Below are 57,671 nucleotides of genomic sequence, written 5' to 3'. Positions count from 1 at the left end.
TTTCAATGAAAGCCTATAAATCAAAGAAGAAAAACGCGCGTTCCAACGTTTGATTTAAGCTTGTGTATACCTAATCTGTTCAAGGTCCTCTAAACCTTGGGCAGATTAGTAGTATTTGCACTTAACGTATTGAAAACAATCAAGTGTAGAGGTGAATGGGTAACAACTTTCAGCGTAATGGCAATTGAAATAGTCTTTCGAGCAGTACTGACTACCTCGATCGCTATGAGTTATAACCTGCTCAGGGAATCCTCGACGGAATAAAGCCATCGATAAGGCATCACAGACCAGTGAGGCCGTCATTCTCGTATCCATAGACCAACCAATTACTTACCTTGAATATAGGTCAATAATGACAGCTAAGTACAGCCAGCCTTCGCTTGTGGCAACATAAGTAATGTCTCCTGCCCATTTTTGATTCGGAGCCGTTGCGTTAAAATCTTGAGTGAGCAAGTTCGGAGCAACGGGCATTTTATGCTTACTGTCCGTTGTACACTTAAACTTGCGTGCTGCTTTCGCTACTAAATCCTGACGTTTCATACTGGCGGCAATGGTCTTAACATTATGGTTATCACCGCTCTCTGCCAGTTCTTTCTGAATACGTCTGAGCCATCTCATTCTTTGCTAACGTCAAAGGCTTCTTTTACCTTGGTATCAAGCTTTTGGCGCTCTGTCTCACGTTGAATCGCCTTGTGGCGGTTCTCAACCCAATAATAAAACCCACTTCAAGAAACTCTGAACACCTTAGCCATACGGGAAATACTGAAACTCAGCAGGTGTTCGAGCATAAATTCATAGCAATTTACTTTAGATTTTTCGCGAAGTAGGTGGCGGCCTTTTTTACGATGTCTAGCTCTTCTGCTTGCTCTGCCAACTGCCTTTTTAGCTTAGCGACTTCAACGGCCAATTCTTGTTCTCGTTGGCTAATATTAGAATTCTTCTTTGTGGCTTTTCGCCAACCATAGATCTGAGATTCATGTAACGAGAGCTGTCTTGCAGCTGTAGCGACTCCCACTTTCTCTGCCAACTTCAGGGTTTCGGCTTTAAATTCAGGAGAATGGATAATACGTTTCTTCTTGCTTGTTATGGTTCACCTCATTAGTGATTGTACTCACTTAACTCAGTGTCCAAAACTACTAGTGCGAATCAGCAAGCTCGGGATCTGATAGCCAAAACAATTGAAGGATTAGGTAACCCGATTGCCTACCACCTTAAAGAACGAGACTACTTGGACTATCGTGCAACACGAATACCTTACCGTGGCAAAAATAAATCTGTTGAGATTTCACCAACAACACATAACATGGAATTGGTTTATCTAAAGGGAATGTTCAAGAAACTAATCAAGTACAATCAATGGAAATACCCCAACCCGATTGAAGCTATCGATACAATCAAAACTAGCGAGAAGAACCTGGCATATCTAACCAAGCCACAAATTGAAGAGTTCCTATTTAACCTGAAGAATTTCAACCGCGTAATTACAGTCTCGATTCCACAGCTCATTGTAATCTCTAAGATTTGCTTAGCCACCGGTGCTCGTATAAGTGAAGCTCTCACTCTTACCCGTTCACAAGTAGCTGAATTCAAGCTAACTTACACCGAGACAAAAGGTAAGAGAAATCGAAGTGTGCCCATCTCACCTGCTTTGTATCATGAGATCTTAGATATCGCAGTGAACGACCATAAGATTTTTGACACTACTTATAAGGATGCCTGGCGCTACATTAAAAGGGCTTTACCTAATCATGTTCCAAGTGGGCAAGCAACGCATGTTCTACGGCATACATTTGCTTCGCACTTTATGATGAATAAAGGGGATATTTTGGTGTTACAGCGGATTCTAGGTCACACAAAAATTGAGCAGACAATGGCGTATTCTCACTTTGCTCCCGAGCATTTGATGCAGGCAGTTCACCTCAATCCTTTAGAAAATTAATGGCGACAAAATGGCGACAGCCACTGTAATCGAGCGTTATTTAGCGGTTTTAGACGTAAAAAAGGCGACAATTTAACCTGTCGCCTTTTGCTAATGAGAGCCTAATTTAGACTATTCCCAATCAAGGATAACCTTTCCTGAAAGCCCGCTACGCATAGCGTCAAAGCCTTTTTGGAAGTCATCAACCTTGAAGTGGTGAGTAATGATTGGTGTTAGATCTAGGCCAGATTGAATCAGTGAAGCCATCTTGTACCAAGTTTCGAACATCTCACGACCGTAGATACCTTTGATAACCAAGCCTTTAAAGATTACTTGGTTCCAGTCTACTGCCATATCTGATGGTGGAATACCTAGTAGAGAGATCTTACCGCCGTGGTTCATGTTAGTCAGCATGCTGTTGAACGCAGATGGGTTACCAGACATTTCTAGGCCTACATCGAAGCCTTCAGTCATGCCAAGATCAGACATTACGTCTTCAAGCTTCTCTTCCATCACGTTTACTGCGCGAGTCACACCCATTTTCTTCGCAAGATCTAGGCGGTACTCGTTTACGTCAGTGATTACAACGTGACGAGCACCAACGTGCTTAGCAACAGCTGCAGCCATGATACCGATTGGACCAGCACCAGTAATTAGCACGTCTTCACCTACTAGGTCGAAAGAAAGTGCTGTGTGTACTGCGTTACCAAACGGGTCAAAGATTGAAGCGAGATCGTCAGAGATTTCTGCAGGGATCTTAAATGCGTTGAACGCAGGGATCACAAGGAACTCAGAGAACGCACCAGTGCGGTTAACACCAACACCTGTTGTGTTACGACAAAGGTGAGTACGGCCGCCACGACAGTTACGACAGTGACCACATGTGATGTGACCTTCGCCAGATACACGGTCGCCGATTTCAAAACCACGAACTTCTTGGCCGATGCCAACAACTTCACCCACGTATTCGTGACCTACTACCATAGGTACTGGGATTGTGTTTTGTGACCACTCATCCCAGTTGTAGATATGTACGTCAGTACCACAAATTGCGGTTTTCTTAATACGAATAAGAAGATCATTATGACCCATTTCAGGTTTTTCAACCTCGGTCATCCAAATGCCTTCTTCAGGCTTTAGCTTAGAAAGTGCTTTAATTTTCATAATGTTACCTAGTTCATCTCGCCTAACTGTAAGGCGAGAATCAAAAATCTATATATTCTACTGGGTGTTGCTCTATCTAATTAAAGGATGCTCGTGGCATCCCTTTAAAATTAGATGATACCCATGTCTTTACCAACTTGAATGAACGCATCGATTGCGCGGTCTAGTTGCTCACGAGAGTGTGCAGCAGACATTTGCGTACGGATACGAGCTTGACCTTTTGGTACTACAGGGAAAGAGAAACCTACAACGTAGATGCCTTTCTCTAGTGCGCGCTCAGCGAACTCAGCCGCTACTTTTGCATCACCAAGCATGATTGGGATGATTGCGTGGTCTGCACCGCCCATAGTGAAGCCAGCTTCTTCCATGCGAGTACGGAAGTGAGCAGAGTTTTCCCATAGTTGAGTACGTAGGTCGCCAGATTCCGCAAGAAGATCTAGAACGCGGATAGACGCAGATACGATTGCAGGAGCAACAGAGTTAGAGAATAGGTATGGACGAGAACGCTGACGTAGCCAGTCGATCACTTCTTTCTTACCAGAAGTGTAACCGCCTGAAGCGCCACCCATTGCTTTACCAAGAGTACCAGTGATGATATCGATACGGTCTACAACGTTGTGGAACTCGTGAGTACCCGCTCCGTTTTCGCCCATGAAGCCCACTGCGTGAGAGTCATCAACCATTACTAGTGCATCGTACTTGTCTGCAAGGTCACAGATAGCAGGAAGGTTAGCCACTACGCCGTCCATTGAGAACACACCGTCAGTTACGATTAGTGTGTGACGAGCGCCAGCTTCTTTAGCAGCGATAAGTTGCTGCTCTAGCTCTTCCATGTTGTTGTTCGAGTAACGGAAACGCATTGCTTTACACAGACGAACGCCATCGATGATAGATGCGTGGTTTAGTGCGTCAGAGATGATTGCGTCTTCTTTACCTAGAATTGTTTCGAACAAACCAGCGTTTGCATCAAAACAAGATGTGTAAAGGATAGTGTCTTCTTTACCTAGGAACGTAGAAAGCTTTTGCTCTAGTTCTTTGTGAGAATCTTGAGTACCACAGATGAAACGTACTGAAGCCATACCAAAACCGTGCTGATCCATACCATCTTTAGCTGCTTCGATAAGAGCTGGGTGGTTAGCAAGACCTAAGTAGTTGTTTGCACAGAAGTTTAGTACTTCTTCACCAGTCGAGATAGAAACCGCTGCTTTTTGTGCAGAAGTAATAATGCGCTCAGACTTGTAAAGACCTTCTTCTTTAACTTCTTCGATTTGAGTTTGAATCTGTTGGTAAAATGCAGAAGACATTGTCTCATTCCTTCCTAGTTATAATTTAGCAGCATCGCGCGCCGCTTTATGTAGGGATGTAAACGATCTCAACACGATCATTTACACTGTAAAACTTATGCCTATATTCTAGTTGAACATCCCCGTTCCGATTATCCCTTTAGTTGGAAAAACATTAATGAATAACAGGCACTAATAATAGTTCATCCCAGTGACATAGGGCACATTAACGCCCTTCACCTGCTTTTTTAAACGCCAAATTAGCTATAATTTCCGTCTAATTTCGCTTTCATATCAAATCTCAATTTTTCATCTCAGAATGCGCAGCAGCAACGCCGCTATACAGATGAGCTTCAAACACAACAACCTATCAGAGCAATCACGTCAATCAATTAATGAAATTGATTCACAAATCAAAGTAAATCGCTCACAATGACCATTAAGTTCATCGTTGAAACTAGCTTAACTGGATACTTATGATTAACCCAAAACTCATCGCCCTGCTTCCGGATCTCGCCTCGTTCATTTTGGTGGTTAACGAAGGTAGTTTTACGGCTGCAGCAAAACAGTTAGGCGTGACACCATCAGCCTTGAGTAAGCTCATCACCCGCTTGGAAAAAGCGCTATCGGTGAAACTGTTTGAGCGTACCACTCGTACCCTTATCATTACGCAAGCGGGTCAATTGGTTTATGATCAGAGTGTGGTGATGATCAACGCAGCGCAACAAGCCGTTGAACTGTCTACCTCCGACCATACCGAACCTGCAGGCTCGATAACGGTAGCGGCGCCTGAAGCCTTCTTGAATTCGGTATTGCAGCCTTTCGTTGTTCCATTCTTAAATCAGTATCCAGAAATCCAACTTAAATTGAGAGCGGCTGACGGCGACATCGATATTTTACGTCAAGGCATCGACATTGCTTTCCGCCTGACTGATAAGCCCGACGAAAGCTTAGTATTGAAAGAGTTAGGAAAAACAAACCTCGTGTTGTGTGCAAGCCCTGACTATTTAGATGCCAAGGGGATTCCTCACCACCCTACCGAGCTGTCTGAACACGACTGTTTGTATCTTGCAGAGACAGACAAAGATCACATTTGGGATTTTCTTAAAGATGATGAATTTCACACAGTACCCGTCAGTGGACGTTACGCAGTTAACCACTCGCAGATGCGACTGAAAGGTGTGAAAGAAGGTCTAGGCGTCGGTATTTTCCATGACTTCGTGATTCAAGATGCGTTGGCTGAAGGCTCCGTGGTACAAGTGTTGGAAGATTGGACCATCAAGAGTAACTACCATGGTGCTATCGCGATGCAATTTGCTCAAACCAAGTATATGCCCGCACGACTGCGTGTATTCATTGATTACGCCATGAAGCACTTAGGTGACAAGTTGGCAGGAGAAATAAACTGATGCTGAAAGGAATACACCACGCGGCCATAATCTGTTCAAACTACGACGCGTCGAAACACTTTTACACTGAGATTTTGAAACTTGAGATAATTGCCGAAAACTATCGTGAGGCTCGCCAGTCGTACAAACTTGATTTAGCGCTACCTAATGGTGCTCAAATAGAACTATTCAGCTTCCCTAACGCGCCAGAAAGGCCTAGCTTTCCTGAAGCTCAAGGGCTAAGACACTTAGCTTTTTGTGTTGATGACGTTCAACAAATCAAAAGCTATTTGGAAGAACAAAGAATCGAAGTCGAACAGATCCGAATTGATGAATTTACAGGTAAAGCATTTACTTTTTTTGCCGATCCTGACGGGCTTCCGTTAGAGCTTTATGAAATCTAGAGCTTTATCAAATATAGAGCTGTACAAGTCTAACGTCTTCTTAATAAACAGAGCATGTCATCTGAATAATGAAACTGACCTCCTCAAAAAGGAGGTCAGTTTGTATATCAATTAACTCAATGCCGTCTTGAATTTCTCAACGCGTGAAAATAGTAACCAATCCAGCAGCATTGCTGTCACGATCGTCGCTCCCGCCAGTGGAAACAGTACTGAAATAACTATCACGATCACTAAACCTGTCTTCCAAAGCCCTGCATCGCCAAACTTCGGTGGCGTGCCAAGCTTTCTTTGACCTGAAGGTCTACGTATCCACCACATCACACCGCCAGTCACGGACACAACAATGAACGCCAAACAAAACAAAGCATTTAGAAGCTTGTTAATGATGCTGATGTCACCTTGATGCAATGAAATACCTACCGCTAACGTTTTGGCAATGAAGTTATAATCTTGCCATGTCACCTCACCCAGAATACGACCTGAGTATTGGTCGAGGTGCGTAGTACGATCCTGCGTTGGATCGATGATGTCACCGCCCATAGTGTTGGCTGTGACCGTGTAAACACCTGTTTCTGAACGCGGGAAATTCACCTTGTATTGAGTGAAACCAAGTGAGTGCGCTTTTTGGATAACATCATCAATCCCGAAACTGCTTGCTGACATCACATGTTGAGAGTGGTCTTCGCCCATCTTAGAGTGATCATGAGGTTCAGATGCCTCTTCCACGTGATGTACATGTTCTGCAGGCTTATCTTGAGACAACGGCAGCGGTGTTTGTTCTAGATTCCATGGAAGTTCTTCCTCTGAGCCATGGTTAAGCGATGTGTGCGTCTTATCAGACAGCGGAATATCGTCCCACATTTGAGCAGGGAAAGTGCTCCATGCTTGAACAAGCTTACCGCCCCAAAAACCTGTCCATGCCAATCCAGACAGAATAAACAACAACAGAACGAGCGATAACACACCTCCAATGTTCGCATGCAGATCACGCATTAAAATACGCGTTCCTGAACCAAATCGAAGCTTAAGAAAACCAGCGCGGCTCGCGTTATCTCTAGGTAACCATAAGTAAATACCACTGATGAGCAACAGAATAGACAAGCTTATTGCGACTTCAATTAGATAATCACCCCAATCACCAATCAACAAAGTGCCGTGAATGTCATTCGCGAGTTGGTACAGGCTGTCGCTACGCGGAATCTCTCCGACCACTTCGCCCGTATATTGATTTACCGTGGCGAAGACCGATGTGCCGTCTACAAGTGCTACCGAAAAGCGGTTAGCCAGATCAGGAGCTTTGCTCGGAACAAACTGGGTAACCGAACCTTGTGGGTATTGAAGTTGTACTGCAGCTAACTGTTGTGACACTTTAATCGGCTCGCCCGATGCAACAATCTCTAGGGCTTCGTGGTGGAAAGTCAATTCGATTTCATCATCAAACAGCATCACCAAACCTGTAATGCTCAGCATTAACATAAACGGGATAACAAATAGCCCAGCATAGAAGTGCCAGCGCCATGTGAGGAAATAGAGGGTTTTATTGCGGTCTTTGCTTTTTATATTGGTTTCCGAACCGGTTGTTGCACTGCTTTTAGACTGCGAAGTTGCTTGTGCTTTCGCAGGGGTTTGAGATTCATTTCTCAACATTATAATTTCCTTTGACACACGCAAACATACCTTCTGAAAAATCAGAAAGTAATCTGAGCATGTTTAACTTTACTTAATACTTTATTTTTTAATTATTTTAATGGGTTAGGTTTAAGCAATAACAAAGGGAGGGCCGCGCGGGGCTTGCCTCGTGTAGCGTTCGCTTAGAGCCAAAAAAGCGTAGCTGTCGGAGACAATAGAACTCAGTCGAGTTGTCAGTAGTGTAGTGGGAAGTTCATCTTGGTGAAACGTGGAAAAATGGCTAAACGGACACGGCTTTCCTTTATGAGTATTAGGTTCGCCTTCTTCGATTTGAACCAATTCAAAGCCATTGACCGTACATAACGACGCCCATACTCCCGCACTATTACCATGAGCATTGATAACAGGCATTAATGTCACTAGCGCCCAGCTTAATGCTGTTGCAAGTAACATGAAGAAGTTGAACGAGGTTCGGCGCATTATTCCAAGTCTTTATAAATTTCCCTTATTATGAGGGACTTGGAATATAGGTAAACGTAAAGATTAACAGCAAGTTAAAAAATTGAAGCTAACGCACACTCTTTTTCGTTAAATACTGGTTACAACACTAAAACTAAGAAAGTAATACTCATCTCTTTGCAGCAGGCTTTCGATAAAAGAGACAATAAAAACGCCGCCTTACACCTTCCTCGAAAGAGGGTAATGTAAGGCGGCGTTTTAGAAATCGAATCTTGAGGTTTGCTCTTTGTTACCTATCTAGCAAACGTTCATGATTAACGAATTAACCGAAGATCTTGCTCCAGATGCTTGGGTTACGCTTCTCATGGTACTCTTCACGAAGGCCATCAATAGTACGAAGTTCTTGCTGTGCCGACGCTAAGTCACCTTGGTCTAGCTTCTGCTCAATGCTATCCAGTGATGCACTGATCTTTTTGAAGCCTTCCATGAAGTTGTCTTCTTTCTCGACTGGGTAAACACCCGTTTTCAGCTCTGCCACTAGCGTATCTAAACGAACGATAGGCTTTTGCATCTCTTCAATGCTTTGAGCTTCTGCCGCTTGTTTGAACGCAAGCTTCATTTCTTGCATGTTTTTCTTAAGGTCTACATTAGCAAATGCGTTGCCAGACAATACTGAAGCAGCGATTAAGCCAGATAAAAGGATTGAGCGAGTTTTCATTGTTTCTCCAAGTGAAGCGGTGTCTTTGAAGTTAGAGCCGTCATTACTGTGGCACTTCGACTTTATTATTTTCGGCTAGTGTATACAAAAATCTTTCAGGCACAAAAATTGATTGTGTCGAAATGCAAACCCGCCGACATTCTCTTAAACAAGATCTGAATATTCTGGGATTTCATTACGACCGCGCAAGGCCAAAAAGGCTAGGAACTGCTTTGGCGAATGGGTAATCACTTTACTCGAATCTACGCCCACTTCATCTAACAATGCTGCGACTAAGTCTAAGCCACCGACATCTAAACAGAAATGCGCATCGCTGCCTGTTGTAATAAATGCACCCTTCGCTTTCGCTATTCTTGCAATCTCATAGCAGCGGTCAACACTGCCAACTCGGCTATTGCCTTTGAGTGTGGTGTTGTTGATCTCAATCGCCACGTTGTTCTCAACCGCACATTGAATAACGGCTTCGAAATCGAAATCAAAATTAGGATTGCCTAAGTGACCAAGCGCATCAATTCGACCGCCCTTAATCACATTCAACAATGCTTCTGTATGGGTAGCGACATCCGATGGGCGAAATACTGGCTCATGAAAACTCGCGATCACCCAATCCAAGTTCTTATCCACACTCGGATGAATGTCGATTTCACCCTGTGTGTTCATGATGTTTGACTCAACACCTCGAATAATTGCGACATCTTCAATAAAACGAGGGAGCACACGCTGATTGCTGAAGAACCAATAGTGTGGCGCGCCCGGCATTGATTCTGAATGATCAGTAGTACAAAACATGGCTAAACCATTTTGCTTTGCCGACTTGGCGTTTTCGATCAATGTGCTGTAAGCATGACCACTTGCGTATGTGTGGGTGTGAGTATCTACTTTGAGTTCCATGAATCAATGCCCTCTTCGCTCGGTCAAAATACGTTTTTCAGAAAGTAACTCTGAATCTCTTTCAGGAAAAGAATACTTCAGAAAATGAATGCCTAATGGCAACAATTCGGCCAGTTTATCAGCTGAAAGTGACAATTAGCACCCAAACATAAAGGTTTATTACTGGTTCATTTACACGACACGGGAATACGTGGCTAACCAGAGCCAGCCAGCGCTTGGCCTTATCTAAGTAGAACCGCACACACTCGGTAATTGCGCCAATTTTTTGCAACCTACCCAAGTTCGTCAATACTTAAACCAGTCTACAAACCGGAGTGTTAGATGAGAAGAAGACGATATCCGCTGAGTATCCACATCACTAGCCTTTTCCTAATTTTGACAACACTTGTCGGTGCGGTATTGATTTCGATAAGTTATCGGCACTCCCAAGAGCTGCTGCTAGGCACAGTGCGCGAGATCAGTAATGAGCACCGCGACAAACTGGAATCAGTATTTAAACAAGCCATTGCCCCTGTTATCACAACCTTAAATGTGATGGCGGTGAGCCCGTTTGTTGCTCATCAAGCTTCCGCTGTCGAAAAAGACTCTTGGCTTGCTTCGGTCGATATCATCTTCAAGCAAAACACCAATTTGGTCGCTCTATTTTATGGTTCTGAAGATGGTGACTTCAGAATCTTTCGTCCATTAAGCACCAATAAACAGAGAGCCGAAAACAGCGCCCCCGCTAAAGCGACCATGATGGTCAGCAGCACCAATCTAGACGGTGAAAACTTTATTACCTATCTTGATGGCGCACATCAAGTGATCAGTACTCGACAAGCAGAGAGTAAGTTCAACCCCACCACTCGTCCTTGGTTTCGTAACGCAAAGCCTGATGGCTCAATACAACTCTCTGAGCCCTATCTATTCTATTTCCTGCAAACCAATGGCATTACACTCTCTAGGCGTTCTGCCGATGGCAAGCATGTGGTTGGTGCCGACTTTACGTTGAGTTCCCTCTCTTCTCAGATCAGTGAATTAGCTTATTCTCCGCAAACCCGACTCGCCTTGTTCGATCAACATTTTAATCTTCTCGGTCAGCATCAACTTGAGCTATCAGTACCCAAGCCTGACTCCCAATCTGATGACACAAGTAAAACTGAGCAAACGAACAACCAAACGACGGGGAATCTCTCTGGCAGTGAGCAAGACCAAAGCTTCTTTAATGTGCCCAAACGTGAACAGATGGAAGCATTGAAAGCGTCCGTTATTGCGCCGCTTATCTCTGATGAAGAGAAGTTTAACCTCAATCTAAAAAACGTTGAGTACAACTTAAACACTTGGGCACTAACGCTAACGCCGGTTCAACTGACTCAAAATGTCACCTTATACTTGGCAGAAGCGACGCCACACAATGAGCTGCTCGCTGATCTTATCTCGATGCGAGACAAGCAAGTTGCGGTCGCGATTGGGATGTTGTTCATCTGCTTCGCTATCGTATGGTTTGTTGCTAATCGACTGTCTCAGCCGCTCAATACGCTGATGCAACTCACCGACAACATCGCTCGGTTCGACTTCAGGCGTACTCATTATCCCAAAAGCATGATTCAAGAAGTGGCTAACCTCGCCCACTCGATTGAGCTAATGGAACACACGCTTCATGATCTGATTACCCTACTTCGAGACACCGCCGGGAATCAGGAGTTTTCGATCTTAGCCAAGAACATTGCTCATCAAAGCTATTTAATTACCAAAGCAGAAACCATTGTCCTTTTCACTCAATCCAAAGAGAAAGACGTGTTTGATACGGCAGCCAACCTTGCCATTCTTCCTTTTAAGGCCGACATCAATGACTTCATCAAACACACGCCTTGGTTGCTGTGTCAGCTTAAATCTGGTGAGACGATCCATTTGAACAGAGAAGACAATGTTCTCAACTATTACCAAGATTCGATCTTCAATTCAGACCTGTACCTATTTCCACTATTAAACCGAGAGAAACTGTTGGTAGGGATTGTGGCAATTGGCTATGAGAGACCAATTACCAAGATGCAGGCAGACAAGCACGCCTTTTTAAGAGAGTTGCTCAGCTTTGCGGAAATAGCGAAAGACAACATCGACCAAATGCAGCAACAAAAAGACATGCTTAATGCCTTTATTGAGCTGATTGCATCGGCGATTGATACCAAGTCACCTTATACGGGCGGGCATTGCCAACGAGTGCCTGAGCTCACCAAATGGCTAACTCAAGCAACCATAGATGATGACCGCTATTACCCGCAATTCTCATTGGACAGTAAACAGTGGGAAGAGTTGATGCTCGCCGCTTGGCTTCATGACTGCGGCAAGGTGACCACGCCTGAATATGTGGTAGATAAGGCAACAAAACTGGAAACCATTTACGACCGAATCCACGAAGTGCGAATGCGTTTTGAGTTGTTGAAACAGCAAGCGGAAACCGATTACTGGAAAGCGATGGCGAACGGTGCACTACAAGAAGAACAACTCAAAATACTCGAACAAAGCCTGTCTGAACTGGATGAGGAGTTTGCCTTCGTTGCTGAGTGTAATCTTGGCGGCGAATCTATGACGGAAGAGCAGTTAGAACGCTTAGATCAAATAGCCAAACGCCAATGGAAACGTACACTGGATGATCAATTGGGTTTGTCTTGGTCTGAAAAAGAGAGATTTAACACCCAAAAAGAGTCGGTTGAGAAAGAGAGAACTGAGCCAACAAGTCAGGAAAATGGTTTGCCTGTCATGGAGCCTCTGCTTGCAGACAAACCGGAGCATAAAATACCTTGGGACAATGGCTTTAACCCTGCCGATGTATGGCAAGAAGCGTTTGTACTTAAGCCCGGAGAAGTTAAATACAACCAAGGTGAACTGCACAATTTGAAAGTACGCCGTGGTACGCTAAACGATGAAGAACGTTTCATGATCAACGATCATATTATCCAAACCTTCACCATGCTCAACAAGTTGCCTTACCCGCCTTACCTTCAAAACATTCCGGATATCGCCAGCGGACACCACGAACGTATCGACGGTAAGGGATACCCAAGAGGCTTAAACGAAGACCAGTTACCTCTGCCGTCCAGAGCAATGGCAATTGCTGATGTCTTTGAAGCACTCACCTCTAGTGATCGCCCTTATAAGAAAGGTAAACTCTTAAGCGAATCACTCAACATCATGACCGACATGGCCACCAGCGGTCATATCGATCCCAAGTTGTATCTGCTGTTTTTGGAAAACAAAATCTACGATAAATACGCTGAGCGATTCCTAGAAATGAACCAACGCTGCGAGATTGACCCGCACGAACACATCGACCGAGTAAAAGAATACATACGCTCATTGTTCTAAGTTTTAAATTAACCATTCAGAGGATAAGCCATAACTCAATGGTTAGCTTTTAGCTGCCGAGTCCAATACCGCAACGTCCACTACAGTCGCTACAGCCACTGTGGTGTGCGGTTTTTGTTTGGCTTTCGCCTTGCTGTGTCTTTTTGCCAGCAATGTATTGGTGATGCTCGCCACGACAATCAGGTTAATGCCAATCATCTGCTGTGTAGAAAACACATCATCAAAGAACAAGCCCTGCCAAAGCGCGCTAAACAGCATGTTAGTAAAAATCAGAGGTGCCAACTGGGAGCCACTGTCTGCAAGCTTATACGCCTTGGAACGGAAGATTTGGGTATTGATGGTAAACAGTGCAAGACCAAGTGATCCGAGAACAATCCAGCGTAAATCGTCAAAAGACAGTAACGCCGACACGAAGCCTTTTTCAGCACTTTCAAGCACATCGGGCACCGCAGAAAGTGAAGTAAACACCACCATTGGAATAACAATGATTGCCGCGACTAAAAAGGTCCACGCGTTAAGCTCTGCTGGTGTCAGGCTAGTTTTAGACGCTCGGTACAAACTCACTTGCGAGCCAGAATTAAATACCCCAGCGAGAAGCCCAAGAAGAAGCGCAGGTCTAAAGAACTCCGAACCCAACTCAAACTGCGACCAATCGCCCGCCATCATAACTACGCCAACAAAGGTGACAGCTAAACACACGATCGTCGTTGTATGAATCTTGGTTCTAAATATTAACTTTTCTAACAATGGAATAAACAGAGGCCCCGTACTGAACAACACAACCCCTTCAACAAGCGTTAAGGTTTGCAGTGAAGTAAGGAAACACCACTGACACGCCACCATAAAGATCGCCCGCATCACCAAAGGTTTCCACATTTCTCGTGTCGGCTTGCTGATTTTGTAAAAGGTCAGGAAAAGAAATAAAAACAGACTGGGTAACAAAAAACGCACAAAACTGAGTAACGAAGTGGGCATCACTTCAGATAGATACTTGGCCATCAAGCCACTTAAAGACAAACTGAACGTCGACAACAACATGAAAGTCGTCGCCTTGGTAATATCAGACATAATTATCACCTCCTATGACATCTATTTTAGAGGCGTGACGTAATGAAAAATAGCGAGTAATATTAACTATAACTGTAAGGAAAACTTACCAATGAAAAAACTCGTTCCGCTTAAATCCGTTTATGCTTTCATTGCTGTTGCTGAGACTGGCAGCATGACCGACGCCGCGCGGGTATTGTACGTCAGTCACTCTGCGGTAAGCCAAGCGATAAAGTCGTTAGAACAACTGGTCAACAAGCCTCTGTTTCAACGAGTCGGTCGTCGTGTTGTTCTTAATGCCGCAGGTAAGCGATATTACCGCAAAGTTGCTCCCGCACTTGAGCAAGTGATAGAGGCGACCGAAGAGCTTGCCAGAACGCCTAACGACCACCGCATTACCCTCAACATGGTCAATTCGCTAGCGATGCACTGGTGGATCCCACGAGTTCCCGACTTCCAAGCCTTCGCTCCCTCACTTGATATCCGCATTTCGACGCTAACTGGCCCTTTCGATATCGAGCAGGAAGGGGTCGATGTTGCGCTTGTACATGGCAAACCCAACGAGTGGGAACAATATTACAGCGAGAAACTGGGCGACGATGACCTAGTCTTGGTGTGTAGCCCTACGATATTAAAAAACCAGACCGGATTGAGCGTCGAACAACTCGTCAAACAAAACCCGACCATTGGCGTTTTTAACCTCAGGCGACAACACGACTGGCAAGTGTGGTGCGACAATTACCAAATCCCAATGCCCACATTCCATAGCAACCTGACATTCGATGTCTCCATTCAAGCGGTGCAAGCTTCAATTCGTTCGTTAGGCGTACTAGTAACGCATCGCTTGTTTGTGAAAGATGATATCAGCCATGGGATGCTTGTCGAACTGGGTAAACCGGTTGCTAACCCGCACCAAGATTTTTACTTTGTTTGCCCAAAAAACAAATTAAAACAAGAAAGTGTGCTAAAACTGAGAACATGGTTAAGACATGAATTCACACGCTCAGAGACAGCACTGAACGATGACATTCAAGAGCAAGACCAAACTATCAATCAATAAGCGAGTGACAGCTCAGCAAGCTTACAAGAGGCCATTATGATTATTACCACCACACAATCAGTCGAAGGCAAGCGCATTGTCGATTACAAAGGGGTTATTGCCGGAGAAGCCATTCTAGGGGTGAACGTTTTCAAAGATATGTTTTCAGGAATTCGTGACTTTGTGGGTGGACGTTCTGGCACCTACGAGAAAGAACTGGAAAAAGCACGTAACTACGCGTTCAAAGAGTTAGAACAGAAAGCGATTGAAGCGGGTGCCAACGCGGTGGTAGGCGTAGATATTGATTACGAAGTCTTGGGAACAGGTAATGGCATGTTGATGGTCTCTGCTAGTGGCACGGCAGTGGTGGTTGCTTAACTGAATCACTCGCTAAATCATGCGATTACCTAGAAAAACGCCCCTTAGCTGAATCGCTAGCTAAGGGGCGTTATTGTATTCGCTGCCAAACTAGGCTTGAATATCTCTAACTCGCACGATCTTCTGGCTCAGAAATCATGGCATCAAAAGAGGCAATTCGAGCCAAAAACTCTTTTCTATCTTTAGGCATAATTGAGCTTGCCATTGGTAAGTTCGCCTTCATCGCATCGACGGCGCGACCACGAACCAATACCTCAAAGTGCAAGTGCGGGCCAGTAATACGACCAGTAGCACCCGATAGCGCAATTTTCTGACCTCGCTTAATTTGCTGACCTTTCTTAACTAAGAAGCGGCTCAAGTGAAGATAACGCGTCGTATATACGCTGTTGTGTTCAATCACCAAATATTTACCAGCATACGGGTGGTCACGAAGTGCCACCACTCGACCATCACCAGTTGAGTAGATAGGTGAACCAACAGGTGTCGCAAAGTCGGTACCATTGTGCGGTGAGATTCGCCCAGTTACTGGGTGTCTTCGTGTCGGATTGAACGAAGAAGTGATTCTTCGGAATTTTCTGTCGACTGGGTATCTATCAAAGGCTTGCTCTAGACTATTTCCCTCTCTGTCATAAAAAAGACCATCTGGTGCTAGAAAAGCTGCGACTTCTCGGTTTCTTAATTGAATTGAGATACCTTGAATTTCTGTTTTACCCGTTAGGTGATCATCCGTGTACTGCTCTTTGACCAATACATTGAAGCTATCACCAGCTCTCAGCTCTCGAGCGAAGTTGACTTTGTCTTTTAGTGTGCGGGTGATATTGGCTATCTGGTTAGTAGTTAACCCCGCTTTGTAGGCTGACGTTGAAAAGCTACCGTGAACACTACCCGCATAGAGTTTTTCTTTCCATTCGCCTGGGATCTCGTGGAATTTATAGGTGAAGCTACCATCATCGTTTCGAGTAAAGGCTGCTTGCTCAACCAAACTCTCGTGATAAATCAGCTCCACAAGCTGTTTTGAGTCACTATCCAAAAGCAACTCTAGATGGTCACCAGGTTTTATTGTGTCGAGTTTCAAAGACTCCAGATCCGCTTCCATCACCTTTTGAACGGTTCCATATGGCAGTTGCCATGACGAAAAGATGTTGCTTAGCGTATCGCCAACTTTCACAAAATAATGGACCTTAACCAAAGAGTTGGGAGTCGCTTGCGAGTCGATGACTTCCTTATCATTAGGTTGAGAACCTTGGTAAGGTGTTATTTTGATAGAGATTTCTGGTGCTGGTTTGGAGTGAAAAGAGAGCAAAGCAGCAAGGGAAAATGCGCTGATCGCAGTAACGATCAGACCTATACGGAGGAACTTCATAAAATACTTAGCGGTTATAACGAGGAACTTAGAAAGTGTTATAACATAACAATTAAATCAAAAAAATAAATGAAATGTAAGAAACCATAGCGCGATAGGTGTGAAAGTATGGTGAGCATGCAAAGCCCACCACCTTAGTTAACACGGATCTTTACCTCATATTACTCTTCACGAAGTACTTCGAAGCGTTCTAAGCCTCGCAGCATCTCAAAGTCCGGCTCTTCAGTTAGCAGCTCTCTCATGGACCCACTGGCTTCAATAGCGCGCTCTAAGTCATCGATAGCTTGACCTTCTGCCCCTAATCGAGCATAGGCGCAAGCACGTTGATACAAGGCATGAGCATTTTGGTCATCGACTTCTAATACACGGTTACAAAGACTCATTGCCCAGTGGTATTCCTGTATATCCATAGCAGCGTCAGCTTTGGCAGTAAGTGCTTCTAAATCTCCAGGACGAACCTTCAGTATTTCATCGTAGATTTCAATTTTTTGCTCTGCCGTTTGTGCGTTCTGTGCTCTCAACCATAGGTTATGAATCTCATTGATAATTTCAATTTCGCGGTTGTTGTCGGAAATGATTCTGGTCTTGCGCTTAAGATCCCGTTCAAGAACATTAAACTTCTTCTCATAGTCTTGAGCGATAGAATTAAGTCGCTTATCAGCCATGTCTTGAGTTGTGTGTTTAAGCTCTTTGATGGATTGCCAACCCACCAGCGCGATAAGAGAGGCCACACCAGCAATAATGTAGAAGAAGTAGGTTACGGTTACATTGGCGTAATTCAGAGACTTGTCTGCCACAGTCAGTTCCCGGTCAGTCATCTGAATGGTCAAGCGTCTTTCAAGATCCTGCTGTTCCATTCGAAGCTGCTTCAACTCATCCAAGATATAGCGTTCCATCAGCGGTCTATCCAAATACTCTTGTTCCGAGTACTTAACATCTTCGCTTGCAAAACTCATCGTGCTGAACACCGAGATAACTGCAACCAATAAGATTCGAAGCATTATACATTCCTTATATGTTTATATTTAGACTAACTGTATCTCGTAATAGGCATACAAGCTAGGAAGTCGACAAGTTTGCTATGTCCATATTGGAATTAACACTCTAAAACATCATTGATAATTATAAAACACCTGAAGCAACATCATTAATTTCTAAATTATAAAAATACCGCGTAATACTGTTCTATATGATTAATTCGCGATGCGAATATACCGAAAAATGGTTTATTGCATCGAGATGAATCTTATATTAATAACGATCAGAACGAGGTTAATTTGAATAATCCACGATACGATTTAGTAAGCCGTGTACTGCACTGGGTAATGGCTTCTGTAATCATCTATGCAACAATCACAGGGTATGTGATGCACTATGTCACCAATCATCCAGAGCTGTTTTCTTTTCTGTCAATGCTCAACATGTCATTGGCGACCGTTGCGACACCATTGCTTGTGGTTCGTTATATCTGGAGCCACTTTCGCTCGTCGCCAAGCATGCCAACCTCTGTGCCTGAAGGGCAAAAATGCGTTGCCAAGCTTGCACACTCTTTGATGTATCTTGTGATGTTTATGGTTTTCAGCACCGGCTACTTAATGCTAAAAGAACCGTACTCTTTATTTTGGTTAGTGAGCGTAAATAATCTAATTACCGACTCTGCAATCAACGGCTTCTTTTTCTATTTCCATCGTGCCAGTTGTATTGCCCTAGCCTGTTTAATTGTGCTGCATATCAGTGCCGCACTTAAACACCACTTTGTCTCTAGGAACTATGTATTGAAGATGATGCTCTAGATTCAGAGAATTCAACACGGTTTGCACAAACAAAAAAGCCATAGCATGTTCGCTATGGCTTTCTTATTTCAATTTGATTACTTGGTTTGAGTATCAATCATCACTTGCCAGTATTCACATTTAGCCAAGAACTCTTTTAAATAAAGCTCTGGGTTAGCAAGTTTCTCACCGCCTTTAACATCAGCACCAGTCACACGCCAAAAGCCACGAGTGACCAAGTTTCGATGATAAATAAAATCGTTGAGTTCATTAGCCTTCAAAGGAAGTTGTTCACCAAACGTATTTTCGTAGCGGCTCAGAGTCGAGGCTTGTTCACTTGGCTTCTCCCTTAAAAAGGTATCCAAATCCAAACCTAATGACTGTTGCTGCTCTTTTGATAGGGCTTTAGCTAATTTAGAGATCACACTGAACAGAGCCAACTCAACTTTTTGAGACGCTAATAACGATGCGCCTAAAAGCGCATGTTCGTTGGAAATATGTTGTTCTGTTGATGAAACGGTTGCTGTTGTCACTGTGTTAACCTCAAATAATCATAACGGGTGTTACTGAACTGGATAGAGTCTTTTCACTAAGCTGAATCTTATTCTTGTCATTAAGAAGAATCTTGCAGCTAAGCAGAGCCTTTCAACTAAGCAGAATCTTTTAGCAGAACGCGGTCAGCATCAATAATGGTGAAGCCCGATGCATCTTCATTCTTTTCGACTTGCACTAAACCTTTAAAACCAATCTGCGACAGCTTCTTCGCAAGTTGATCTGGTGCTGTTTCAAAAACAACATTCATAAAAGGTAAAGACTCAGTATCAACAAAACCATGCTCGTTAAACAGTTCCATTGCTTGAGATAAATGGTCTGAGTCGGTTAATTCGATAATTTCTACAACTTCTTCCAACAACATTTTCGATTCCATATTCGCCAGAAAGTGACTGACACAAGCCGGTTCTTTTTGCTTGCATACATCCCGATGCCCTAAGACACCCCTTTAGTAGTAGGGAGATCATAACATATTAATAATCGTAAAATATGTTTTATTTTCCCTAAGCTACTGGGAATACTAGAAAAGAATAGAAATTGGTGAAACATAAGCAACACCAATTCATAGTATCGATAACGGTAAACCTGATTTGAGGTGATCAGGCAACCGTTACTTGAGAATCGCCCGTTTCTACAATCGATTCTTGTAACAAGCCAGCATAAATACCATTGTGTGCCACCAGCTGTTGATGATTACCTTGCTCAACAATTTCACCCTTTTCCAACACCAAAATCGTATCTGAGTGACGAACGGTACTCAAACGGTGTGCAATCGCAATCACGGTTTTTTCCTTGAAAAGGCGCTGCATTGCTTTTTGAATCAGGTCTTCAGTGATTGAATCTACCGAACTGGTCGCCTCATCAAGCATCATCAATTGACCGCCCTGTGCAACCGCTCTAGCGAACGAGATAAGCTGCGTTTGCCCTACAGACAAGTTAGAGCCGTTCTTTTCCAAGTGGAAGTCATAACCTTGTGGCAATTGTTCAATAAACTTATCGGCATAAACATAGCGCGCCGCCTGTTCAACCTCAGTTCTAGATAGATGCGTTTTGCCCAGCGCGATATTGAATTGGATGGTCTCTTCAAATAAGTGCACGTCTTGCATCATCATTGAGAACAAATGAGCAGAGTCTTCACTAGAGATCTGCGACAGCTCTATTCCATTCAGTAGAATGCTGCCTTCATAGTCTTGGTAGGTTTTAGAGATTAGACGCAGAATCGTCGACTTGCCCGACCCCGTCGAACCCACAAGCGCGATTTGATGCCCTTTCTCCAGTACGAACGAAACATTCTTTAGAACGTAGGGAGAATCGTCTTTGTAACGGAAGCTCACGTTCTTAAACTCCAGGCTCACAAACTGTTCGAGCTGTTTTTCAACCTTGCTCGATGGCAGCAGGTTACGCCCTTCCTCTTCAGTCGGCTCAACAAACAGCTCTTCAATATGGTCAAACGCTGCAAATGAACTCTGAATCGAAGCGATCTGCGAAGTAAAGTCACGGATCGGAACAAACACTTTCTCTAAGGTGTTGATGAATGCGATCAACACACCCAAGGTGAGTGCCCCTTCTATCACTTGCTCAGAGCCATACCAGATCATAATTGCGATCGTGATTGAGGTGATGCCAGAGATAAATGAGAACAAAATCGCATCGTATTTATTGATTTTCTTCTGCGCTCTCAGAAACTCATCAGTATAGCCTTGGTAGCGTTGTTCGACTTGCTCTTCCGCTCGATACATCTGAACGGTTTTCATACCAAATAGTACTTCTTGTAAAAAGCCAATACCACGAGCGAGCGAAGAACGAGTCACCTTATACAAAGCACGAAGTCGGTTTCTCACATACACCGTCAAATACATCACTGGCGGCATGATAATCAACACAATCATCGTTAACTGCCAGTCAATGAAGAACATCATCACCAACAGAGCAATGGTATTGATGCTGTCTTTAACTAGACCTACAACCGACTGAACAAATGTCTCGCCGATGGTTTCCAAGTCACTGGTTAATCGTGAAAGCGTGACACCAATCGGTGTGTTATCAAAATAGCTGCGTGGCAGTTTGAGCACGCGAGCAAACAACACTGAGCGCATGTCAGTTATCGTGTATTGCCCGGTTTTACGTAGGTTGTACGAATAGGTGGTATCCACCACATAGCTCGCCACCAGCACGGCAACGAGATAGAAGACGTACTCGAGCAGTCCATCCATATCCCCGTGACTCAGGTGAACATCGATCACTTGAATGATCAGCCAAGGGAACAACAAGCTCGTGATGACAGAAAGAGGAAGCATAGCGATGCCCAGAATCGCAGAGCCTTTGTATTTCTTAGCAAACTTAAAAAAGTGCTTGAGGTACTTGAGATCAACACGTTTTAACATGCTGCTGCCTCCGTTTCATTCTGCTGTAGTTGCCATGTATCGTAATAGTAATCACAGGTTTTCAATAACGTGGCGTGGTCGCCCTTCGCGATCACTTTACCTTCGTTCAACACGATGACTTCATCCATATATTCAAGGGCATTAACGCGGTGTGAAACCACAAGAACCGATTGATTTTCCAAACGTTTAAACAAACCTTCCAAGATCTTACGTTCTGTTTCATAGTCGACAGCCGATAGAACGTTATCCATGATGATCAGGTCGGTGGGTTGCAATAAAGCACGCGCAATACTTAAGCGCTGCTTCTGACCACCTGACAACATGATCCCTTTCTCACCGACTAAGGTTTGATCGCCGTGTTCAAAACGTGTCACATCACTAGCCAACTGGCTGAGCTCTAGCACTTCATCAACCTGACTCTTTGCCAAATCGGTATCTAGGCTACCAAAGCGGATATTGTCTTCGACGGTTGCTGAAAACAGGTAAGGGTCTTGAGTCACGGTTTTCACGTAACGGCGTAAGTCACTGCGTGAGAAGCTAGTGACATCTCTTTCACCAAGGAAAACAGAACCTTGTGGTACATCCAAGTGGTGGTTTAAGCAGTTCACTAATGTCGTTTTACCCGCTCCGATCCCGCCTAACACACCCACTTTCTTACCTGTTGGAATATCAAAGCTGATGTCATCGAGAATCACGCGTTCTTCACCTGAATAGCTGAAGCTGAGGTTGCGAACAGAAAACGTTTTTCCCTTCAGTGATTCAACATCTAGTTCAGTCAGCTTATCTTCATCAAGCTCCGGGACTTTGGCATTAAGAATGGTTTGTGCACTTTGAATACCTACCATGCCACGCTGATAAATGGTCGCGATTCTGCCAAGTTGCATCAATGGCATAGCGAGCAAAACCGAGTAAGTCAGAAAGGCGGTAATCTCACCAAGTGTGAGTTCCTGTCTCATTAACATGTAGCCACCAAGCCCAAGAATGATGATTTTCATCAGGTCATTGGCGTAGTCGAGTACCGGCATAAAGAAGACTTGAATGCGTGTAATTTTAAGGCGGCATTCAAGCAATAACTGGTTCAGCTTTTCAGTTTCGGCTTTCACCCAAGGTGACATCTGCTGGCTCTTAATGAGATCAATCCCAGACAGGTAACTCATTAGCTGAGCAGACAGGTTTTGTAGACGCTTCATGTGCTCTAAATGCAGTATTTTCATACGCTTGAAGCCCACACGGAAAATCACAAAAGCGATTGAGATAGGAATGATCGAATACAGTGTGAGTTCTGGCGATATGCGCCACATGTAAAGAGGCGTCAACGACAACGCAAGTAAGGCATTGAAGAACTGCAAGAAGCCGACACCAAACAGCAGTCGAATGCCACTAAGGTCATTGTTGATAATCGAGATCAGTCGACCCGAAGCAAAGCGTTCGTGAAAGCTGCTCGGTAAGCGATTCAACTTTTGTAGAAGTGTACTTTTAAGTGCGGCCTCTGTAATTCGCCCCGGATTAAGCGCATAGATACGAGACAGAATTCTCACCACCACCATGGCAACCGACATCCCGACCACAATCCAAACATAGGTTTGAAGCTGTTGGTGGCCAGTTGAAGAGGCATCATCAATCAAATCTATCGCCAATTGGATATAACGAGGGATCTCTACTTGTAACCAGTTGACGAGAAAGATGAACACAATCGCCAATAAGTACGAGGTGCGATTCATGCGCAGATAATGGGCAATAAACTGTCTTTTATTCATAGTATTCTTTGTTTAGGGCAGGCTCACAGCGAGATTTAACGATATAACCGGGCAGTTAAGCTAGATAGGTTCATCGCTGAGGTAAAGATACATCAAAAACACTTAGTTGACAATATCAACCATATTCAATAATTAGTTTCGGGTATTAAGTTTTAGCATTGCTAGAAACAACTTTGCCGCCAAAAGTGGCGGCAAATAAATAGCTTAGCAGGCTAGTATTGATAACGGCTAAAGCATCTCTTTGGCAATCAAATGCAGCAAAAAGGTTTCACGTTCAATACTCATGCCCTTCTTAGGGCTCTCTGCCATGGTCTTTTCGTTATGAGCGATCGCTTCATGGATATTCATCCACACCGGTTTCATCCCGTTTTTCACTTCATAATCTTCGTAAGCCGTTTCACCAAGCTCACGATCGATCTTGCATGAGTAGCAGTAAGAAATCATGTGCATCATGTCTGCATCATCTTTGTACCAAGGACGAAACTCTTCAAAAATGCCGAACGGCTTGATGCTATGGATATTCTTCGCGCCAGTCTCTTCTTCGAGTTCACGAACCATACCTGCGATCACATCTTCCCCTTCATCCAAACCACCACCAGGAATGGTGTAGTCGTGATAACGCTCTGTATACAGCATCAGAATGTCTTCACCATCTAACACAATGGCACGGGCAGCGTTGCGCTTATAGACCGTTTTATTGTCTAGATGGTCGATATCAGGATGGATGGTTGTTTTTAGGTGTCTCATGATTCTGACTGCTCTACTGAATTTGGCGGCATCATATCATAATCATCAATAGATTCGAGGTTCACAACCGCTAACCAGAACGGATCGGACGGAGATATTCCTACGGTAACTTGAATCCACTTAGCTTGATCTAACACTCAAAAAGTCGTTAAACATGAAGAAATATCAACCTATTTCAATATCTTGACCAAATTAGGACAACCTTTTCTGAAATCTAAAATATACTAATTTCATAGAGCTTCTCATTTGGTTCTGTAGAACTTAACGCATTCGATTATAGAGTTATCACGTAGGAGATAGACATGAAGAAAATTGGTTTGATGGCTGTATGTGCCGTTGTATTAGGCGGTTGTGCAAACGACTATGCAGAATATAGCGAGGGCCAACGTGTTTCAGTCGCTAACCCAGCAGCGGTTTATTGTGTTCAACAAGACGGTGAATTAGACACGGTTACTGAAAACAATCAGCGTACAACTTACTGTGTATTCGATGACGGCGAGCGCATTGAACAGTGGGAGTACTACCGCAATAACCATGAGCAAGATTCAGAAAACCAAAGTTAATCACTGTAAAAAAACACATGAGCCTTCTGGCACAATGTTATGGGCGATGATTACGTTCAAGCGGTTAAAAACATCGCTGAAGAAGGCACTGAACTTCTAGCTTTTGGCATCACGAGAAAGAAATAATCACCTATCGCCACCAGCGATGTGTGTGATCCGATTCCGGATCTAAATAACGATTCAATAAAGTCAGGTTAGTATCTAGTAGAGCTAGGTATTCCCTGACTTTTTTTACATCGGTACCCACTGAAGTCTGCTGGATACAGCGCTCCAATGCTGGGAGTAAACTCTCCACAATGTCAAAGTCAGATGAACGCCCAACGAGCTCTTTGGCAGTGATCAATGCTTCCAAAGACAGTCTTTCTGGCTCTCGTCTAACCAACTCTAAATCTCGCTTAAATGCGCCCGCACAAACACCTTCAAGATAAACTCGGTAGGTCGTCAGTACGTCCATCAACAGAAACAATTGCCCCTGAGCACTTTGATGTGGGTATGGCACCGCAACATGAGCCTCCAACCTGCGATCTATTTGCTGCTCTACCCCAAGTGCGGAACACTTCTCGATGAGAACTTTAAGCAAACCTTGCTCGCCCATGAGCGATTGAATCTCGAATATACGTTGTAAATGGTAGTCATTCGAAACGAATGTCACTTGCACACTTTGCCCGCGAGTAAACAGCCCGCTTGCAATCATCTCTGAGGCCAAGTTCTGTATGTTCTCGACAGTGTTGGTCGAGTGCTGCTCGAGCAAAATCGCCCCTAAAGAAAACGGATGTTCACGCTGCTTTTCAAGCTTTCTAAAGTACTGGTGCATCGCGTCGGCTTCAGACAGTGTTTGCCCTTTTGTTAGCCCACCACAAAATGCTACCGCAGTTTGCTGATTCGACTCTTCTACCAAAGGCTCCGCCAGATACTCAACCAAAGCATCAACTCGACTGATTCCTTCATCAGTCAATTTATTCTCATTAAGTCGCTTACCCAGCACAATAAGGAGGTGATTAATGCTCATTTTATGTTCAAGTCTCGTTTTGGGGATTAGATGGAGTGAATTATCTATACAATACTTGTTAACAAAAGTATTTTGAAATTCTTATATGTTGCTCGCAATAATGCTCACTATTGATAGCGACATCTTAGGTAATACAAGAATAAACGTGTCGCTTTACAGCAAACATAGCACGCTCTTGTATTTCATCGCTCTATGCTTGTTAGCACTAGTCGATAAAAGAGCCCTTTCAATCAATGAATACGCTCTATCGCATAACTGTTTCACCCACAGAACAGGTTCACTCAAAGAAGTGCAACTAACCAAATACAAATTTTACACAGAGTTCGTCCATCGAACCGTCTTCACAGGAAGTTACTATGCTGTCTATTTTTGATATCTACAAAATTGGGGTTGGACCATCCAGCTCCCACACAAATGGACCAATGATCGCTGGGTTTAACTTTACCCAAAAAATTGATGCTCAGCTTAGGCAAGTGAAGCGTATTCAAATCGACTTATACGGCTCGTTATCATTGACGGGTATTGGTCACCACACAGACAGAGCGACCTTGTTAGGTTTGCTAGGTAACCGCCCCGACACCATTAAAATCACCAGTGCTAACCAAGCAATGCGTAAGGCGATTGAAGATAAATCTCTATTGGTTAGCGGTAATCATGAAATTTATTTCGATGTAGAAAGCGATCTGCTCTTCCACAAGACCAACCTTCCGCTGCATGAAAATGGTATGACTATCTCTGCCTTTAACGAAAGCGGCAGCCTTCTGGATATGGAAACCTACTACTCGATTGGTGGTGGCTTTATCGCAACCGCTGATGAGCTACAAAACGGCAAACAGGAAGCAGAAACTCAAGTTGAGTTCCCTTTCTCTTCTGCTGATCAGTTGCTTGAACTATCCGAACAACAAGGACTGAGCCTTGGTGGCTTAATTCTACGTAACGAAGTTTCATTCCAAGGTATGGATGTGATTGACCAGAAAGCCGACCAAATTTGGAAGGTGATGTCTCTGTGTATGCAGCGTGGCTTTGACACGGAAGGCATCCTTGATGGCGGCCTAGAAGTCACTCGTCGAGCACCTGCTCTGCTTAAAAAGCTTGAAGCGAATGCCTCGATTGAAAACGATCCAATGGAGATCATGGATTGGATTAACCTATTTGCCTTTGCCGTGAGTGAAGAGAATGCAGCGGGCGGTCAGGTCGTGACATCACCTACCAACGGTGCAGCTGGGGTTATTCCTGCGGTATTGATGTACTACCATCGTTTCATCAAGGAGCTAGACACCAAGCAGCTTAAAGACTTCTTGGCAGTCTCTGGCGCAATCGGCATCTTATACAAAACCAACGCTTCGATTTCTGGCGCAGAGGTAGGTTGTCAGGGTGAAGTCGGCGTTTCTTCATCAATGGCCGCAGCAGGCCTAACTGCCCTACGTGGTGGTAGCAACGAACAGATTTGTATTGCCGCTGAGATCGCGATGGAACACTCACTGGGCATGACATGCGATCCGATCGGTGGCCTTGTTCAGGTGCCATGTATCGAACGTAACGCAATGGGTGCAATGAAAGCCATCAATGCATCGCGCATGGCGTTGAAACGTACCAGCAAGTGTCTTATCTCGTTAGACAAGGTTATCGAGACCATGTATCAAACAGGTAAAGACATGAACAAGAAGTACCGTGAAACTTCTCTAGGCGGCCTGGCCGTGATTCACATGGCACCCCCGTGTGAGTAACAGACAGGAACACGAGTAGAGAAAGCCTCTATAGAGACGGCATTCTTGTAAACTTAGTTTTCAATATCTCAACAAAGCCAGCCACCAAGCTGGCTTTTTTATTGGCTAAAGCCCAGCAGACAATTGAAAGTGATACTCACTCAAAATAACTTATAGAATGACTACCTCTAACTTTCCCTTTATTAGTTCATTACTTAGCCACAAATGATGATGGCTAAATTTCATACCGCCATGCATCCACTTGCAAAATCTAACGTTGCAAATCTCATTCATGAGAAATATGAATGCACTCATAAGAAAAGATATATCGAGTAAAGTTCTGTTTGGGACAGATGTTTCAGTTTATGTATTACTACTAATGATATTATAATCGGGTAATTACACTACATATTAATACAAACGTGAGAATAAAATAATGTGGAATAGATTAAACAAATCAATGATGTTCTGCCAAATGATGTTCGGACTTTCGTTCTATGGCGTCATGGTGATCTTGACTCGTTTCTTCCTTGAAGATCTGAACTACAATGAAGCCGACACCATGATGGTTGTTGGTGCTTTCTCTGCAATCGGACCGCTATTTGCTATCGCAGGTGGCTTTATCGCCGACAAGTTTTTAGGCGCTTACCGATCTTTAACCATTGCCTTCCTAGGGTTCGCAAGTGGTTACGTTCTACTGGTACTTGGTGCAGCAGCAACCAATGTTCCGATGGCATTATGTGGTATTGCGTTAGCAAGTTATGCACGTGGTTTGATGTCCCCCTCTTACCCAAGTCTTTACAAACGCACGTTCAAAACTCAAGAAGATTTTGAGAACTGCTACCCAATCAACTACTCAGTAAACAATATTGGTGCTCTGTTAGGCCAATACCTGTTCCCAATGCTAGTACTTGTTGTTGGTTTCCACGGTGGTTTCCTTCTTTCAGCGGTGCTAGCCGGTGCTGCGCTTCTGATGATGATCTTTGTTCGCAAAGGCCTTGTTGAAGCAAGTGCTGAAATCGACCAAAAACCAGTAAGCACTAAAAACTGGGCAGCGTTCCTTGGTCTTTCTGCAGCAATGATCGGCTTGGTATTCTTCATGTTCTCTAACATGGATATTGGCCAAAACATCGTGTACGCAATCGGTGGTGCAGCGATCATCTACTTTGTCTCTTTGATGATGAAATCGAAGAAATCAGACATGCTAAAAATGGGGACTATCTTAATCATCACATTCCTGACGACATGTTTCTTCGTGTACTACGGTCAGATGATGACTTCGATGACAATGGTAGCGATCAACACAATGCGTGGCGATCTATTTGGTTTCATCCCTGTCGCACCTGAAGCTTCAATGGCAATGAACCCACTATGGTGTATGGTTGCTGGCCCTATCATCGCGGGTATCTTCTCTAACCTAGAAAAGAAAAACATTAACTTCTCAACTGCAACCAAAGTCGGTTTCTCTTTCATCCTTACGGCTATCGCTTTCGGTATCCTTACGATGGCAGTAACGACAGTTGGTGACGATATTCTGATCCGCCCAGAAGTCTTCCTAGCGATTCACTTCTTCCTAGCATTCGGTGAAGTGATTGTAGGTTCAATGGTTGTAGCCTTCATCCTGTCTGTTGCACCTAAGCACATTGAAAACTTCTCAGTAAGCTTGTTCTCTGTTGCTATCGCACTATCAGGCATTGTTGGCGCGGTATTCTCAACGTCTATTGCACTAGAGAAAGGTCAAGAGATCACACAAGAGATCGTGCAAACGGTTTACGGTGATTACTTCCAAATGCTGACTGTTCTTGCCGTCGTGATGGTAGGTATCGCAATGGCAGCATCGTTCATTATTCGTAAGATGCTAGAAGCTGCGAAAGCCGCTGAAGAAACGATTGAACTAGAGCAAGCAAACAGCTAATTCTGTTCGCTGAGTCAAACCAATCCTAAGAGCCCTTTAGTTTTCTAAAGGGCTCTTTTTTGTAGGATCTGTTTCTCAATAGGATCTGTCGTATAAGTTAGGTAGTACATGTGTAAATCAAAGTAAATGATAACTATTAGTATTGAGTGTTTTTTAGTTCAGGATTATGATGTGGAAATCCAAATCTAAGAGAGCCTTATATGAGCAAGCCTAGCCCTATCACATTAACCGTTACTCAAACCTCAACAATTACTCCAAACATGCAGCGCATAACGCTTAGCGGTGAGGGATTAAGTAAATACCCAACAGAATGTGCCGGCGGCTACATCAAGCTTTTATTCTCGCCACTTGGCACGACTGATTTAAGCCAGCTAAACGAAGGTGAGCGCCCAACCATGCGCACTTACACCATTCGTCAGTACAATCCTGTAGAGCAGTGGATTGAAGTTGATTTTGTTCGCCATATCACTACAGATTTGCAATGTGGTTTTGCGGCTCGATGGGCAATGAACGCAAAAGTGGGTGACACGGTTTCAGTGGCTGGCCCTGGTTTAATTCAGGGGCTTAACCTAGAGTCAGACTGGTTCTTCTTAGTTGCAGACATGACGTCCCTACCTGCGCTTTCTGCAAAAGTAAAAACGCTCCCAGAAACAGCGACTGGTCACGCTATCATTCAGATCAACTCAGCAGCAGATAAGCAGGTACTTGAGACTCCTCAAGGTATCAAAGTAACCTGGTTGATTGAAGATGAAACCTCAGAGTCACTTTCACAAACCGTGCGCAACACAGAATGGTTAGAAGGTCAGGTTTCAATATGGACAGCGTGTGAATTTGAAAGCATGCGTGAGCTAAGACAATACTTCCGCAACGAAAAAGAAGTCGCGAAAGAGAACATCTACATCAGCAGCTACTGGAAACGTGGTGTCACTGAAGATGGCCACAAAGTGTTGAAACAGCAAGATGCTCAAGATTTAGCGGGGTAAGTCTTTTACTACCTACAGCTTCTTACTAGATAAAGAGAAAACGCCCTTAACGAAGTTTGTTTCGCTAAGGGCGTTTTTTCATTTAACTTAATAGAGATACCTATTCACAAATCCCCAATCACTCAGGCGATCTTTTAAGTCAATGAGATAACTAAGCCAGCAATAATTAGAGATACGCCTACACCGCGAGTCGCGTGCCACTTTTCCTTTAAAAAGTAGATCCCCATCACTACGCCGAAAATGATACTCACTTGCCTAAGAGCAACAACCAAGCTGACATTTTCAGTCATGGTCATCGCAAACAGCACTAAGCCATAGGTCGAAGCCATCATAATGCCTGCAAGCGTGGCTTTCTTTCGCAGTATCCAAGCATTAGTAAACTCGATTCTTTGGTTGGTTACGAATAACCAAACACTCAACGGAATCACAATTGCCCAGAACTGGATACCTAGGTAGAAAATCGCGGTGTGCTTGTTAGTTATAACTGGTGTGCTCAAAGGATCGAGTAACAGAAGCGCTTCTTTATCAATGATGGAATAGCCCGTGGTACCAATGGCCGCGATTAACGCCCACAGTACGCCAAGGTTGAGATACGCTTTTAACCTAAGATCTGAAAACTTCTTAAGTGGTACAAACAAACAACCCAAGGTAATCAAGGTGAAGCCAAACCATTGATTAGGTGACAGCTCATAGCCTATCAACACCGTGCCTAAACCCACCATCAACACGGGCAGCGCTCGTGCCATCGGGTAAATCACCCCAATATCGGCCTGCTTGTAGGCTACACCTAAGCCGATTAAATAGATGATTTGGCAAATACCACTTAAAAGAAGTAGCTTCCAGAATAAAAGCGTGATATCCACAAAGCCGACACTGTAAATGAACCAAATCAAATAGGGAGTCAATATCGCAGCAGCGGCAAAGCCAGAGGCTAAGAAGAAAGACGAGCCCGATCCTTGATTCGATTTACCTAGAACGTTCCAACCCGCGTGAAGCAAAGCCGAAATAGTCACGATGACGATGGCAGAGAATTCCATTTCATTCCTAAATTATAGATGAATTAGCACAACGGCTGACAACAGGTGATAAAAAAAGGCCTCCGAATAAGAGACCTTTGAACTTTTCAATTGGGCAATCCTGCATAATTGCAGATATGCTAACGTTCTAACGTATGACTAGCGCTCTAGCTGCGCGATTGACTCAATACTGATCGCGTCATGACGCCAATACTCAATATCACAGTCAATCAGATCGCCGTTTTGATTGTAGTTAACACGCTCAACAACCATTGCAGGTGAGCCAGAAGTCGCACGCAGGGCTTGCGCTGTCTCGCCAAGTAAAGACGTTGTGCTCACTCGGTAACGGATCTTCTGATACACCACACCAAAGTGTTCGCGGTAGATGTCCGTCAACGATTTAGACAAGTCATAATCAAGCAAGTTAGGGAACAACTCTGGTCGAATGTAGTTGGTCACATACACAACCGGCCTATCTTCAAGATAACGAACTCTGTCTACTCGATAAACGTCCGAGAAAGGTTGTAACTCAAGAAGCCGAGTCGCCTCCTTGGTTGCTAACATTCCTTTCGCCGCCACCAACTCAGTTTTCGGCTGTCGATTCTGCGATAGAGCCATATTGGTGAAGTTCAGCGTTTGTGTTGGATCGTAACGAAGCGGCTCGGGAGAGATAAACCAACCACGTCGGTCTTCTCGATAAATGCGCCCTTCCGCTTCAAGTGAAGACAAGGCTTCGCGTAAGGTAACTCGAGTCGTATCAAACGATTCAGCCAGCTTACGTTCCGCAGGCAGCTTCTGTCGTGGTGTTAACATCCCCGACTCTATCTGCTCTACGATGACATCTTTGATTTTTACGTACTGCACTTCATTTCCTTTCATTCTTGTTCTTGTCGTCAGCCACTCCTTGGCCAACTGCAATATAAGTGGTTCGCTAGCGTTTACGCCAAGCTTGGGTGCGCTTATCGAATAACTTGTTGATTAGCATATGAATCAACTTCGCACTCGCTGCAGATATCATGATCATCACCGCCATCGCTGCTGCTGCACCGGTTTGACCTGCATCGTCCATATTCAGTACTGATACTGACGCTGGAATCGTATTGGTAGAATACAAGAATACTACCGCAGATGTCGTGGTAAGTGCATTAATAAACAGGTATGTCGCAATATCTAAAATCGCCGGCAGACAAACAGGTACCGTCACCTTAAAGAACAGCTTGTATTGCGGTAAGTTTACCGAAGCCGCTGTTGCTTCAATTTCGGAAGGCAGTTGTTTCAATGCCGTTAACGCCGTCATGTGCCCTACCGTGTAGTAGTGAACCACGGTATTAATCACCAAGAACGCCATCGTGCCATACAAGAAGTTAAGTGGGTTACTCAAATCATTGAAGTAGAAGATATAACCCAAACCCAGCACCATACCCGGAACGGCCATCGGAACAACGCTGAGCAATTGCATCGCTTGACGAACAGGCCCGAATGCGCGGCCTTTCTCAATGCAGTATGCCCCTAGGAAAATCAGAACAGTACCAATTATCGCAGTCCAAGCACCAAGCGTTAACGAGTTGAAGAATGGCGCCCAACCATAGGTACTCATTTCTGCAAAGTTATAGTTGTTTAGCGTCAGCGCTTTGTTCCAAGGCCAGAAGGTGACCATCGAACCGTATATCGCCATGCCCAACACGATAACCACAGCAGCAGAGATGATGGTGCAATAAAGGAAACATAAGCCATCACGCAGAGAGCTAGGTTCAGGTTGGTACGCGACAGAACGAGTATCAAACAAGCTCTTCTGTTTCTTTTGAACCCAGCGGTCAACGGTAAACGCAAGCAACGCAGGCAATAGCAGTAAGATACTGGTTACCGCACCCATAGAGAAGTTCTGTTGACCAACCACCTGCTTAAAGATGTCAGTCGATAACACGTTGTAGCTACCACCGATCACCTTTGGCACACCAAAGTCACAAACCACCAGCGTAAACACAACGATCAGGGTGCTGATCAAGCCGTATTTTGCCGCAGGTAACGTCACCATGAAAAAGGTTTTTAACGATGAAGTATTGAGTGCACGTGCTGCCTCATAAAGGCGAGCGTCAGAGGTTCTTAATGAGGTGGTCAGAATCATCAAGGCGTGTGGAAACGTCCAGAATATCAAGCCCAGTGAGATACCAATCAAGCCATAAACCGAGTTGCCACCTAAGACTTCTTTAGCGATACCTTGGTTACCAAATAGGAAGATAAGACTGATTGCAGGAAGCAGTGACGGAGCAAGAATAGGCGCAGAACCCAGCACTTGAAAAAGCCCCTTAAAAGGCATGCATGAACGAGTTAGCGCATAGGCATAACCAAACGCCAAGACGCCCACGACAACTGTCACTAGCAACCCAAGCGTGAAGGTATTGCCTACCGACTGCCATAAGCTTTGAGACGCAAAATACGTTGCGAAATTCTCTAAGCCTACAAATTCGCCATCTGCGTTCTGAACACTCTTTTTCAACATCGCCCACAGTGGCATCAGGAGAAACAACGTCATGACCACAGACAAAAAGGCCAACAGCCCAAATAGAATTACGTTGTCTTTGCTTAACCGAGCCAGAAAAGGTTGTACTCGTCGTTGAATTAGCAGCTTAGATTGCATCATTTGAGTCGATTCCATGATTGATTACGCCGCCTCGTCTTTCATCACTTGCAGGCTTTTCGATGAGTAAGCTCTAAGGCCTTCTTGATCAAACGCCACGTAACGAATATCACTGCGACGCAGCTTCAATCGGTTGAACTCTTTGACGGGTACATCAACGATGATCTCTTTCGCCGTTGAGTCATGTTGCAATTGACACTCAACACGATAAAACGCCCCTAAGAATTCGCTTGATACGATTCTCACTGGCAAGGATTCACTAAAACGATCAACAAACTGGATTTGCTCTGGACGAACGGCAATATCAAAAACATCACCCAGATTTGGCGTGAGATTATCTAAGCCAGGTAACGGCAGCATTGACTCAGCAATACGCATCTTGCCTTGAGCCGCAACAGAAGCTTGAATAAAGTTCATGCTACCAACAAACTCAGCCACAAAACGACTGACAGGTTTTTGGTAGATCTCTTGAGGAGCACCGACCTGCTCGATAACACCATGATTCATCACGACAATACGGTCTGCCATCGTTAACGCTTCATCTTGGTCGTGCGTCACCATAATAGTGGTGATACCCAATTTGCGTTGCAGTTGGCAGATCTCATCACGTAGGTGTGTTCTTACCTTCGCATCCAACGCAGAAAGCGGTTCATCGAGTAGCAACAAGCCTGGAGATAACGCCAATGCGCGAGCCAGAGCAACACGCTGCTGCTGTCCACCAGATAGCTGATTTGGAAATTTCTGACCAGACGTTGGTAAGCCAATGGTCTCTAACCAAGACTCAACCGTCTCAAGGGCTTCTTTGGTCGACATGCCTTGGTTTTTCAGACCAATCGCAATGTTTTCTTCCACAGTGAGATTTGGAAACAAAGCGTAAGATTGGAACACGATGCCAAAGTCGCGCTTTTCTGGTGGCAAGAAGGTCGTATCATTACCGTTCTGCTCAATAGAACCTGACGTTGGTAAGTCTAGGCCTGCAATCGCACGTAATAAGGTGGTTTTTCCACAGCCAGATGGGCCAAGGAAGCAGACGAACTCGCCTTTATCTATCGATAGGGAGATGTCTTTTAACGCTGTAAATTGGCCAAATTGCTTTACAACGTTTTCAATATTCAAATAAGTTTGGTTGCTCATACTACAGCACTCTCTATATGGTATATACCAAATTTATACTGAGAATATTGCAGTTGAGTGACAAATTTATAGAAGCTAAATGACAGTTATATTGCAGATATAATAAGCATTAAAAATTGCTATTTGTTCAACATTGAAAGTTAGTTCAACGTTGAAAGCCCTCAGTGACTTGCCCATAAATCACTGAGAGCCTCAATGTAAACTTCTAATTTAAACGCTAGATTAATCTATGATTCAACCTTGTCGGCTTTGCCCGCCGCACCTGCGAGTTTGGATAACTGTTTATCTAGCCACAATGGCGTGCTACCCGAATCTTCCGCGTTCTCTTTTCTTCGTACCGCATCACGCACTATCATCGCACCTACCCAACGGAATGGCTCTGGCGGGAAGTGTCCTAATGGGCCTTTAGTTAAACCGCTTCGCGTCCAAGCATTGTCGATATCGAGTACCATTGCTGACAAAATCTTCCCGCCCATACGGGTTTGAGCAACGCCATTTCCAGAGTAACCAAGCCCATAATAGATGTTGCTTTGGCCTTTTAGATTACCGAAAAATGGCAATCCGGCGACCGAACGATCTGAGCCGCCAGACCAGTTGTAATCGAATTCACTTTGTTCCAATTTAGGGAACAATTTTTGGAACGATTGATTGAGAATCGGTAGGTAGTTAGTCGTTTGGTTGAACATGCTTTCAACCTGATTCGCAAACGAGAATTTATTGCCGCCTTTGCCCAACATGAGTCGTCCGTCCTGGGTATCTCGGTAGTAGTGGACAAAGATACGCGAATCTACCACCGCCACCCCTTTCTCTGGGCCAAATTGCTTGAGCTTTTCCGGAATGGGCTTGGTCACCACCATATCTGAAGAGACAACCACAATGCTGCGTTTGAACTCTTTAAAGTGATCGAGCATCCACGCATTGAGTGCCAAAATCACTTTATCTGCAAATACGGAACCGCCTTTGGTTTGAATTCGAGCTGGGGAGCCATAATCGAGTGATGTCATCTCTGTGTTTTCGTGAATTTCGACACTCAGTTCGAGCGCGACTCGGCGCAAACCTCTCGCCAATAACGCTGGCTGCACACTACCCGCAGCTTCTGAGTAGTAACCCTCAATGTGGCGATCAGATCCCGCTTTATCAGCCAAAGAATTGTCGCACTTCTTCCAGCTATTGATACCCTGCTTAACCAGCTCATTAACAACAGGCTCCATTCCACCCTTTTGCGCTTCATTGGTCGCCGTGTAGTAAGTACCGCTTCGATATAGATGCGCGTCAATCTTGTGTTCGTTACAGAAGGCTTCAATCTCGTATATAACCTTTTCCGATTCCTTAACCAACCATTTCGCTTGTTCTTTTCCGTAGAGCTTTTTCAGCGTCGGATACTTAGTTGACCACGTCAGCATGCAACCGCCGTTCGCACTAGAAGCACCGCTACCACATAGACCTTTTTCAATCACGACAACATGCTTTTCGGGTTGCTGTTGTTTGATTAAAATCGCCGTCCATAAACCCGTATAGCCACCGCCAACAATGGCGATATCACAGTTGACGTCTTTTTGGAGCGACTTCGCCGAATCTAGCCCCTCATTGATGTTGCCAAACTCTTGTTCTAACGCTTGCTTGAACCAATATGAGTAGTGCTTTGTCATTTGTTGTACCTTACTTAAAACCTAAAGGCGTAAAACTAAAAAAGGAAGACCGAAGCCTTCCTTTACTGATCTCTAACTTCTAATGAGCTGCATATCTAATGACTACGTGTCTAATAAGCCATATATCTAATAAACCATGTGTCTAATAAGCTCGGTAGATAATTAACCAAGGAGCTCATGAACTAAAAAGCTCAGCAGATTAAGATTTTGGCTCTGATTTAGCGTCAAACTTCTCAGACCATGTTTTAAGAACGTCTGCACGTTCACTGCCCATGCGAGCGAAGTCCATTTTTGCCATGTTCTTTTCTACATTAGGGAAGTTCTCTGCTTTGCCTGTCACATCTTGGTGACCAACAACTGGGTACATTTCGATGTAAAGCTCATTTGCCGCTTTAGAAATAGACCAATCGATAACACGTTGTGCTGCATCAGAAGGCTTAACAAGGCCTACCGCTTCAGATTCCCAGCCGATGCCTTCAGGTGTAATCACTGAAAGTGGAGCGCCTTGAGTTTTCAGCTTAGCGCCACGGCTCGCCATAGAAATACCGATAGCGACTTCACCCATGCCCGCTTGAACACATGGCTTAGAACCTGAGTGCGTGTAGTGAGCAATATTTTGGTCTAGCTTCTGCATGTAGTTCCAACCTTGGTCTTCACCCATGTTTTGTAACCAAGCCGAAACCTGCATGTAGCCCGTACCAGAAGATGCTGGGTTTGGCATAGCAATGTGGCCTTTATAGATAGGCTTCGTCAGGTCATCCCAAGATTTAGGTGCAGGTAAGTTAAGTTGCTTAGCCACCACTTCGTTGAAACAAACTGCATTGAAGAATGCATCATTACCGTACCAAGCTTGAGTAGACTGTGGGTCGTTAAGGTTAGCGCGTAATGCTTCTACACCTTGAGGCATATAAGGTTTCAGGATGCCCTCTTCTTTAAGCAGTGCCATTGAAGAACCAGCAAGTCCCCAAACTACCTCTGCACGCGGGTTGTTTTTTTCGGCCAATAATTTTGCCGTCATGATCCCAGTTGAATCACGTACCCACTTGATGTTGATGTCTGGGTTTTCACTTTCAAATGCGTTTTTGTACTTCGCTAAAATGTCAGTTTCAAAAGCGGTGTAAACCGTCACTTCCTGTGCTGCATAAGCATTACCAGCCAATAGAGTAACTAAAGCTGCAAGTGATCCTTTCATAAAACGGTTTTTCATCATTTTCTCCAGTCAGGCCCGATGCCAAGGTTAGGAATTGCCAAGGTTAAAGTTGTTAAGGCTAGAAGCTCCATCTAGAGGCTTCTATATCCATAAATTCATTTAGGTTGTTAACACACACCTTTGCATTGGTATGTACCAGATTTCGAGTATTAAGCTAACTGGCTTTTATGACGATTAAATGAACAAAAAATGGCAATTTAAAGATCGGAAAATTTCTCAACAAAAGTGACAAATTTGAATATGAAGCTTTTGTGAAAATAACGTTTGGGCTATTTACGACCGTTTAAATTGGTTGTTAAAGTAACCGCAAATATTGGTATAGTCCAAAATACAAATCGCGAGAATTGAACATGAGAAACGAATACTTACTGCTGACACCGGGTCCTCTATCTACTTCTGAAACCGTTCGCCAAGCGATGCTAAAAGACTGGTGTACTTGGGATGATGAATACAACAAAGACGTTGTTGAAGTGATTCGTAGCAAGCTTGTTACTTTGGCGACTAAGCAGGCGGGATATACAAGTGTATTAATGCAAGGCAGCGGCACTGCTTCAGTTGAAGCAACAATCGGTAGCGTTATCTCTAACAGCGATAAGCTTCTTGTGGTCGATAACGGTGCGTATGGTGCTCGTATTGCTCAAATCGCAGAATATTTAAACATTCCATGCCATGTCGTTTCCCCAGGTGAAACATCACAGCCTGACTTGAACAAAATGGAAACGGCATTGGCTATGGATTCAGATATTACTCACGTTGCGATTGTGCACTGTGAGACCACTACAGGTATGTTGAATCCAATCGAAGAGATTGCCAAATTGGCAAAACAGCACAACAAAACCGTCATTCTTGATGCGATGTCGAGCTTTGGTGGCATCCCTATGGATATTGCTGACTTAGGTATTGATTACATGATCAGCTCGGCAAACAAGTGTATTCAAGGTGTACCTGGATTCGGCTTTGTTATTGCGAAGCAATCGGAACTGGAAAAATGCAAAGGCCAAGCTCGCTCATTAAGCCTTGACCTGTTTGACCAGTGGCACTGCATGGAAAGCAACCATGGTAAATGGCGCTTCACCTCTCCGACTCATACAGTGCGCGCTTTCTACCAAGCTCTACTTGAATTGGAACAAGAAGGCGGCATCGAAGCTCGTCATAGTCGCTACCAAACCAACCAAACCACATTGGTTGCAGGTATGCGTTCTCTTGGTTTTGAACCACTGCTTAATGATGACCTTCATTCACCTATCATCACCTCTTTCTATTCTCCAACTCATAGCGATTACCAATTCAAGGAATTCTATGACCGTTTGAAAGAGCAAGGGTTTGTGATTTACCCGGGCAAGGTTTCAAACGCAGACTGCTTCCGAATCGGTAACATTGGTGAAGTGTATCCGTCAGACATTGAAGCTCTCATTAGCGCAGTGAAAAACGCTATGTACTGGGACATCAAATAATGACGACGACCAATCCAGAGCCAGTTCTAAAGGCCACACACTTTCGAAGCGAAGGCGATGTGAACACCACGCCAGCACGCGAAAAATGGAACGAGTCGCTAAACGATGATGCGACTCAAGTAATGTTAAAGCGTGATGCTGACGTGTTTCTTCATCAAGCCATGTCAACGCCTTGCCTAGACACACTTGAAGCAGCCGAAGGCATCTACATTCAAGATGCGACGGGCAAGAAGTACATGGACTTTCACGGCAATAATGTTCACCAGCTAGGTTATGGTCATCCCTACATCATCAATAAAGTGACTCAGCAAATGGCGTCATTGCCGTTTTCACCGCGTCGCTTTACCAATGAAACTGCGGTTCAGTGTGCTGAGAAACTCACACAGATCTGCGGTGGTGATTTGAATCGCGTGTTGTTTGCTCCTGGTGGCACATCAGTGATCGGCATGGCGCTCAAACTAGCTCGACATGTCACCAACAATTTCAAAGTAGTGTCATTGTGGGATTCATTCCATGGCGCGTCACTCGATGCAATTTCAGTGGGGGGCGAAGCGTGTTTCCGCGAAGGCATGGGGCCATTAATGGCTGGCGTAGAACGTATTCCACCAGCCGTTTCTTATCGTGGCGCTTTCCCGTTTAACGAGAATAGCGCAGTCAATACAAACGAAACTGCATGCGACGTTCACTATGCCGACTATTTAGAGTATGTGATTGAAAAAGAAGGTGGCATTGGAGCCTTCATTGCCGAAGCAGTGCGTAACACAGACGTTCAGGTTCCAAGCAAAGCTTACTGGAAGCGCATCCGTGAGATCTGCGATAAGCATAACGTCATGTTGATCATCGACGACATTCCAAACGGTATGGGTCGTAGTGGCGAATGGTTCACTCACCAGGCCTTTGATATCGAACCTGACATTCTTTGTATCGGTAAAGGTTTTGGCGGGGGCTTGGTTCCAATTGCAGCCATGGTCACTAAAGACAAATACAACACGGCAGCGCAAGTATCACTTGGTCACTACACCCACGAGAAAAGTCCTATTGGCTGCGCGGCGGCACTGGCTACGATGGAAGTGATTGAGCAAGAAAATCTACTTGAAAAAGTACAAGCGGACAGCGCATTCGTGCGTGAACAACTGCTTCAAATGAAAGAGAAATACCTAGTCATTGGTGACGTTCGCGGCATCGGCCTGCTCTGGGGAGTGGAATTGGTCACTGACCATATCACCAAAAACCGAGCGTTCGATGAAGCAGAAGCAGTACTTTACCAATGTCTGAACGATGGCCTGAGCTTTAAGGTGTCACAAGGTAACGTGATTCAATTAAGCCCGCCATTGATCATCAGTCGCAGCGAGCTAGAAGTCGCTCTGTCTGTATTCGAAAAAGCGATAGCCAAAGTCTGCAAAGATTTTGAATACCTTTAATTCTCGAAATCAACATTTAAACCAATAACCTTAAACAACCATTTGTTTCCCAGAACTTTGAACTGGGAGTGACACAAAAATAGGACACTATTATGAACACGACATCACCTCTCCAAGCGGTTATCTTTGACTGGGCCGGCACTATCGTTGATTTTGGGTCGTTTGCTCCAACTAGCATCTTCGTTGAAGCATTCAAACAAGGTTTCGACTTTGACATCGACTTAGCTGAAGCTCGTGAACCTATGGGTATCGGTAAATGGGATCACATCCAAGCGGTGGGTCGAATCCCTGCTGTTGATGCTCGTTGGAATGCCCAGTTCGGACGTTCGATGACCAGTGAAGACGTTGATGCGATCTACGCGGCATTCATGCCTCTTCAAAAAGCGAAAGTAGCCGATCACGCAGCACCTATTTTGAATGCGATAGAAGTGGTCAATAACCTAAAAGAGAAGAACGTGAAGATCGGGTCTTGTTCAGGTTACCCACGTGAAGTGATGGATGTTTTAATTCCTGCTGCTGCAGATTACGGTTACCGACCAGATAACGTGGTAGCGACCGATGACTTACCTCAAGGTGGTCGCCCTGCTCCATTTATGGCACTGAAAAACGTAATCGATCTAGGTGTAACTAGCGTTGCTGCGTGTGTAAAAGTAGACGACGCAGCACCGGGGATCGATGAGGGTCACAACGCAGGCATGTGGACAGTTGGACTTGTATTATCGGGGAACGAAGCAGGCTTAACGTATCAAGAATATTTAGATGCAGACGAGACAACACTGGCAGCTGCACGTGAAAAAGCAAGCGTTAAGCTAAACAAATCAAACCCACACTACCTAATCGATACCATTGCAGACCTACCAGGTGTCATTGCAGATATTGAAAAACGTTTGTTAGCTGGTGAGCGCCCATAACGGTAATCACCTAGATTACCCAACCAAACATTCCGTACACATGAAAATGAAACCTCGTATCGCCTAAAAATGATACGAGGTTTCTTCGTTTCCAACATTTGAGACAGCAATTAATTGACAAAAACCTCTGTAAATAGCACCTTAAATATATAATTTTTAACAATTTCATTGACCATACTAAGCAACTGTACTAACAATGTAATAACAGTTCCAAGATAGGTTCGACCTGAATCTACGCCTTGAACGATCTACTGTTGCAGTGTCCCAATCAGTAAGTCGTCGCTTTAAAGGCTCATTCAGATAACAATAAGAGTTAATCCAAGGATAAGATTATGAAAAAATTGTCAAAAATCATGTGTGCTGTGATAGCTGCTTCAGGTTTCGCTGCTGCTCCATCAATTGCCGCAACGACATACGTAGGCGCAAAAGTTGGCATGGGTTGGCTAGATAGCGCTTGTGTCGACAACATTGATTGTGAAGATGATTCAGTGGCGGGCGGTATTTACGGTGGTTACAACTTTACCGATAACATTGCTCTAGAATTGAATGCAGATTACTTAGGTGATTATGACACCAGCTTTAACAACAACGGAGCGACTCAAAGATACAGCGATTCTATCGTAGCCATTTCTTTAAGCCCAATGTATCGACTAGCGATTAAACAAGAGTTTGATATCTTCTTTAAAGCAGGTCCTGCTTACATCATGCACGATGACGAAGACGACGTTGTTTTAGCCTTAGGTATCGGTGCCGAGAAACAGCTTTCAGACGATTGGGCGCTGAGAGTGGAATACCAATACTTCGATGATTTTGACGATAAGATCATCCAAGACCTAAACTCCAACCTTGTCACAGTAGGTCTTAGCTACAATTTCGGCACGGGTAATACAACCGCATCAGCGGCTGCAGCTTCTGCGGCGGCTGTAACTCAAGCACCTTCTGAACCAATCACAGAGCCAGAAGCTGTGGTCGTTGAAGAGGAAGCGGAGGTAGTGGTTACCAAAGCGCAAACTGAGAGTTTCTCTCAAGGTACATTTGCGACTAACAGCACAGAACTTTCAGACGAAGGTAAAGCCGCTATACAGCCAATTGTGGAAGTCTTACAAACATACCCTCAGTCTACCGTTAACATTGTTGGTCACACAGATTCAACAGGTGCAGCTGAGTACAACATGATGATCTCTAAGAAACGTGCGGCAGCAGTAGCAGCATACATCGAAGAGCAAGGTATTGAAGCTGATCGCATTACCGCTTCTGGTGAAGGGGAAGAAAACCCAATCGCATCAAACGATACGGCTGAAGGTCGTGCTCAAAACCGTCGTGTGGAAGCAACAATCCCAAGCTTCGAGTACCAAGAAGATGTTCAAGTTGAAGAAGTTATCATTGAAACAGTGGAATAATCGTATTCTAACGTAATAACGACTTCCTTAATAACAAGGGAGGAGCACTGCTAAGTGCTCCTCCCTTTCTTTATCTATGTTTGCTCATAAGCCGAAAAGTAACGACTCAAAGCCAAGCTATACAGCCAGAAGACTAAACGATTTCCCAGCTGTGAGTCATTTCTACGCCAGCACCTAACATTAGACAAACTGAACAGTATTTTTCTAACGAATCAGCACATACTTTAGCCACTAACTCAGGATCTAGGTTGTCACCAGACACTTCAAAGTGAATGTTAATCACAGTAAAGATTTTTGGTGCTGTTTCACGACGTGTCGTTTCAAGTTTTGCGTTACAGCCTGTGATGTTCTGGCCTGCAGATTTCAAACCATCGACGACATCAACAGAGCTACAACCACCAGCGGCCATAAGGACCATTTCCATTGGGCTTGGCGCGGTTGCACCACCACTGCCATCCATTACTACAGAGTGGCCAGATTGAGATTGACCTAGGAATTTAAAGCCTTCGACCCATTTAACTTCTGCTTGCATGTTGTTCCTTAGATGTACGATAACCGCCATCGCTGTCTATTATTGGATATCAATACTGACACCCTACTACTGGCGGCATTTATGAGCAAGATTTTCTCGGCGACATATTTTTTTGTGAATGATGCAATTTTTTCCATCTAAAACCTGTCTCTATTCGTACATTCAAAATCGAATGAGAAGAACGTCAAGATGAGGTATCTATGAATAAATTATCTAAAATATTGGTATCACTCGTGGTTGCGCTACCACTGATTTCGCTGTTTGTAAGCCAGACTGGCACTGCCAATACAATGGATAAAACAGCTAATTCAGGTAATAGTGAAATCGCGACACTGGCTGGTGGTTGTTTTTGGTGTACAGAATCCGACCTAGAAAAGCTGACAGGCGTCACCGACGTTATCTCTGGGTATTCTGGCGGTGAACTAGAAAACCCAACCTACAAACAAGTATCCTCAGGCAAGTCGGGTCACATCGAAGTGATAAACGTGACTTACAACCCTGATGTTGTTAGCTATGAACAGGTTCTTGACCAATTCTTCAGACACATCGATCCAACCGATGACAAAGGCTCTTTTGTAGACCGAGGCCGTCATTATCGACCGGCTATTTTCTATCATAACCAAGCACAAAAAGATGTTGCTCAGAACTTCATGATGGAGATCGACAAAGCTAATATCTTTGGTGCACCACTAAAAACAGAACTGATAAAATTTGAGAAGTTCTGGCCAGCAGAAGATTACCACCAAGATTATTACAAGAAGAGTAAGGTTCGTTATAACTACTATCGTTACGCTTCAGGTCGTGATCAGTATTTAGATAAAATCTTCGGTGATGATAGAAAGGACAACCCTAAAACACTACGTCAGATCATCGACAGTAAGAATGCGACAGCGAATGCTAAAACATACGTAAAACCGTCTGATGCAGAGATCAAAGCGAAGCTTACAGCACTTCAATACGATGTAACGCAAGAAGACGCTACTGAGCGCCCATTTGACAACAAATACTGGGATAACAAGCAAGAAGGTATTTACGTTGATATCGTGACTGGGGAGCCATTGTTCTCTTCCAAAGACAAATACAAGTCAGGTACAGGTTGGCCGAGCTTTACACAGCCAATCAGCGAGGCTTATGTCGTCACAACTACTGACTACAAACTGCTTTACCCAAGAACAGAGGTTCGAAGTAAGTTTGGCGATTCCCACCTGGGGCATGTATTCAAAGATGGTCCAAAACCAACAGGGTTACGTTACTGCATGAACTCAGCCGCAATGCGCTTTATCCCTGCGGATAAATTAGCAGAAGAAGGCTATGAGGAATACGTTGAGATGTTTGAGGGATAGGCATTCAGAAACTTACTATAAACCTCTGAACCTCTGAACCTCTAAAAAAAGCCAGCATATTCGCTGGCTTTGTTTTTCTAACGCACTAACAAGAAGGGTTAACTTAGCCTGTTAACCTTATTAACCCGTTAGCACCGTATCTTCAGGGTATTTCAACAACGAAGGCTCAGGGCGAGCTAACATGTAAGCCAAAGTCAAAGGTCCGATTCGTCCAATCACCATTACCACAATCATGATGTATTTCCCCGGTTCAGTTAAGTTTGCGGTTAACCCAGCAGTCAATCCGACCGTCGCAAAGGCCGAAATCACCTCAAACATCACTCGATCAAACGCCGCCTTTTCAGTAAGCATTAACAAAAACATTGCAGTGGTTAATAGCGCCCCACTTACCACAATAATGGCCAATGACTTTGTTACCGCTTGCCAAGTCACAGTGCGCTTAAACATCACCACGTGCTTTTTCTGACGGAGGAAGGTCCACGTTGCGACAAAGGCTACTGCAAAGGTCGAAACCTTAATACCACCACCTGTTGAGGTAGAACCTGCACCAATCAACATCAGTACAATCATTACCAGCAACGCAGGCTGTGTGTACTGAGACAAATCCACACTATTAAAGCCAGCAGTACGAGCACTTGCCGACTGAAAAAATGCGGCTAGCCACTGTCCTTGAGTCGATAACCCTTCCATGGTTGCTGAGTTATTTCTTTCTAGCAGCCAGAACAATACCGTACCTACCAACAATAGAGTCGGAGTGGCGGTTAGCATAATCTTGGTGTGTAAATGAAGATGTCGAAAACCTTTACGCCAGTTACTCGATAGGTCGCCGACGACTGTGAAGCCTAGCCCACCGAAAATAAACAAGCCAGCTAAGGTGAAGATCACCAGCGGATCATCAACAAAACTCATCATACTGTCTGAAAACAGTGCAAAACCTGCGTTATTGAATGCAGATATCGCATGAAATAGAGCATAAAAACTGCCCGTTGACCATCCCATCTCAGGTACCCAGCGGAAGCAGAGCAATACAAAACCGATAAATTCAGCCACTAATGCAAAGATGATGATCTTCTTAACCAATTTACGAAGGTTAATCTTACGATCTTGGCCAAGCGCTTCTTTCGCGAGTGCTTGTTGTTTAAGGCTTAACCTAACACCGAACATGTAAAGCAGTACCGCAGATAGAGTCATCTGCCCTAACCCGCCGACTTGCATCAAGAACATCAGTAAGATTTTACCCGCCAAGGTGAAATGCTCACCGGTATCGACAACACCTAATCCTGTCACACTGATCGCCGAGGTTGCTGTAAACAGTGCATCCGTAAAACTTAGGCCTGTCACAGAGAATACAGGCATCGTCAACAATATTGCAGAGGGGATAAGTACGCCTAAGAAGCTCGTAAGGATAATCTTAGGTTCAGAGCCTTTACGTGGCTTTTTATCACTCTTAAGCGTGTAGAAAGTACCTTTTCGTTTTAACGAATTCATACTGTTACCTTATTGCCAATTACCAATTGCGTAGCTTTCTAGATAAGGTCTCTTTCGGCCCAGCGATGATCACCACATCCCCAATTTCTAAACTCACATCCAATTCTGGTGCTTTAGTGAGGTTCGGCCCTCGCTTGAAGCCAAGTACCTCAACACCATTTTCTTTACACAGCTTAAGATCGCCAAGTTTCTTACCCAACAGTTTAGAACCAATAACAATCTCCGTCATCGCTAAGCCACTGCCAAGGTCGATAAATTCGAGAACGCGTCTGTCCAGCATCTTACGAGCAACACGAATACCCATATCGCGCTCGGGCATGATGATATGGTCAGCACCAATCTTAGAGAGAATCTTGCCGTGAAACTTATCGTTCGCCTTTACCCAAACAGCTTTTGCGCCTGACTCTTTTACCACCAGAGTAGTCAGAATACTGGAATTAACATCAGAGCCAATCGACACCATCACCATGTCGTAATCGTCGAGTCTTAACTCTTTAACTGTCTCCTCGCTTGTACAGTTCGCAACAATCGCTTGTGAAACAAAAGCCGCCGCTTCTTTCACTCGCTCTTCATCAATATCGACGGCCAGTACCTGTGCCCCTGAACTTTGTAGCTCTTTGCAAACAGACAGACCAAATCGCCCTAAACCGATAACTGCATATTGTTTGTCGCTCATTTGAAATCCTGTTTAGAAATTTTAATTACACGGGATAGCCAAACCTACATTAGTTTCTATCTCAAAAAAAGTTAGTTCTGCAAGAATAAGGTTATACTATTGTCATAATCGCTTGATTTATAAAGGTAGAGAACAACTCGAGTTTCTGCTAATTTCCAATTCATAATTTCTGCGGCAGCACACAATGAATGAATTCATAACCCAAGTACAAACCTACATCAACCAGAGCCATAGTGATTGGGCAAACAGCGTCCTATTCATCACTATTGCGAGTTTTCTCGCTTGGGTAGCTTGGCGAATTATCCATAATCGCTTAGAAATTCTGGTTCAGAAAACCCCATTCCACTGGGACGATCTACTGCTAGAAGCACTAAAAACCCCTGTCAGCACATTACTTTGGTGTTGGCCTGCTACAGTCTCTATCGGGCTAATACTTCAAGACCAGTTTGGCAATGAAATCAATTGGTTAAAAACGCTTAAACACATATTGATTATCTGTACATTCGTTTGGTTTACCTTACGAATGATCACTAACACTGAAGCCTATGTCTTAGAGCAAAAAACCAGAGACGAAACCACTGTACAAGCGATAGCGAAAGTCGCTCGCTTGTTCTTTATGGTGATGGGCGGCCTAACCATTATGCAGGCATTTGGGCTCAGTCTTTCCGGCTTACTCACCTTTGGTGGTGTTGGTGGCTTGATCGTCGGTTTAGCGGCTAAGGACTTACTGTCGAATTTCTTCGGTGGCATGATGATTTACTTCGACCGCCCTTTTAAAGTCGGTGATTGGATACGTTCTCCCGATCGTCAAATCGAAGGCACTGTCGAACGCATTGGTTGGCGCATGACGATCATCCGCACTTTTGATAAGCGTCCTTTGTACGTGCCAAATTCGGTGTTCAGTAGTATTGTGGTAGAGAATCCATCGAGAATGTTGAATCGTAGAATCAATGAAACCTTTGGTCTTCGTTATCAAGATGCAGACAAATTGGCGCTCATTGTTGATGATGTAAGAACCATGCTCGAGACCCACCCAGATATTGATGCCAAACAGACGTTGATCGTTAACTTTGACAAATTTGGGCCATCAACGCTCAACTTCTTTATCTATACCTTCACAAAAACAGTCAACTGGATCAGGTACCACAAAGTTAAGCAAGACGTTCTGTTACAGGTTCTGGCGATTATTCATAAACACAATGCAGACATCGCGTTCCCAACACAGACACTCAAGATTGACCCTCAAGACTTTTCTAATGTTCAAGATCATAACAGCGTTCAAAGCCTAGGTGATAATCAGAATATTAGCGATCCCAAAGACATGTTGAACTCCCCTACGGAAGGTCATCGATAGTCATATCCTTCTTGGTTATCGATAAGTAATAAGCGTGAAGCGTGGTAATATGATGGCAGTATTCTAATGCACCTAATTACCACGCTATGATTTTACCTGTCATTCTAGCCGGCGGCTCCGGAAGTCGTCTCTGGCCACTGTCTCGCGAGCTTTACCCTAAGCAATTTCTCAATATTGCCTGCGACCAGTCAATGCTTCAGCACACACTTCAACGCCTGCAAGGCCTTGAAGAGCACTTGATGGATAGTAAATGCGATGCCCCATTCATTATCTGTAATGAAGAGCATCGCTTTATTGCCGCTGAACAAGCTCGATCAGCTAACATTCAACATAGTGGTATTCTGCTAGAGCCAGTCGGTAGAAATACAGCCCCAGCCATTGCGCTTGCCGCCCTAAAGGCTTTAAGTAAACCACCGCTTAATGAACAAAGCGCATCCGACCCTATCTTGTTAGTGCTGGCTGCTGATCATCACATCGCGAAAACCTCTGAATTCCAACAAGCGATTAGTCGTGGTGTTGATTATGCAAAACAAGGCAAGCTGGTGACATTCGGTATAACACCTAGCTCCCCAGAGACTGGCTATGGCTATATCAAGCAGGGAGAGCCTCTTTCCTCCAGTGCTCAAACTGATACTAATGGAACAGAGCAGCCAATCAATCACGCCTTCGCCATAGAATGCTTTGTAGAAAAGCCAGACACAGCAACAGCAGAAGAGTACATCCGCTCAGGACAATACTTATGGAACAGTGGCATGTTCATGTTTAAGGCATCACGCTATGTTGAAGAACTCGCCGAACACCACCCTGAGATAGTAGCGGCTTGTAAACTCGCTCTTGCAACGCAAAATACCGACCTCGACTTTATCCGTATAGACGCTGAAGCATTCAAAAGCAGTCCAAGTGATTCAATCGATTACGCCGTGATGGAAAAGACCTCGCACGCCGCGGTGATCCCGATGGATGTCGGCTGGAACGATATTGGCTCATGGTCCGCGATCTGGGATGTAAGCGAAAAAGATCAGCACAATAACGTCATTGAAGGTGATGTGTTAACCGTCGACTCTCAACACAACTACATCCATGCTGAAAATAAGCTGGTTGCGACGGTAGGTGTCGACAACCTGATTATTGTCGAAACCAAAGACGCTATATTGGTTGCAAATAAAGACAGGGTTCAGGGTGTTAAATCGATTGTCAGTCAACTAAATCAAGCGGGTCGCACAGAACATGTGCATCATCGTGAGGTGTTTAGACCTTGGGGTAAATACGATGTTATCGACCTAGGCAAGCGCGACAAAGTTAAACGTATCACCGTTAAACCCGGTCACAAGTTGTCGTTACAAATGCACCACCATAGAGCGGAACATTGGGTAGTCGTGGCGGGTACTGCGAAAGTGACCAACAATGAGAAAACCTATCTGGTTGAAGAAGATCAATCCACTTACATCCCTTTAGGTCATATTCACAGCCTAGAGAACCCAGGGGATCTCCCACTCGAGATGATTGAAGTACAAACAGGCAGTCATTTAAGTGAAGGCGACATCATTCGATATCAAGACAGTTATGGGCGAGACGTGCGCAAGCAACAAGTCCACTCATCAAAGCACAACCAAACGAAATAAAGCAGCGACAAATCGATGAAACCAACATTAGACCTAAACTGCTTTAAGAACAACGATATCCGCGGCGTCATTGGTAAACAAATCAATGAGCCACTCGCCTACCTGCTCGGTAAGGCATTTGGCGAATACGTCCTATCCGCTAAGCCTGAAACCTCACTCGATGGTTTGGCGCAGGTAGTGATTGGTCGTGATAACCGCAAAACCTCCCTGTCATTACAAGAAGCCATGACCAAAGGCTTAATCGAGTCAGGGATTACCGTCATTGATCTAGGTATGACTGGCACTGAAGAGGTCTACTTTGCGACTCGTTACCTAAAAGCGATTGGCGGAATACAAATCACAGCCAGCCACAACCCAATCAATTACAACGGCATGAAAATGGTCGGTGTAGACGCTAGCCCTATCAGTAAAAACAGTGGTTTAGATGAAATCAAACGACGCATTGAAGAACTTAATCAAGAGCTGAACTGCAATTTACCGTTCGTTCATGCACAACCAAGTAACTCTAGTAGATCGAACAGTATTCTTGCTCCGTACGTCGAGCACCTACTCTCGTACATAACCCCATCAAAGCTGTCACCGATGAAGATTGTGGTTAATGCTGGGAACGGTGTTGCAGGACATATCATTGATGCTTTAGATAATAAATTTAACGAACTCGGTGTCCCTATCACCTTCATCAAAGTTCATCATAACCCTGATGGAAACTTCCCAAATGGTATTCCAAACCCTTTGATTAGAGAGAACCAAGCAGCCACTCGAGATGCCGTTTTAGAGCATTCTGCCAACCTTGGAATTGCTTGGGATGGAGACTTCGACCGATGCTTTTTCTTTGATGAGCAAGGCGATTACATCGAGGGTTATTACATTGTAGGGTTGCTTGCTGAAGCATTCTTGGTCAAACAGCCTAACACGACTGTATTGCACGATATGCGCATGACCTGGAACACAATTGAAATCGCAAAAACGCATGGTGGAAAAGCGATTGGAATTAAAGCAGGACACGCACTGATCAAAGAGAAGATGCGTGAAACGAATGCCGTCTATGGGGGCGAAATGAGCGCACACCATTATTTTCGTGATTTTGGATATTGCGATTCAGGCATGATTCCTTGGCTATTGGTTATCGAGCTGATGTCGAAAACTCAACAATCTCTTCACCAATTAACGAGTACTAGTATAGATAGATTCCCCTCTTCCGGGGAGATCAATCGAAGAGTCTCAGACCCAGAGCAGGTCATGGCTTGCGTGTTATCGCACTACCAAGATAATGCCGTTGAGATCGATCACACAGACGGAATCAGCATGAATATGGGCTCATGGCGCTTCAACTTAAGAAAGTCCAATACCGAGCCATTAATACGCCTTAACGTTGAAACCAAACAAGATAAAGCTTTACTGTCACTTAAAGTCGACGAGTTACTGTCTTTTCTCATTTAAGAATACAGACACTTCCAGTTTTCAACTAAGATCCACAAAAAAGCCCTTATTAGCTGTTGCTAACTAAGGGCTTTGAATTTTCAGTAGCTTAATCGCTGACTGTAATTAGTCTATTTGTTACGACGAGCTTCAACAGCGTCTGCCAGCTGGCGAAGTACTGTTTCAGTGTCTTCCCAACCAATACACGCATCAGTAACAGATTGGCCGTACGTTGCAGCTTTGCCCTCAACCAGGTCTTGGCGACCTTCAACAAGATGAGATTCAATCATCACACCAAAGATAGCTTTGTCGCCACCAGAAATTTGTGCGCTTACGTCATCAGATACGTTCATTTGACGCTTAAACTGCTTAGAGCTGTTTGCGTGGCTGAAATCGATCATCACTTTTTGTGGAAGACCAGAAGCTGCTAGCTCTTCTTTAATCTTACCAACGTGTTCTGCGCTGTAATTTGGCTCTTTGCCACCACGTAGGATGATATGACAATCAGGGTTACCTGCTGTTTCAACGATAGCTGAGTGACCGTACTTAGTTACTGATAAGAAGTGGTGAGAAGCGCTAGCAGAGCGAATAGCATCTGTTGCAATCTTGATGTTGCCATCAGTACCATTCTTAAATCCAACTGGGCAAGATAGGCCAGAAGCCAGTTCGCGGTGAACTTGAGATTCTGTAGTACGTGCGCCGATTGCACCCCAGCTGATTAGGTCAGCAACGTATTGAGGCGTGATCATGTCTAGGAATTCGCTTGCCGTTGGCATGCCCATGTCAGTTAGGTCCAGCAGTAGCTTACGTCCTAGACGAAGGCCATCATTTAGCTTGAACGTATCGTTCATGTACGGGTCATTTATTAGACCTTTCCAACCAACAGTTGTACGTGGTTTTTCAAAGTAAACACGCATTACGATTTCAAGGTTATCACCAAGTTCGTCGCGCAACACTTTCAAACGTTTACCGTACTCAAGAGCAGCTTCTGTGTCATGAATAGAACATGGGCCGACAATAACAAGCAAGCGATCATCGCTCTCTTCTAAAATATTGTGGATCGCTTTGCGGCTTTCAAAGGTTGTAGAAGAAGCAACTTCTGTCGCTGGAAACTTTTCTAAAACAGCAACAGGGGGTAATAACTCTTTTACTTTGTTAATTCTTACATCATCAGTCTGGAACATTGCTTACTTCTTCCTTTTTTCTATCCTTGAGCTGAATGTACGTTGTCTCACGTCACTTTCTATCAGCACTAATCTTCTTGTTCCCTGTAACTTAACTAGTAAAAACTCTAGTTTCAATCACTAATTAAAAATAAACGCAATTTTTTTTGTGTTTTATATTTAAAACACCCTGTATACCATTATTTACACGCTATCGATTGCGTATTTTATAGCAAGGTAAGAAGAGCCAATCTTCAAGCTACATCATGCATGTAAAATTGTGTCGAACTCAAAAACAAAAAAGCTCACGTGATCAGCGTGAGCTTTTATTTAATTACATTCTTTTCAATGGCTTGACGACACTATCAAGCCCTTCAATTTTCAGAGCAAGGCACAGTTTCAATAAATCGCCGAGTTCACCAGACGGGAATCCCTTTTTATCAAACCACAGCAAATATTCTTCAGGTAAGTCAATCAGTGTACGACCCGCGTACTTTCCAAATGGCATCTGCATTCGAGCCAACTTAATCAGGTTCTCTTTCTCTAGCATTATTCGGTCTTTACTATGCGTCATCTATGTTGTGTAGAGTATCACCTAAACGTTCAACCCAATAGTTGATCGCGTCTTTGGCATCATCCAGCGAATCAATCATGGTTGAAAAATCTTTGTTACCCGCTTCACGGTCGATGGCTGCAAACAGTGGTGTGCCCTCTTGAGCATCACTGACCAATAACTCTACACTCGCACTCCCAACATTGGTGTGCTCACCAGTCGTGACCTTAGATATGGTTGACATCGCAAGACCAAACGGCAGAACGCTGCTCGTTACAGCTAAGAGCGGATTGGGCGTTTCAACGTTACTCAGAGCGATACTCAAGCGGAGCGTTTTTCCTGTCGGTTCATCGACAATCGTTTTATGAGGCGATATTTTATCTTCCAAGCGCGCAACCATGTGCTCAGTGAGTTCCTGAATCTCTTCCTGATCCAACGAACCTTCTTCTGCTAAAACAAAAATTTGGTCGATCACTACAGAATCGTAGTCATCTAACTTGGATTTCAAACGCTGCGCGTCACGTAGCCCAACCCTTGCCCAAACCAAGTCGACGCCTCCGTCAGGCCCAGCCTGAAAATCTTCGTAGCTGGTAAATTTAGTAGCGGTTCTAATTGGGCCGCCTGCACAACCAAGCAAGAAAATGCTGGTTGCAACAAGCAAAAGGACTTTTAAAGGGTTCATAACGCACTTAGTCAAAATTAAGGAATCTAATTAAGTATGACATACCCTATGTGAAAAGGTTGTAGAAAAAGGGGGTTAAAAATCAGAGCTAACTCTAAAATTAATCATGTTGAACAGTGTGTGCGTACTCTACAATTACCTGATTTCCTTCAATATAAGCATTTTGGATCTCACCATCAACACTCATTCTACTTTTCAGGTAGACCACTTTAGGCCCCGATTCATTGCCCTCTTTTAGCGAGGGGAATACATTCCTTGGTTCCAAATGAAGTAAACGACAAAAATGACTAATGAAAGACATGGTTAATGGCGTCTCCCCTCTTAGCACTCTTGAGAAATCAAGCTGGTTCATGCCTAGCTTTTTTGAAAACTCCATCTGCGTAATTCGCATTCTCGATTTTTGTGACATCCACGTTTGATACAACGCGTCTCTGTCTAGTTCTGTGAATTCCATACCGGCTCCTTTATATAATTCATACCAATCAATTGTCCGGTTTTTCATACATGGCGTGTCAGGGTTCGGTTAGTGGAAACCAAAGGTTTGGTTTTGATATGCGCACAATTGTTGTACAGAGCGAAGCGAAACAACCCAAATTCATTCACTAAAACGATTAGAGCAAATTCTTTCTTTATTTATATCAATAATTTATACGTTAACGAACTAAACATATAGCAAGTTAATTTGTATCAAGAATTAAAAGTTCGAGATTGGCATTCCACATTTCAATCGATTGATTCGCATTTATAAAACTGGTTGGCTACATTTCGATTGCTCAAACGCACTTCTGGCAAACTATTTGAAAGAATAGGACGCAAAGCCACCGGTCTGTCGACAAATATTCTGTCTATGATAGCGGGGCCGCCACTTAATAGAATTTAAGTGTAAATGCATGCCGGGGTGTTCTCTTTTTTGTCGGCCAAATACAGTAAGGACAAATAATGAAACAACTCCAAAAAAAATCACTCATCGCGCTATCGCTTCTTAGCGTAAGCGGTGCAAGCTTCGGTCACGGTTATGTCTCGGCATACAACAATGGCGTAGCTGAGAGCCGTGTTGCCCTATGTAAGTTCCCTGCGAGTGATACGCAAGAGAAAAACACCAACTGTGGTGGTATCCAATACGAACCACAAAGTGTAGAAGGCCCTGAAGGCTTCCCAGAAGTTGGCCCTGCTGATGGGAGAATCGCCAGTGCGCAATCTTCTTTAGCAGCAGCACTAGACGAGCAAAAGGCAGACCGCTGGGTTAAACGCCCTATCAAGTCTGGTTCTCAATACTTCGAGTGGACATTCACAGCTAACCACAAGACTCGCGATTGGAAATATTACATTACTCAACCCGACTGGAATCCAAACCAGCCGTTGGCTCGCAGCTCTTTTGACTTAACGCCATTCTGTGTTGTTGAAGGCAATATGGAACAGCCACCGATGCAAGTCAGTCACTTGTGTAATGTGCCAGAGCGTGAAGGTTATCAAGTGATCCTTGCCGTATGGGATGTAGGTGACACTGCAGCGGCTTTCTACAACGTTATCGACGTGAAATTTGATGGTGACGGCCCTATCATTCCTGATTGGGATCAAGGTGGTCAAATCAACCCGACACAAGACCTGAATGTTGGTGACGCTGTTTATACGCGTGTATTCGACCAGTCTGGTGAGAACGCTTCATACAGCACTGAGCTTGTGATTGAAACTTCTGAACAAGGCAAAGCCAATAACTGGTCTTACGCGCTTGCTTCTAAGATCAACCAAGAGCAGACGCAAATCAAAGCAGGTCAATTGAATGACCAAGGCGATTTCGCACCCGTTTACGGCACGAATCCTGTTTATCTAAAAGCAGGCTCTGGCTTTAACAGTGTCGAAATCGGCTACAAGATTGATACTCCAGAACCCGAGCATGATCTTGAAGTCTCGGGCTTAGAATCAGAGTACATTATCGATGAGAGCCAACCTACTCAGCTTGATCTTACGTTAGCGGCAACAGGCGATATCCAAGCTGAGCTTACCGTGTACAACCATCACCGTGAAGCACTTGCCTCTCAGAAATCGGACCTAACAGACGGACAAGTTGAAGATGTTCAACTGACTCTTTCTAAGTCTGAAGCTGGCCACCACATGCTTGTGGTTGTGACGAAAGATGACCAAGGTAACTTAGTGGATCAGAACACGCTTGATTTTCATCTTATGGACGAGCAAACGCCGCCACCAGCGGGCGATTACGACTTCGTGTTCCCAGAAAGCATTGAGTCTTACACAGCAGGAACAAAGGTTCTAAGCAGCGATGGTGGCGTTTATCAGTGTAAAGAGTTCCCATACTCTGGCTACTGTGTTCAATGGGCTCCAACAGCAACTCAGTACGAACCAGGTGTCGGTTCACACTGGCAAAGTGCTTGGAACAAAGTGGACTAAGTACTCGCTAGATACTTACTTTGTATTGGGTGATTTTTAGTCATCAACCAAACAAAAACGGATGCCCAAAGCATCCGTTTTCTTGTTCATTAAAATTAGAAACGCCAGTTGTCAAAGTAGATAGTGGTCTGCCAACAGAGCAACAAACAAGATCATGAGATGATAGATGGAGAACTTAAAAGTCTTCATCGCCATATTAGGCTCATCACGATACTTAAGTTTCCAAGCGTGATAAACAAACCCGCCGTTTAACACCAATGAAGCGCTTAGATATATCCAACTACTCATGCCGACCAACACCGGCAATATACATACGATACTTAGCAGCAAGGTATAGAGCAGAATCGATGTTTTGGTGTAAGCAATACCATGGGTCACAGGCAGCATGGGGATATTCACTTTGGCATACTCATCACGACGATGAATTGCCAACGCCCAGAAGTGCGGAGGCGTCCAAATAAAGATGATCATCACCAACAACCAAGCATTTGAGTGCAGTTCATTGGTAACCGCCGTCCAGCCCAATAGCGGAGGCATTGCACCAGCGATCCCTGCTATCACAATGTTTTGCGGCGTTGCTCGCTTCAAGTACATAGTATAAATTACCGCATAGCCCAATAAGCTTGCAAAAGTTAACCACGCAGTCAGTTGATTGACCCACACCACTAACGTGACAAAGCCAAGTAACCCAATACCCGCAGCAAAGCTGAATACACGCACACTACTCAGTTCACCGGATGGTAAAGGACGTCGATTTGTTCGAGTCATCTGGCCGTCGATCTTTTTATCGATCAAATGGTTAAACGCAGCGGCTGAACCTGCCATCAGCCCTATCCCAATCATCCCGAACACAGTTTGCTGTAAAGGTAATCCATTAGGCACAGCCAAACACATTCCAACCAATGCCGTCAGCAACATCAAAGCCACCACTTTAAGCTTGGTCAGCGTTAAATAAATTTTCCAAGTGGCTTTGTTTTTTATAGCAATTTCGTTACTTAAAGCTGTGTCATTGTTGGCTGTTATCTTATGAGTTAAGGCTGCGTCTTGAGCCACCACTTCATACTGTGCTGACGTTCTACTGACCATGATTACCTCCTTGTAGTACACTGTTTTTCACCAAGCTCTCACTCGGTTTGTGTTGCCACACGACAAAATTGGTTACAACCATGCTGATGAGCAACATCGC

General features: G+C 44.3%; 51 protein-coding genes, 1 pseudogene and 1 riboswitch (2 of these 53 cut by a window edge). Of the genes and pseudogenes, 21 read left to right on the top strand and 31 right to left on the bottom strand.

Going from position 1 to position 57,671, the window contains the following annotated elements; all coding sequences use genetic code 11:
• Positions 1–53: the 3' end of a hypothetical protein gene (locus tag AB4585_RS13335; RefSeq protein WP_004735670.1), read on the top strand. 178 nt of this gene lie to the left of the window's left edge; 53 of the gene's 231 nt are visible here — the last part of the coding sequence; its start codon lies beyond the left edge, outside the window; it ends in the stop codon at positions 51–53.
• A 136-nt stretch (positions 54–189) separates the two neighbouring features.
• Here AB4585_RS13335 and AB4585_RS13330 read toward each other — a convergent pair.
• Positions 190–1,087: pseudogene (locus AB4585_RS13330) on the bottom strand (IS3 family transposase); the annotation flags it as partial.
• Between the two features lie 36 nt (positions 1,088–1,123).
• On the opposite strand from AB4585_RS13330, the gene AB4585_RS13325 reads away from it, so the two are divergent.
• Positions 1,124–1,939, top strand: a complete 816-nt coding sequence (locus AB4585_RS13325) for a tyrosine-type recombinase/integrase (protein WP_372170032.1) — start codon at positions 1,124–1,126, stop codon at positions 1,937–1,939.
• A gap of 111 nt (positions 1,940–2,050) precedes the next feature.
• Here the strand turns inward: AB4585_RS13325 and tdh are convergent, their stop codons facing one another.
• Both tdh and AB4585_RS13315 read right to left on the bottom strand, forming a co-directional pair.
• Entirely contained in the window at positions 2,051–3,082 is a 1,032-nt protein-coding gene (gene tdh / locus AB4585_RS13320; protein WP_050649238.1) for an L-threonine 3-dehydrogenase, read from the bottom strand.
• Positions 3,083–3,192: 110 nt separating this feature from the next.
• Positions 3,193–4,386 carry a glycine C-acetyltransferase gene (locus AB4585_RS13315; RefSeq protein WP_017064793.1) on the bottom strand — a complete coding sequence of 398 codons (1,194 nt, stop codon included), beginning with the start codon at positions 4,384–4,386 and terminating at the stop codon, positions 3,193–3,195.
• Positions 4,387–4,841: 455 nt separating this feature from the next.
• Here AB4585_RS13315 and AB4585_RS13310 point away from each other — a divergent pair, with 455 nt between their 5' ends.
• Positions 4,842–5,774: a LysR family transcriptional regulator gene (locus AB4585_RS13310; RefSeq protein WP_065584581.1), complete on the top strand. Its 933-nt coding sequence runs from the start codon at positions 4,842–4,844 to the stop codon at positions 5,772–5,774.
• Positions 5,774–6,157, top strand: a complete 384-nt coding sequence (locus tag AB4585_RS13305; RefSeq protein ID WP_017069423.1) for a VOC family protein — start codon at positions 5,774–5,776, stop codon at positions 6,155–6,157. The genes AB4585_RS13310 and AB4585_RS13305 overlap by 1 nt, the downstream gene beginning before the upstream one ends.
• Before the next feature lie 111 nt (positions 6,158–6,268).
• Here the strand turns inward: AB4585_RS13305 and AB4585_RS13300 are convergent, their stop codons facing one another.
• The 4 genes from AB4585_RS13300 to AB4585_RS13285 all read right to left on the bottom strand — a co-directional run bounded on the left by AB4585_RS13300 (position 6,269) and on the right by AB4585_RS13285 (position 9,854).
• Positions 6,269–7,804 (bottom strand): PepSY-associated TM helix domain-containing protein, encoded by a 1,536-nt coding sequence (locus AB4585_RS13300; RefSeq protein ID WP_372111612.1) that lies wholly within the window; start codon positions 7,802–7,804, stop codon positions 6,269–6,271.
• A gap of 111 nt (positions 7,805–7,915) precedes the next feature.
• Complete coding sequence (locus tag AB4585_RS13295; RefSeq protein ID WP_017064798.1) at positions 7,916–8,266, bottom strand: hypothetical protein; 351 nt, start codon at positions 8,264–8,266, stop codon at positions 7,916–7,918.
• A 301-nt stretch (positions 8,267–8,567) separates the two neighbouring features.
• The gene (locus AB4585_RS13290) at positions 8,568–8,963 is read right to left on the bottom strand and encodes a cytochrome b562 (RefSeq protein ID WP_017059534.1); all 396 of its coding nucleotides are present in this window, start codon (positions 8,961–8,963) and stop codon (positions 8,568–8,570) included.
• Positions 8,964–9,107: 144 nt separating this feature from the next.
• A complete protein-coding gene (locus tag AB4585_RS13285) occupies positions 9,108–9,854 on the bottom strand; it encodes a phosphatase (RefSeq protein WP_017059533.1) in 747 nt (248 codons plus the stop codon).
• Positions 9,855–10,175: 321 nt separating this feature from the next.
• On the opposite strand from AB4585_RS13285, the gene AB4585_RS13280 reads away from it, so the two are divergent.
• A complete protein-coding gene (locus tag AB4585_RS13280) occupies positions 10,176–13,199 on the top strand; it encodes an HD domain-containing phosphohydrolase (RefSeq protein WP_372170029.1) in 3,024 nt (1,007 codons plus the stop codon).
• Between the two features lie 42 nt (positions 13,200–13,241).
• Here AB4585_RS13280 and AB4585_RS13275 read toward each other — a convergent pair whose 3' ends face one another.
• A complete protein-coding gene (locus AB4585_RS13275; protein WP_136974876.1) occupies positions 13,242–14,267 on the bottom strand; it encodes a DMT family transporter in 1,026 nt (341 codons plus the stop codon).
• A gap of 91 nt (positions 14,268–14,358) precedes the next feature.
• On the opposite strand from AB4585_RS13275, the gene AB4585_RS13270 reads away from it, so the two are divergent.
• Positions 14,359–15,306 (top strand): LysR substrate-binding domain-containing protein, encoded by a 948-nt coding sequence (locus AB4585_RS13270; RefSeq protein ID WP_017064800.1) that lies wholly within the window; start codon positions 14,359–14,361, stop codon positions 15,304–15,306.
• Between the two features lie 36 nt (positions 15,307–15,342).
• Entirely contained in the window at positions 15,343–15,663 is a 321-nt protein-coding gene (locus tag AB4585_RS13265) for a heavy metal-binding domain-containing protein (RefSeq protein ID WP_004730185.1), read from the top strand.
• Between the two features lie 106 nt (positions 15,664–15,769).
• On the opposite strand, the gene AB4585_RS13260 is transcribed toward AB4585_RS13265, so the two are convergent.
• Both AB4585_RS13260 and AB4585_RS13255 read right to left on the bottom strand, forming a co-directional pair.
• Positions 15,770–17,026: a peptidoglycan DD-metalloendopeptidase family protein gene (locus tag AB4585_RS13260; RefSeq protein WP_017064801.1), complete on the bottom strand. Its 1,257-nt coding sequence runs from the start codon at positions 17,024–17,026 to the stop codon at positions 15,770–15,772.
• A 161-nt stretch (positions 17,027–17,187) separates the two neighbouring features.
• The gene (locus tag AB4585_RS13255) at positions 17,188–18,027 is read right to left on the bottom strand and encodes a tetratricopeptide repeat protein (protein WP_017067625.1); all 840 of its coding nucleotides are present in this window, start codon (positions 18,025–18,027) and stop codon (positions 17,188–17,190) included.
• Between the two features lie 276 nt (positions 18,028–18,303).
• Here AB4585_RS13255 and AB4585_RS13250 point away from each other — a divergent pair, with 276 nt between their 5' ends.
• Positions 18,304–18,819, top strand: a complete 516-nt coding sequence (locus AB4585_RS13250; RefSeq protein ID WP_372170025.1) for a cytochrome b — start codon at positions 18,304–18,306, stop codon at positions 18,817–18,819.
• 77 nt (positions 18,820–18,896) lie between these two features.
• Here the strand turns inward: AB4585_RS13250 and AB4585_RS13245 are convergent, their stop codons facing one another.
• The 5 genes from AB4585_RS13245 to AB4585_RS13225 all read right to left on the bottom strand — a co-directional run bounded on the left by AB4585_RS13245 (position 18,897) and on the right by AB4585_RS13225 (position 24,238).
• The gene (locus AB4585_RS13245) at positions 18,897–19,331 is read right to left on the bottom strand and encodes a hypothetical protein (protein ID WP_017064806.1); all 435 of its coding nucleotides are present in this window, start codon (positions 19,329–19,331) and stop codon (positions 18,897–18,899) included.
• Positions 19,332–19,447: 116 nt separating this feature from the next.
• Positions 19,448–19,714 (bottom strand): hypothetical protein, encoded by a 267-nt coding sequence (locus AB4585_RS13240; protein WP_017067627.1) that lies wholly within the window; start codon positions 19,712–19,714, stop codon positions 19,448–19,450.
• A gap of 235 nt (positions 19,715–19,949) precedes the next feature.
• Positions 19,950–21,734, bottom strand: coding sequence for an ABC transporter ATP-binding protein (locus AB4585_RS13235; protein ID WP_372170023.1), 1,785 nt, complete (start codon positions 21,732–21,734; stop codon positions 19,950–19,952).
• Positions 21,728–23,491 (bottom strand): ABC transporter ATP-binding protein, encoded by a 1,764-nt coding sequence (locus tag AB4585_RS13230; RefSeq protein WP_102332038.1) that lies wholly within the window; start codon positions 23,489–23,491, stop codon positions 21,728–21,730. Before AB4585_RS13230 ends, AB4585_RS13235 begins: the two co-directional genes overlap by 7 nt.
• Before the next feature lie 228 nt (positions 23,492–23,719).
• A complete protein-coding gene (locus AB4585_RS13225; protein WP_017059522.1) occupies positions 23,720–24,238 on the bottom strand; it encodes an NUDIX hydrolase in 519 nt (172 codons plus the stop codon).
• A gap of 302 nt (positions 24,239–24,540) precedes the next feature.
• On the opposite strand from AB4585_RS13225, the gene AB4585_RS13220 reads away from it, so the two are divergent.
• Positions 24,541–24,801: a DUF333 domain-containing protein gene (locus AB4585_RS13220; protein ID WP_017059521.1), complete on the top strand. Its 261-nt coding sequence runs from the start codon at positions 24,541–24,543 to the stop codon at positions 24,799–24,801.
• Between the two features lie 130 nt (positions 24,802–24,931).
• Here the strand turns inward: AB4585_RS13220 and AB4585_RS13215 are convergent, their stop codons facing one another.
• Positions 24,932–25,810, bottom strand: coding sequence for a YdcF family protein (locus AB4585_RS13215; RefSeq protein ID WP_017064809.1), 879 nt, complete (start codon positions 25,808–25,810; stop codon positions 24,932–24,934).
• Positions 25,811–26,166: 356 nt separating this feature from the next.
• Between AB4585_RS13215 and AB4585_RS13210 the strand changes: the two genes are divergently transcribed.
• The 3 genes from AB4585_RS13210 to AB4585_RS13200 all read left to right on the top strand — a co-directional run bounded on the left by AB4585_RS13210 (position 26,167) and on the right by AB4585_RS13200 (position 30,414).
• Positions 26,167–27,537 (top strand): L-serine ammonia-lyase, encoded by a 1,371-nt coding sequence (locus AB4585_RS13210; protein WP_372170020.1) that lies wholly within the window; start codon positions 26,167–26,169, stop codon positions 27,535–27,537.
• 415 nt (positions 27,538–27,952) lie between these two features.
• A complete protein-coding gene (locus AB4585_RS13205) occupies positions 27,953–29,431 on the top strand; it encodes a peptide MFS transporter (protein WP_080582209.1) in 1,479 nt (492 codons plus the stop codon).
• A gap of 200 nt (positions 29,432–29,631) precedes the next feature.
• Entirely contained in the window at positions 29,632–30,414 is a 783-nt protein-coding gene (locus AB4585_RS13200; protein ID WP_017070633.1) for a siderophore-interacting protein, read from the top strand.
• A gap of 134 nt (positions 30,415–30,548) precedes the next feature.
• Here AB4585_RS13200 and AB4585_RS13195 read toward each other — a convergent pair whose 3' ends face one another.
• The 6 genes from AB4585_RS13195 to AB4585_RS13170 form a co-directional block, all read right to left on the bottom strand.
• Positions 30,549–31,451, bottom strand: coding sequence for a multidrug transporter (locus AB4585_RS13195; RefSeq protein ID WP_017059509.1), 903 nt, complete (start codon positions 31,449–31,451; stop codon positions 30,549–30,551).
• Positions 31,452–31,589: 138 nt separating this feature from the next.
• Complete coding sequence (phnR, locus tag AB4585_RS13190) at positions 31,590–32,294, bottom strand: phosphonate utilization transcriptional regulator PhnR (RefSeq protein ID WP_029235340.1); 705 nt, start codon at positions 32,292–32,294, stop codon at positions 31,590–31,592.
• Positions 32,295–32,361: 67 nt separating this feature from the next.
• Positions 32,362–34,071 carry a putative 2-aminoethylphosphonate ABC transporter permease subunit gene (locus AB4585_RS13185; protein ID WP_372170018.1) on the bottom strand — a complete coding sequence of 570 codons (1,710 nt, stop codon included), beginning with the start codon at positions 34,069–34,071 and terminating at the stop codon, positions 32,362–32,364.
• A 21-nt stretch (positions 34,072–34,092) separates the two neighbouring features.
• Complete coding sequence (locus AB4585_RS13180) at positions 34,093–35,202, bottom strand: putative 2-aminoethylphosphonate ABC transporter ATP-binding protein (protein ID WP_017067332.1); 1,110 nt, start codon at positions 35,200–35,202, stop codon at positions 34,093–34,095.
• Positions 35,203–35,429: 227 nt separating this feature from the next.
• Positions 35,430–36,851, bottom strand: a complete 1,422-nt coding sequence (locus tag AB4585_RS13175) for an FAD-dependent oxidoreductase (RefSeq protein ID WP_372170016.1) — start codon at positions 36,849–36,851, stop codon at positions 35,430–35,432.
• Positions 36,852–37,050: 199 nt separating this feature from the next.
• Positions 37,051–38,061, bottom strand: a complete 1,011-nt coding sequence (locus AB4585_RS13170; RefSeq protein WP_032545661.1) for a putative 2-aminoethylphosphonate ABC transporter substrate-binding protein — start codon at positions 38,059–38,061, stop codon at positions 37,051–37,053.
• 350 nt (positions 38,062–38,411) lie between these two features.
• Between AB4585_RS13170 and phnW the strand changes: the two genes are divergently transcribed.
• From phnW to AB4585_RS13150, 4 genes are all read left to right on the top strand, one after another.
• Positions 38,412–39,515, top strand: coding sequence for a 2-aminoethylphosphonate--pyruvate transaminase (phnW, locus tag AB4585_RS13165; protein ID WP_102495249.1), 1,104 nt, complete (start codon positions 38,412–38,414; stop codon positions 39,513–39,515).
• Positions 39,515–40,936 carry an aspartate aminotransferase family protein gene (locus AB4585_RS13160; RefSeq protein ID WP_372155007.1) on the top strand — a complete coding sequence of 474 codons (1,422 nt, stop codon included), beginning with the start codon at positions 39,515–39,517 and terminating at the stop codon, positions 40,934–40,936. Before phnW ends, AB4585_RS13160 begins: the two co-directional genes overlap by 1 nt.
• A 92-nt stretch (positions 40,937–41,028) precedes the next feature.
• On the top strand, positions 41,029–41,847 hold the full coding sequence (gene phnX, locus AB4585_RS13155; RefSeq protein WP_372155006.1) for a phosphonoacetaldehyde hydrolase: 819 nt from the start codon (positions 41,029–41,031) through the stop codon (positions 41,845–41,847).
• Between the two features lie 332 nt (positions 41,848–42,179).
• Positions 42,180–43,247 carry an OmpA family protein gene (locus AB4585_RS13150; RefSeq protein ID WP_102428795.1) on the top strand — a complete coding sequence of 356 codons (1,068 nt, stop codon included), beginning with the start codon at positions 42,180–42,182 and terminating at the stop codon, positions 43,245–43,247.
• 133 nt (positions 43,248–43,380) lie between these two features.
• Here the strand turns inward: AB4585_RS13150 and AB4585_RS13145 are convergent, their stop codons facing one another.
• Positions 43,381–43,779: an OsmC family protein gene (locus tag AB4585_RS13145; protein WP_017068628.1), complete on the bottom strand. Its 399-nt coding sequence runs from the start codon at positions 43,777–43,779 to the stop codon at positions 43,381–43,383.
• Between the two features lie 200 nt (positions 43,780–43,979).
• On the opposite strand from AB4585_RS13145, the gene msrB reads away from it, so the two are divergent.
• Positions 43,980–45,122, top strand: a complete 1,143-nt coding sequence (gene msrB, locus AB4585_RS13140; protein ID WP_017061740.1) for a peptide-methionine (R)-S-oxide reductase MsrB — start codon at positions 43,980–43,982, stop codon at positions 45,120–45,122.
• 120 nt (positions 45,123–45,242) lie between these two features.
• On the opposite strand, the gene AB4585_RS13135 is transcribed toward msrB, so the two are convergent.
• Both AB4585_RS13135 and AB4585_RS13130 read right to left on the bottom strand, forming a co-directional pair.
• Positions 45,243–46,610, bottom strand: coding sequence for a TrkH family potassium uptake protein (locus AB4585_RS13135; RefSeq protein WP_017065604.1), 1,368 nt, complete (start codon positions 46,608–46,610; stop codon positions 45,243–45,245).
• Between the two features lie 19 nt (positions 46,611–46,629).
• Positions 46,630–47,286 carry a TrkA family potassium uptake protein gene (locus tag AB4585_RS13130; RefSeq protein WP_019820412.1) on the bottom strand — a complete coding sequence of 219 codons (657 nt, stop codon included), beginning with the start codon at positions 47,284–47,286 and terminating at the stop codon, positions 46,630–46,632.
• Positions 47,287–47,470: 184 nt separating this feature from the next.
• On the opposite strand from AB4585_RS13130, the gene AB4585_RS13125 reads away from it, so the two are divergent.
• The 3 genes from AB4585_RS13125 to AB4585_RS13115 all read left to right on the top strand — a co-directional run bounded on the left by AB4585_RS13125 (position 47,471) and on the right by AB4585_RS13115 (position 51,702).
• The gene (locus AB4585_RS13125) at positions 47,471–48,640 is read left to right on the top strand and encodes a mechanosensitive ion channel family protein (protein ID WP_017061743.1); all 1,170 of its coding nucleotides are present in this window, start codon (positions 47,471–47,473) and stop codon (positions 48,638–48,640) included.
• An 86-nt stretch (positions 48,641–48,726) separates the two neighbouring features.
• Positions 48,727–50,262 carry a mannose-1-phosphate guanylyltransferase/mannose-6-phosphate isomerase gene (locus AB4585_RS13120; RefSeq protein ID WP_372170013.1) on the top strand — a complete coding sequence of 512 codons (1,536 nt, stop codon included), beginning with the start codon at positions 48,727–48,729 and terminating at the stop codon, positions 50,260–50,262.
• Positions 50,263–50,277: 15 nt separating this feature from the next.
• Positions 50,278–51,702, top strand: coding sequence for a phosphomannomutase/phosphoglucomutase (locus AB4585_RS13115; protein WP_017061745.1), 1,425 nt, complete (start codon positions 50,278–50,280; stop codon positions 51,700–51,702).
• 110 nt (positions 51,703–51,812) lie between these two features.
• Here the strand turns inward: AB4585_RS13115 and aroG are convergent, their stop codons facing one another.
• From aroG to AB4585_RS13095, 4 genes are all read right to left on the bottom strand, one after another.
• A complete protein-coding gene (gene aroG, locus AB4585_RS13110) occupies positions 51,813–52,865 on the bottom strand; it encodes a 3-deoxy-7-phosphoheptulonate synthase AroG (RefSeq protein WP_017061746.1) in 1,053 nt (350 codons plus the stop codon).
• A gap of 313 nt (positions 52,866–53,178) precedes the next feature.
• Complete coding sequence (locus tag AB4585_RS13105) at positions 53,179–53,394, bottom strand: DUF3820 family protein (protein ID WP_004730103.1); 216 nt, start codon at positions 53,392–53,394, stop codon at positions 53,179–53,181.
• Positions 53,395–53,407: 13 nt separating this feature from the next.
• A complete protein-coding gene (locus tag AB4585_RS13100; protein ID WP_017068633.1) occupies positions 53,408–54,079 on the bottom strand; it encodes a DUF3313 domain-containing protein in 672 nt (223 codons plus the stop codon).
• Between the two features lie 100 nt (positions 54,080–54,179).
• The gene (locus tag AB4585_RS13095) at positions 54,180–54,533 is read right to left on the bottom strand and encodes a hypothetical protein (RefSeq protein WP_017061749.1); all 354 of its coding nucleotides are present in this window, start codon (positions 54,531–54,533) and stop codon (positions 54,180–54,182) included.
• Between the two features lie 323 nt (positions 54,534–54,856).
• Positions 54,857–54,946, top strand: a riboswitch (cyclic di-GMP riboswitch).
• 72 nt (positions 54,947–55,018) lie between these two features.
• On the opposite strand from AB4585_RS13095, the gene gbpA reads away from it, so the two are divergent.
• A complete protein-coding gene (gbpA, locus tag AB4585_RS13090) occupies positions 55,019–56,485 on the top strand; it encodes an N-acetylglucosamine-binding protein GbpA (protein ID WP_102332020.1) in 1,467 nt (488 codons plus the stop codon).
• Between the two features lie 111 nt (positions 56,486–56,596).
• Here gbpA and cyoE read toward each other — a convergent pair whose 3' ends face one another.
• Positions 56,597–57,571, bottom strand: coding sequence for a heme o synthase (gene cyoE, locus AB4585_RS13085; RefSeq protein ID WP_372170010.1), 975 nt, complete (start codon positions 57,569–57,571; stop codon positions 56,597–56,599).
• Positions 57,561–57,671 carry the end of a heme A synthase gene (locus AB4585_RS13080; protein ID WP_372170008.1) on the bottom strand. 945 nt of this gene lie beyond the right edge of the window, so only the last 111 of its 1,056 coding nucleotides appear in the window; its start codon lies off the right edge, out of view — the gene reads right to left on this strand; the stop codon is at positions 57,561–57,563. The genes cyoE and AB4585_RS13080 overlap by 11 nt, the downstream gene beginning before the upstream one ends.

The sequence above is a fragment of the Vibrio sp. 10N.222.49.C9 genome, from assembly GCF_041474985.1.
GTDB lineage: Bacteria > Pseudomonadota > Gammaproteobacteria > Enterobacterales > Vibrionaceae > Vibrio > Vibrio crassostreae_C.
The sequence above is the reverse complement of the archived record's forward strand: the minus strand, read 5'-3'. Positions and strand labels throughout refer to the sequence as shown.

Excerpts from the sequence above, each read along its gene's own strand:
- tdh (WP_050649238.1), bottom strand. The coding sequence starts at position 3,082 with ATGAAAATTAAAGCACTTTCTAAGCTAAAGCCTGAAGAAGGCATTTGG.
- AB4585_RS13315 (WP_017064793.1), bottom strand. The coding sequence starts at position 4,386 with ATGTCTTCTGCATTTTACCAACAGATTCAAACTCAAATCGAAGAAGTT.
- AB4585_RS13310 (WP_065584581.1), top strand. The coding sequence starts at position 4,842 with ATGATTAACCCAAAACTCATCGCCCTGCTTCCGGATCTCGCCTCGTTC.
- AB4585_RS13305 (WP_017069423.1), top strand. The coding sequence starts at position 5,774 with ATGCTGAAAGGAATACACCACGCGGCCATAATCTGTTCAAACTACGAC.
- AB4585_RS13300 (WP_372111612.1), bottom strand. The coding sequence starts at position 7,804 with ATGTTGAGAAATGAATCTCAAACCCCTGCGAAAGCACAAGCAACTTCG.
- AB4585_RS13295 (WP_017064798.1), bottom strand. The coding sequence starts at position 8,266 with ATGCGCCGAACCTCGTTCAACTTCTTCATGTTACTTGCAACAGCATTA.
- AB4585_RS13290 (WP_017059534.1), bottom strand. The coding sequence starts at position 8,963 with ATGAAAACTCGCTCAATCCTTTTATCTGGCTTAATCGCTGCTTCAGTA.
- AB4585_RS13285 (WP_017059533.1), bottom strand. The coding sequence starts at position 9,854 with ATGGAACTCAAAGTAGATACTCACACCCACACATACGCAAGTGGTCAT.
- AB4585_RS13280 (WP_372170029.1), top strand. The coding sequence starts at position 10,176 with ATGAGAAGAAGACGATATCCGCTGAGTATCCACATCACTAGCCTTTTC.
- AB4585_RS13275 (WP_136974876.1), bottom strand. The coding sequence starts at position 14,267 with ATGTCTGATATTACCAAGGCGACGACTTTCATGTTGTTGTCGACGTTC.
- AB4585_RS13270 (WP_017064800.1), top strand. The coding sequence starts at position 14,359 with ATGAAAAAACTCGTTCCGCTTAAATCCGTTTATGCTTTCATTGCTGTT.
- AB4585_RS13265 (WP_004730185.1), top strand. The coding sequence starts at position 15,343 with ATGATTATTACCACCACACAATCAGTCGAAGGCAAGCGCATTGTCGAT.
- AB4585_RS13260 (WP_017064801.1), bottom strand. The coding sequence starts at position 17,026 with ATGAAGTTCCTCCGTATAGGTCTGATCGTTACTGCGATCAGCGCATTT.
- AB4585_RS13255 (WP_017067625.1), bottom strand. The coding sequence starts at position 18,027 with ATGCTTCGAATCTTATTGGTTGCAGTTATCTCGGTGTTCAGCACGATG.
- AB4585_RS13240 (WP_017067627.1), bottom strand. The coding sequence starts at position 19,714 with ATGTTGTTGGAAGAAGTTGTAGAAATTATCGAATTAACCGACTCAGAC.
- AB4585_RS13235 (WP_372170023.1), bottom strand. The coding sequence starts at position 21,734 with ATGTTAAAACGTGTTGATCTCAAGTACCTCAAGCACTTTTTTAAGTTT.
- AB4585_RS13230 (WP_102332038.1), bottom strand. The coding sequence starts at position 23,491 with ATGAATAAAAGACAGTTTATTGCCCATTATCTGCGCATGAATCGCACC.
- AB4585_RS13225 (WP_017059522.1), bottom strand. The coding sequence starts at position 24,238 with ATGAGACACCTAAAAACAACCATCCATCCTGATATCGACCATCTAGAC.
- AB4585_RS13220 (WP_017059521.1), top strand. The coding sequence starts at position 24,541 with ATGAAGAAAATTGGTTTGATGGCTGTATGTGCCGTTGTATTAGGCGGT.
- AB4585_RS13215 (WP_017064809.1), bottom strand. The coding sequence starts at position 25,810 with ATGAGCATTAATCACCTCCTTATTGTGCTGGGTAAGCGACTTAATGAG.
- AB4585_RS13210 (WP_372170020.1), top strand. The coding sequence starts at position 26,167 with ATGCTGTCTATTTTTGATATCTACAAAATTGGGGTTGGACCATCCAGC.
- AB4585_RS13205 (WP_080582209.1), top strand. The coding sequence starts at position 27,953 with ATGTGGAATAGATTAAACAAATCAATGATGTTCTGCCAAATGATGTTC.
- AB4585_RS13200 (WP_017070633.1), top strand. The coding sequence starts at position 29,632 with ATGAGCAAGCCTAGCCCTATCACATTAACCGTTACTCAAACCTCAACA.
- AB4585_RS13195 (WP_017059509.1), bottom strand. The coding sequence starts at position 31,451 with ATGGAATTCTCTGCCATCGTCATCGTGACTATTTCGGCTTTGCTTCAC.
- AB4585_RS13185 (WP_372170018.1), bottom strand. The coding sequence starts at position 34,071 with ATGATGCAATCTAAGCTGCTAATTCAACGACGAGTACAACCTTTTCTG.
- AB4585_RS13180 (WP_017067332.1), bottom strand. The coding sequence starts at position 35,202 with ATGAGCAACCAAACTTATTTGAATATTGAAAACGTTGTAAAGCAATTT.
- AB4585_RS13175 (WP_372170016.1), bottom strand. The coding sequence starts at position 36,851 with ATGACAAAGCACTACTCATATTGGTTCAAGCAAGCGTTAGAACAAGAG.
- AB4585_RS13170 (WP_032545661.1), bottom strand. The coding sequence starts at position 38,061 with ATGATGAAAAACCGTTTTATGAAAGGATCACTTGCAGCTTTAGTTACT.
- phnW (WP_102495249.1), top strand. The coding sequence starts at position 38,412 with ATGAGAAACGAATACTTACTGCTGACACCGGGTCCTCTATCTACTTCT.
- AB4585_RS13160 (WP_372155007.1), top strand. The coding sequence starts at position 39,515 with ATGACGACGACCAATCCAGAGCCAGTTCTAAAGGCCACACACTTTCGA.
- phnX (WP_372155006.1), top strand. The coding sequence starts at position 41,029 with ATGAACACGACATCACCTCTCCAAGCGGTTATCTTTGACTGGGCCGGC.
- AB4585_RS13150 (WP_102428795.1), top strand. The coding sequence starts at position 42,180 with ATGAAAAAATTGTCAAAAATCATGTGTGCTGTGATAGCTGCTTCAGGT.
- AB4585_RS13145 (WP_017068628.1), bottom strand. The coding sequence starts at position 43,779 with ATGCAAGCAGAAGTTAAATGGGTCGAAGGCTTTAAATTCCTAGGTCAA.
- msrB (WP_017061740.1), top strand. The coding sequence starts at position 43,980 with ATGAATAAATTATCTAAAATATTGGTATCACTCGTGGTTGCGCTACCA.
- AB4585_RS13135 (WP_017065604.1), bottom strand. The coding sequence starts at position 46,610 with ATGAATTCGTTAAAACGAAAAGGTACTTTCTACACGCTTAAGAGTGAT.
- AB4585_RS13130 (WP_019820412.1), bottom strand. The coding sequence starts at position 47,286 with ATGAGCGACAAACAATATGCAGTTATCGGTTTAGGGCGATTTGGTCTG.
- AB4585_RS13125 (WP_017061743.1), top strand. The coding sequence starts at position 47,471 with ATGAATGAATTCATAACCCAAGTACAAACCTACATCAACCAGAGCCAT.
- AB4585_RS13120 (WP_372170013.1), top strand. The coding sequence starts at position 48,727 with ATGATTTTACCTGTCATTCTAGCCGGCGGCTCCGGAAGTCGTCTCTGG.
- AB4585_RS13115 (WP_017061745.1), top strand. The coding sequence starts at position 50,278 with ATGAAACCAACATTAGACCTAAACTGCTTTAAGAACAACGATATCCGC.
- aroG (WP_017061746.1), bottom strand. The coding sequence starts at position 52,865 with ATGTTCCAGACTGATGATGTAAGAATTAACAAAGTAAAAGAGTTATTA.
- AB4585_RS13105 (WP_004730103.1), bottom strand. The coding sequence starts at position 53,394 with ATGCTAGAGAAAGAGAACCTGATTAAGTTGGCTCGAATGCAGATGCCA.
- AB4585_RS13100 (WP_017068633.1), bottom strand. The coding sequence starts at position 54,079 with ATGAACCCTTTAAAAGTCCTTTTGCTTGTTGCAACCAGCATTTTCTTG.
- AB4585_RS13095 (WP_017061749.1), bottom strand. The coding sequence starts at position 54,533 with ATGGAATTCACAGAACTAGACAGAGACGCGTTGTATCAAACGTGGATG.
- gbpA (WP_102332020.1), top strand. The coding sequence starts at position 55,019 with ATGAAACAACTCCAAAAAAAATCACTCATCGCGCTATCGCTTCTTAGC.
- cyoE (WP_372170010.1), bottom strand. The coding sequence starts at position 57,571 with ATGGTCAGTAGAACGTCAGCACAGTATGAAGTGGTGGCTCAAGACGCA.